The sequence below is a fragment of the Sporofaciens musculi genome, from assembly GCF_009830285.1.
Lineage (GTDB): Bacteria > Bacillota > Clostridia > Lachnospirales > Lachnospiraceae > Sporofaciens > Sporofaciens musculi.
Map to the genome: position 1 here is coordinate 3,193,184 of NZ_WUQX01000001.1, position 57,671 is coordinate 3,250,854.

The following is a 57,671-nucleotide window of genomic DNA, read 5'->3' on the forward strand; positions in this document are numbered from 1 at the left end:
CAATACAATAATCACGCCGAAAACCCCAAGCTCCTCACAGACAATGGAAAGTATCATATCATTCTGAACCTCCGGCATAATCATTTTCTGCGCACTGTTCCCTAATCCCTTCCCAAAGAATCCCCCTGAACCTACCGCATATAAGCCCTGCAGCACCTGGTAACCTCCGTCCTCAGCATGTCCCTCTGGATTCAGCCACACAAGAATCCGTCGCAGCCGGAAATTCTTACTGGTCTCAAGCATGGTTCCTAAAACCTTAACTCCTGCTATCACACAGGCCAAGCCCACCACGGCAAGTATGACAAAAGGCTTGGTCTTAGGATGGACTACAAAAATCATGATACAGGTAATCCCCATCACGATAATCGCTGTACTTAAGTTGTCTGTCAGAACCAGAACACAGACCGCCGAGAAGCCGCCCCATAAAAGCACCTTCTGTATTCCCCTCCATGTCTTAATCTCCTTACCTAAATTACAGATTAAAACGGGAATAAATAAGATAATCGCAATCTTTGCAATCTCTGCCGGCTGTAACTGCTGTCCAAAAGGCAGGCGAATCCATCTCCTTGCCCCCTTGACTTCTTTTCCAAGAGGCGTCTGCACCAAAGCCATCATAAATATAGAAAAGAAATAGATTAACTTCGCCCATTTGATATACACGTGATAATCTATCTTCTCCACAACATACATACCCACAAAGCCTGCCCCATAGAATATAAGCTGCCGCTTAAAGTAGTACATACTGTCCTCATGCTCCACCAGGGCGCTGTACGCCGTGGTGCTGTACAGCATAACCAGTCCAAAACAAATCAGGAATATCAGAACGGTAAGCAGGTTAAAATCAAAGAAACGAATGATATTCCCGCTTCTTTTCTCTCTGTCCCTTGTTTTCCCTGCTTTTTGTTTTCTTACTCTTTGTTTCTTTGCCATATATTTACACTCCCATCGTATCTATTATACTCAGATACGGCCCCAAAAACAACCTTCAAACGAAGGAAAACACGCACCACTTTCTGAATTTTCCATACTATGTTATTGCAAACGTTCTATGAAAGGAGCAACACATATGCCGAACTATCGCTTCAACACATCAGATTACATGCGGCGAAATGGCTGCGGTAGGCCTGCCCCAACTCCGGCTCCCATGCCTCAGCCTGTTGCGCCCTGCCAGCCTGCAGCCGAACCGGTATGCTGCGATGACAATGCCGAATACGACGAGTTAAACGGTATGCCGCTGGCTATGGCCTACGTTCCGTGGCAGGAATGGCGGAATCTATACGAAGCAGAAAAAGGATTTCATAAGGGGACTATTTTCGAGGAATTAGATAAACCCTTCAAAGGTATGGGGATGGGAGGTTGTTGCAGATGACGGAGAACAAACCAAACCGCGGCGAATTATTAGAATGGATTAATGTAGTCAGCTTTGCAGTTGACGATGTGAAACTGTTTCTGGATACCCATCCATGCAATGAAGACGCCCTGGAATATTTCGAGGAATTCAAAAAGCAGCGTGTTCAGGCGCTTAAGGAGTATGCAAAATATTATGGACCGCTGACACTGGATACAGCCTGCACCCCTGCTGAATACTGGTGTTGGATTAACGAGCCATGGCCCTGGCAGGAAGGAGGATGCTAGTATATGTGGAATTATGAGAAACGATTACAGCACCCTGTAAAGATTACACAGACGAATCCAAAGATTGCGCAGGTGATTATTACTCAATTTGGCGGGCCAGACGGAGAGCTGGCGGCTTCTATGCGGTATCTGTCACAGAGGTATACCATGCCTTATAAGGAGGTGACGGGGATACTGACGGATATTGGTACAGAGGAGCTGGCCCATATGGAGATGATCTGCGCCATCGTCCACCAGCTTACACGCAACTTAACACCTGAAGAACTGGAGAAGTCCGGCTTCGACAAATACTATGTAGACCACACCCTTGCCCTCTGGCCGCAGGCGGCAAGCGGCGCGCCCTGGACAGCAACTTATTTCCAGTCCAAGGGCGACCCCATTACGGATATACATGAGGATATGGCAGCAGATGGTACGATTTTGTAAGTACAACATTTGAGTTTTAAGAGACGATTCTCCATATCTGATATATAATTACACCAGATATGAGAACCTTAGAAATTCCAATGTATTTCAACAGGCACTTCTTTCGTTACAGGGTCTTTTTTGCCCACCAGTATATAATCAATCAGCTTTTCAACCGTTTCTCGGTCTAAATGTTCGAGATTTGTATATTGGTCAATCAACTGACGCCTATTATCACCAGCCTGCATTTTTCTTTCGAGAACATCCAGTCGTTTCTGCGTATCTATCACCAATTTTTCAAGCCTGTCTTTTTCTTCCGAGAAATCCTTTGATAAGCCGCAATAATCCTGTTCTGTGATAACTCCTTTTACCTTATCTAAATACAATTCACGAATCCCCTTGATATATTCTGTGATTTTCTTCTGATAAGCAGAAATTTCTTTTTGAAGAACTTCTTTATTTCCTCGCAGATCATTGTTAAAAGTTACACTTTGTTCTAACTCGTCTTTATCCAAATAAGCTGTAGATAATTTATTCAGTTCTTTTATCACCGCCTGTTCCAATTTCGTGACAGAGATAAAAGAACCGATACAAGCGTCTTTAGCAACATGACGGTTAGAACACCTTAAATAGCGTCTGCCGTCTCTTTGCTTATTAGAAGACATTGTATATCCACAATTCATACAGCGGGCTTTTCTTGCAAATAATCCTACTTTTCCCTCTGTAAATGGTCTAACCTTTTGAGCTATCAGTGCTTGAACTTTCTCCCACATCTCACGTTCAATAATAGGTTCATGAGTCCCCTCTACTATGTACCATTGATCCTTAGGTCTGGGCTTATTCTGCTTGGTCTTATAAGAAACACTTCCATATTTACCCTGTACCATATTACCGATATAGATTTCATTGTTGAGCATATCTGATATGGCAAAATATTTCCATAAGGTACAGTTTTTCCTTTTCGGCTGCTGATAACGCAATCCATGAATCCGCTTGTATTCCGTAGGATTTGGAATTCCCCTATCATTCAGCATACGAGCAATGGCTGTCTTTCCATACCCTTGTAAAAACAAACTAAAAACTTCTCTGACGACCTGTGCAGCTTCTTCATCTATAATCAAATGACCTTTTACATCCGGGTCTTTTTTGTATCCGTATAAAGCAAATGCCCCGATATGATGTCCATTTTTCCGTCTGTCAGTCAAGACACTTTTGATATTCTCCGACATATCCTCCAAATACCACTCATTTACAAGTCCGTTAATCTGTCTCGACTTTTTATTTCCCTTATTATCGGTATCTGCATTATCAACAATACTAACAAAACGAATACCCCAGATCGGGAAAAGTCCGTGAATATATTTTTCCACTAACTCTAATTCTCTTGTAAATCTGGACTGGGTTTTACATAGAATAATATCAAATTTATGTTCTTTCGCTTCTGTCAATAACTTATTAAATTCCGGACGTTTTCTATCTGAACCCGTGTAATCATCATCACTATAAATATTGTAAACTTCCCACCCTTGCTCTATCGAATACTGCAATAACATAGATTTCTGATTTTGAATACTGTTACTATCGTCCGTCTCTGACTGTTTATTTCGATCTTCTTCTGACAACCGACAATATATCGCAACTTTTAATTTTGTATTTACCATGTTTTGCTCTCCTTTCAGAGAAGACAAAACAAACTATCACTACATAATATTACTATAACATCATGCGGATAGTTTGTCTATTATCTTACTGGAACTGACTGTCCCTTATTCTTTTCATACTGATTAATCAATTCAATCCACTTTAAAGTAAATGCTTCTGTAAATACCTCTTTATCCTTGTTCTTAAAAATATTTGTACAAATTACTGTTATTTCATTTGCCATCCACTCACCTCATTAACATATATTTACAACATATGCAAACATACTTCTATATTATGAAAGAGAGTTGATTATTTTACTTTATTTTCAACTCTCTTTTCATGCTTTCTTAATTTGATATAATTTTCAAATCCAAGCTAATCCCAAGGCAACGATCAACCTGTTCCATATCCTTCTCACTCAGCTTTCCTATATAATGTCGTATCCGTTTCTTATCAATAGTCCTAATCTGTTCTAAAAGAACCATCGTTTTAATCAATGGTATTTTCTTTGCACAGCTTATCAGTGATTTACTTGCAACGGCTCTTTCAGTATTGCTTGTTTTGAAAGAGAAAAAAAGAATGATGTGCAATTCAATGTTAAGTTAAAGATTGAATTTCTAAATCGAAACAGGATATTGAACTGGAAAAAAGGGGGATTATTTATGAATTGCACAGAAGCATACAAGGAACATATTGAATACACATTTAATGCCTTTTGCAGAATTGTCATTCGTTATGCGGCTATCAACGCATGGCGTGACAGGGATAAACGACGGCAAAGGGAAATATCCTTTGAATACCTCACAGAAGAAAAGTTTTACCCGTTCAGTACATCAGACAAATATTTTACAGACCCCTACAAGCAATACCCGGTTATGATATGCGGTCAGATGGTTATCCTCACAAACGGGGAACTTGCCGAAGCCCTATCCTCTCTGCCGGAGAAAAGAAAGAAATCATCTACCTTTATTTTTTCGGGCATTATACACAACAGGAAATCGGGGAACTATACGGACGCTGCCGGAGTACGGCGTGGCATCACATACACAGTGCCTTAGAAATGCTGCATAAAGAAATGGAGGTTCTTTTCCATGAAGAATCCTAAACTTGTGCCATATGAAACGATTGTTAAAGCCACCAGTGGGGAGCCGGAAGCCGTCATTTTCTAAGAGCAAGATTCTACCAAAGTACCAAATTTCGCCTACCGGCTCACCACAAGCTGCCGCTGGCAGAAAAAGTAACAGGCAGGAACCCCAACAAAGATGGGATTACCTGCCTGTGCATTATTTCTTGAAAAGATCTGAGTGTGAACCGGTATCGATTAGGGTCAGCGTTAAAATATCATTTTCGATGAGATAAATTAACAGCCAGTCCGGCTTGATATGACATTCCCGAAAACCTGCAAGGTCTCCGGTCAGCCCATGGTCGTGATAGCGTTCTTCGAGCTGCCTGCCCTGACGCAGCAAGTTGACAACTTCATCCAGCAAAGAGATATCCAGCCCACGTTTTTTCATGAGTTTATAAGCCTTTTTATAGGCTGTGGTAAATTTGACCTGGTACATCAATCATCAAGAGCCGCTTTTAAATCTTCCATACTGGAATATCCTTTGACGTCAGGATCGCGGGAAATACGGCGGGCTTCTGCCATAGCATCAAGGGTTTTCTGGCTGTACGCTGGCATCTCCACGGCAAAGGGAAGTCCGCCGCGAAGGACGCATTGATACAGGAACATATTTACTGCACTGGACATATCCAGTCCGAGCCGGCTGAAAAGAGCCGAAGCTTCTTGTTTTATGCTGGCATCGATTCGAATCTGAGTTGGTGTTGTTGCCATTTGACTACCTCCTTTTTCTTCATTATATACGATATGGTTTACAATGTCAATCAAAACAAAAAATATCAAGATTTGCTAAATGGAATATGACATCAAGGTTTCTACGATCTGAGCCATTTCTTCAGGTGTTTCATTCCCACCACGTCTAATCCATTTAATTGATATATTCCAAAATCCACCGGTAAAAAACGAGAGCGCATATTCAGAATAATAAACCGGATTATCATCTATTCTTTTGTCCTCAAACATTTCGTGTAGCATCGGCAAATAATCATCAAATGCTATCAGTAATAATGGCAAAAGATTGTTTTTATCAAGTAGAATTAAAAAATCTGAATGTTGTTTACAAGTTGAAAAAAAGGCTTTTGCGATTGACAAGGTTGTAAGTTTATGCTCTTTGTTTAAACGATCGATATAGTCCTGGCACGTCCTGTCTAAATAAAACCGTAGCACATCTTCTTTGCTCTTGAAATTCCTATAAAAAGTTTTTCGATCTACCCCGGCCTTTTGCGCTAATTCCTTAATTGTAATATCAGAATAATTTTTAGTTTTCATTAAAATTTGTAAAGCCTTTACCAGCCATTCCTTAGATTGTAAAGATAAAAAACTATTACTCTTATTGCCCATGCTCCCACCTGCCACATTTTATATATGTTTGGGACACTTCGCCTTGGCGTAGTTGACCCCATATAGATTTTACATTATAATTTTAGGTGCCGCAAGTGTGGCATCTGATTTTAAGAATTGGAGGTGTGAAAATGTCAAATAAAATTGAAAATGCTTATAAGCTCTCCAAAAACATATACGATGATGCATTAACTCAAAAAAAATTGTGGGCGAAATTATATAACTATATTTTTTGGGGAGGAGTAGATAATCAAGAAATCTCCCAAAAAATATTAAGTATCATTCCAAAAGACTTCTCAGGCGTATTATTAGATGTTCCTGTTGGGACGGCTCAGTTTACAGTTGAAAAGTATGCTACTTTGCCATTTTCCCAAATAATATGTTTGGATTATTCAGAAGATATGCTCGTTCAAGCCAGATCAAGATTTGAAAAGCATCATATTTCAAATGTTCAATGTATTCAGGGCGATGTTGGTAATTTGCCCTTTGAAAGCCAGGTGTTTGATATATTAGTATCAATGAATGGCTTTCATGCTTTTCCCAATAAAGAGAAAGCCTTTAGCGAAACATTTCGTGTTTTGAAAAAAGGTGGTATGTTCATTGGATGCTTTTATGTTAAAGGGGAATGTAAACGAACTGATTTTTTGGTTAATAATGTACTTGCTCCCAAAGGATGGTTCACCCCTCCATTCCAGACTTTTTCGGATTTAAATAGATTTTTGGAAAAGAATTATTCAACTGTTAATATTTATCACGAACACTCCATTGCATATTTCTGGTGTAAAAAATAATTTCAAACCGCCCTTTTAACGGAAGATAGCTAATTATGGATAGTAGAATAGATGGTAACAGTTCAGCCTGCAACCGCGCACTTGCTGCGCGGTTAGCAGCCAATGAATTGGAGCAGCTGGGAATCCGCCTCTTTGCCGCAGGCAAACTTTAAAATGGGCGGATTCCGTAACAGTGAAGCCGGTAGGCTGAACTGTTACAATAGATGCAATTTATGGGCAGCAGTCGATTGATAAAAAAGACAGTATCAGCATTGAAAGTCAGTTTGAATTTTGCCGCTATGAGCTTAAAGGCGGTGAGGGTAAGGAATACAAAGACAAGGGTTACTCCGGCAAGAACATTGAGCGCCCCGACTTCCAGCGGCTTCTGCAGGACATCCGGCTGGGCCTGATTAAGCGGGTGATCGTCTACAAGCTGGATCGGATTAGCCGTTCCAGCGTGGACTTCGCAAAGCTCATGGAACTGTTCAAGCAGTATGATGTGGAGTTTGTGCCCTGCACAGAAAAAAATCAAGTGTGGGCGCTGTGGTTAGGCAGATAACAAAGCTGATAAGGTTTATTTTCCATGTAGCGCACTCCTGACATTACTGAAAACTGTTTCATGGGAAAGTCTTTCTTCCATCGTTGCCGCCTGCTTATCAGCTTCATCAAGTTTCATCTCTACATTATCTGTCAGACTAAGGTTTCCTGCCACTGTTGTCTTTACAAGGTCGTAGCAGAGCAGAAAGCAAGAACTACCTACGACAACATCCTGCGCCTTGTCAAAGACCCAGAAGTATGCGAACCAATTCGTTTCTTAAGGGAACGTGAAATCGTACACTATCAGCGTTTCGGTGAATCCTTAAGAATTGTCCAGGATCACTTAGACAGCAAGAACTTCTACGCCATTAACCCTGAGTTCGATATCCGTCCCCGCGACTGATATTTAACCCCAAAAGTTCCCTCTAAAACACCAAAGGGCAAAACCATTTCACCGGTTTTGCCCTATAACTTTGATATTTCTAATGAAGATTAGACAAATAACTGGAATCTGTACCTGTCTGTTATTGTGTCTCTGTCAATTTTTGTATCGCCTCATCCCTGGTCGCCACGAAAAAGAAGTCTTTCCCGTGATTGGCCTCATAGATAAAGTCCTTAAGAGGCTTACTGGTATAATGTGAATAGTCCCCATAAACAGCGACCTTCACATGATAATTAATAAACTTCTGGAGAATCTCACCCGCTATGCCTGTACTAAGGATAAAGAAATCCTCGCAAATAATATTCTTATCTATTACTATGTTTGCTACATTTGTCTCATACTTAACGGTCATCGCTAAGTCTAAAGCTGACTGTGTATCAATAATCACTATCTCGTCACTGGAAACAACTGCAAGCTCCATTCCGTTTACATTCAAGTGTTCAATATTCATAATCATAACTCCTAACTTCATTTTGCAGTACAAATTCCAGTTGAATACAGACTTTTACTTTAACAACACGAATACAATCAAAGCCGCGACAATCACAATGGCAATACCAAGAATGATAATCGGAAGCTTGGACATCTTCTCATCATCGTCGTCATAGTAATCGTCATCGTCGTCATCATAATCGTCATCATAATCATCGTCGATTTCTTCCTTGCGCTTAGGCTTGGGAGTCTGCTTCTTCTTCCCCTTCCCGTCACCAACGGCAAGCATCTCGTCATAGGCCTTGCGCATCTCTTCTTCCCGCTTCTTGCGCACCTTCTTGGGAGGTATGTTGGAATAGGTCTGTTCTTCCTCATCTTCCTCCTCGTCCCTGCTTTTTTCTATCTTCTTCTGGGGAACCTTGAACTTCTTCTTACAATTATAACATAAGAGATAATTTGGATCCTTTTTCCCCGGCGTTAATTCCTGACCGCATATTGGACATTTCATCAGAATGTGTTCCTCCTCCTAAATATAGTATAATTACAGTTCTTCCGTCAACTGACACAGAATTTCTCACGTATATGGTCATTATACTACATCCAACATAAAATATCAAAACTTTTACACTATTATTTAAACAAATATTTAAACAAAATATTTCTCTGCAATCTTCTTAAGCCGCTTTGGCTCTTTTTCATACCACTGGTCATAGGTGGTATTCTCCGCCTGAACCGCCTGTCCAAGCTCCACAAAAAATGCAGGAAGATCTTTTTCCAGCATCATTCCCAACTGCTGGCCGAACCGTTCCTCTCCCTCCCTGTCAGAACCATTTACATGGAAGGTAAACGCCGGCTCAACTACATTATTCACCCGCTTCACACCGCCGTGAAAGCCAAGGGTCCCAATCTGATGGGTTCCGCAGGAAGACGTACATCCGGAAATATGGATTCTCGGCAGCACTCTATCCGCAAAATCATGCTTCCTTACTTCCTTAATAATCTGCCAAAGAGCTCCCTGTGAATCGCGAAGCCCCACCTGGCAGATGGATGCTCCAATACAGGCAACGGAGGTCTCGAAAAGATTCTTTGCGCTGTCGGCAGTAATGGAAAGGACCTTCTTTACCTCGTCCCCATTCAGATTAATAAAATAGATCGTCTCGTCTGGCGCCAGACGAAGCTCAACCTCCTCCATATCCTTGACTGCCTCGTAAATCTCAGCAAACTTCGACGCCTGGGGCACTCCTCCGATTGGGTGGTAGGCCAGAGCATAAAGTCCCTTCTGCTTCTGAGGAAGCACTCTGCTTCCCAACTCCTTAAGCTCGTCAGAAGACAACTCTCCCCTTGGGGTTTTCTTAACCGGACACGGAGAAACATGGATTGTCAGGTCCTCTCCCGCCTTTACCAGCTCAAGTTTTTCAAGGTACGCCCTCCTATACCCGTCCACGCCAAGGGCTTCCTGCATATATCTGGTTCTCGCCTTTGCACGGCTCTCATAATTTCCATGGGCAACGAAGGTCTCAACCATGGCCCTCACATAGTATAGAACATCCGAGGGCGAAATCTGCTTGGCAACCCTGACGCCCATACGGGGATTGTTGCCAAGCCCGCCCGCGCTGTACACATCAAAGGTTCCGTTTGGTCTTGCCACGAATCCCAAGTCTCGGAAGGTTGCATGAGGCTCATTTGCAGGAGAGTTAGAGAAGCATACCTTAAGCTTTCTCGGAAGCCTCACCGTCTTAATCAGACCTAACAAAGCATCGGAAACCGCCAGGGCATAGGGCATCACGTCAAAGTATTCTCCTTCCTCCACGCCGGATAAAGGAGACACCATTACATTTCTTGGAAAATCTCCGCCTCCGCCCCTTGTGATAATTCCCACGTCAAAAGCCTTCTCCATGATTTCACAGACAGCCTCTGCACTGAGATTATGGAACTGTACAGTCTGGCAGGTGGTAAAATGCACCTTCTCTATCCCATAATCTTCGATGGAATCAACAATAAACTTTAATTTTTCCCGATCAAGACGCCCTCCCGGCAGACGCAGCCTTAACATACTCGCCTTGCCGCCCTTCTGCGCATAACTTCCGAAACCGCCGGAGAACCCCTTGTATTCCTTTGCGGTCACTTCTTTTGCGTAAAACTTATCTGTCATCTCACGAAACTCTTTTAGATCATCCCTGAACTCTTTTAACAACTCCTCCATGCTCTTACCTCCCATCCTGTTATTCCTTTAGTTTCGCAGGCTCAGTATTCCTTCCATCAGTATCTTTGCATCATCTAAAATATAGTCAAAGGCTCCTGCTTTATAGAGGTTAATCACAATCAATCCCACCGGTACGGCAAAGATCATCGCGAATACTCCGCCCGCCTTATATCCGGCATACAACAATAACAGCGTGACCAGGGGCTTTAAACCCATGCTGTCCCCCACTAACTTAGGCTGAATCAACTGCCGCACCAACTGAGTGACACCGTACAATATAAGAAGCCCTGCTACCATCTTATAATTGCCCATCATAAACTTATACACCGCCCATGGAATCAAGGCCGTCCCCGTCCCAAAGAAGGGAAGGAAGTCCAGAAAGGCAATCAAAAACGCCAGCAGAAAGGCAAAATGAATCTTAAGTACCAGAAATCCAACCAGCAATAGTATATAGACCACTACCATAATCTTGAGCTGCGCCTTAAAATATCCCCCCACCGCATATTTCAGGTTATCCATTACCATGGTCATACGGCTCACCAAGGCATTAGGGGCGATTCTCTTTGCCCACATGAGCACCTCCTCACGCTCGGCAATGAAGAAATAGGCTGAGATGAATGTCACAATCGTTGCGATTAAGGCAGGGGGGATTCCCTTGGCAAGCCTTCCGGCCGCGGACACCGTGGGCTCGCTGAGCTTTCCGATAATATCCCCCATGGTCTTCTCCAGATTGTCCATCATCGTATGCCAGCCCTCCTGCACGCCCACCGGAAGCAGCCGAAAGATGCCGTTTAAGCTCTCCCCGATGGTTTCCATCCCTGATTCCAGGTCCTGGTACATGTCCGGCATATTCTGTATCAGACTTACCACCTCACGGGTGACAGCGCTGGCAAGCAGGTAAATGATCAGCCCCACCATTCCCAAAACACCAATAATGATCAGCGCAGAGCCCCATTTCTTAATAAGCTTCACCCGCTTCTCAAGCCAGTTCACCATAGGGCTTGCAATAGACGCAATGACCCATCCGATGACAAAGGGCATAAAAAAGCCAAGAAGCTTGTATCCAAAATAAAGGCACAAGACCGTCCCAATCAGGCTGAACGTAAGACTTACCGCCACCTTCCAGTAAGGACGGGTATCCTGCATCTGTTCTTTAAAATTCATCTCCACCTATTATTCACCTCTTTTTAACGAAATATCCTCCTGAGTCACATATTCAGATATTCCTTCTCCGCCAGCTCCCAAAGCTCATCCCTTCCCTGCTTCGTAACCGAAGAAAATGGGATGACCGTGGTTCCTTGCGAAAGCCCCAGACCTTGCCGAACCGCCTTGACCTGCTTATCCTTCTGGCTTCTCTTAATCTTATCAAGCTTCGTAGCAATGATAATCGGCTGATATCCCTGGGAAACAATCCAGTCATACATCATCTTATCATTTGCCGACGGGTCATGCCGGATGTCAATCAAAAGGAACACGGCCCGAAGCTGCTTCGAGCCATGAAGATACCTCTCAATCATCCGTCCCCATTTCTGCTTTTCCTGCTCAGACACCTTGGCATATCCGTATCCGGGAAGGTCCACCAGGTAGAACTCCTGATTGATATTGTAAAAATTAATGGTCTGGGTCTTCCCCGGTGTGGCGGAAATGCGGGCGTAGGATTTCCGGTTCATCAGCGTATTAATCAGCGACGATTTCCCTACGTTTGATTTGCCTGCAAATGCAATCTCCGGCAGGGTATTGTCCGGCAGCTTGCTGGTGATTCCGCATACGGTTTCCAAATCTACATTCTTTATAATCATGTCTTTTCCTCATTATTTCTTAGCCTTCGCCGTCTTGCCCCGCCCAGACAGCGCTGTTTTAAGCACCTCGTCCATGCGGCTCACCGGAATAATCTTCAGGCCTCTGGTAATCTCATGGGACAACTCCTCCACGTCTGATACATTTTCCTTGGGGATAATAACCGTCTTAATACCTGCATTCTTGGCTGCCAATAGCTTCTCCTTCAAACCTCCGATGGGCAGCACCCTTCCCCTCAGGGTAATTTCACCGGTCATGGCAACGTCCGCCCTTGCCTTCTTTCCCGTAATCGCAGACATCATGGCCGTGGCCATAGTAATTCCCGCCGACGGACCGTCCTTTGGAACCGCGCCCTCCGGTATATGGATGTGTATGTCATGCTCTTTGAAGAAATTCTCGTCAATCTTGTGCTCTTTGCTGACAGAACGGATATAACTGATTCCAGTTCTGGCAGACTCCTTCATCACATCTCCCATCTGGCCGGTTAAAAGCACCTCGCCTTCCCCTGGCATGATATTTACCTCAATCTGGAGGGTATCTCCGCCTACACTGGTCCAGGCCAGTCCCCTGACAATCCCCACCTCATCTGAATCATTTGCCATCTGATAAATATACAACTCCTTGCCCAGATAGTGGGAGAGATTACGCTCCGTCACACGGATAGACTCCTTCTTCATTTCCAGAATCTCTCTTGCCGCCTTCCTGCAGATATCCCCAAGCTTTCTCTCCAACTGGCGTACGCCGGCCTCCTTGGTATAGTTGCGGGCTATCCTCCACAGAGCCTTCTTGCTGATGCTAAGCTGTTGGGGTTTCAGTCCATGCTTCTCCAACTGCTTGGGAATCAAATGCTCTGTGGCGATATGCATCTTCTCATTCTCCGTATAACTGCTGACCTCAATAACCTCCATACGGTCCAGAAGAGGTCTTGGGATTGGCTGTAGGGTGTTGGCCGTAGCGACGAACAATACCTCTGACAAATCAACGGGTACCTCAAGATAGTGGTCGCGGAACTTTCGGTTCTGCTCACTGTCCAGCACCTCCAAAAGCGCTGAGAAGGTATCCCCCTTGTAATCATTGCTGACCTTATCAATCTCGTCTAAGAGCATCAGAGGATTCTTCACCTCCGCCTGCCTTAAGCCGCTTGCAATCCTTCCCGGCATGGCGCCCACATAAGTCTTTCTGTGTCCCCGAATCTCGGCCTCATCCCGCACGCCTCCTAAAGAAATACGCACATAGGGCTTATTAAGCGCCCTTGCAAGAGACTTGGCGATGGAGGTCTTTCCCGTTCCAGGAGGGCCGGCAAGACAAAGGATGGGTGTATTCCCCTTCTTAGTCAATGTCCTGACAGCAAGGAACTCCAACACTCTTTCCTTGACTTTCTCAAGGCCGTAGTGGTCCTCCTCCAATATCTTCTTCGCTGACTCAATATCCTCCGATTCCTCACACACCTTATCCCAGGGCATCTCAAGCATGGTCTCGATATATGTGCGAATCACGCCGTTTTCCGCCTGACTTCCCAAGGTATTCTGGAATCTGCGAATCTCCTTTTTCAGCTTTTTCTTAACCTCCTCCGACGCCTCAAGATCATCCGTCTTCTGCTGAAATTCCTCCCCGTCCGAGAGAGTACTGTCATCCCCAAGTTCTTCTCGGATCAGCTTCGCCTCTTCCCGAAGGATATACTCCCTCTGGTTTTTGTCCACCCTCTTCTTGACCTTTGCCTGAATCTCATCCTTCACATTCATAATCTGAATCTCGTTCATCAATTTAAAGGACAAAAGCTCATAACGCTTAACCAGGTCAGTCTCCTCCAAAAGCTGCTGTGCGTCCGTATAAGAAAAAGGCACGTTAGCACCAATCACATCCACCAGTTTTTTAAGGACGCCGATATTCTCTATCTGAGCGGCAAGCTCTTTGGACAGCTTGGGATTCTTTGACAGATATTCCTTAAAAATGTCCTTAAGCCCCCGAAGCATTGCCTCTGTGTTCGGCAGGTCCGTATCACTGTCCGTATCCGGTATCACAGTGATATTTGCCCGTAAATATGGTTCTTCAAATTCAATAGTATTGATATACGCCCTTTCTTCCCCTGTAATCAGAACCCTGCTTACCTTCCTCGGCAGTTTAATAATCTGACGGACCGTCGCCACACATCCCGTCCGGTACACATCGGTAAGCTCTGGCTCCTCCACGTCCCCATCCTTCTGTGCGGTCAGGAAAATCTTCTGATTTCCCTCCACAACCTCCTCGATTGCCTTGACCGACTTAGGACGGCTGACGTCGAAATGGCGAACCATCTCCGGCAGAATCGTAATCCCTCTTAAAGCCACCATTGGAAGACTCATCGTCTCTCTGTTCATAAACAATTCTCCTCTAAGAATTTAGCTAATAAATATTCATGTATTAAGAAAAAGAATCCCGCTTGCGAGATTCTCCGCTTACGGCGGATGCAAATAAACGCACCCGCCTCTTATTCTTTCTTATATCTGCGCTTTCTATGCGCTCTCGGATCTGACTGATATACGCTCACACTCCGGTTCTCCAATTCCTTTCACAGCGTCTGCCGTAATTCGGCAAGCCTTCAGTGAATCGTCTGACGGTGCTTTATACATAATATCCATCATGATATTCTCCATAATCGCCCGTAATCCTCTGGCTCCCGTTTTCCTCTTTAATGAAGTCTCGGCAACCGCTTTAAGAGCCTCCTCGTCAAAGGTCAAATCAACACCATCAAGCTCAAGCATCTTTTGATACTGCTTCACAATGGCATTCTTGGGCTCTGTCAAAATCCGAATCAGGGCCTCCTCATCCAGCATCTCCAATGCAACCGTAACCGGAACACGGCCTACCAGCTCAGGAATCAATCCAAACTTCACAAGATCCTGGGGCAGCACCTGACTTAACAGTCTGTCAACGTCATTCTCATGCTTATCGCCAATCTCCACATTAAAGCCAATAGACTTCCGGTCAATCCGCTTCTCGATAATCTTGTCAATCCCTTCAAATGCGCCGCCGCAGATGAAAAGAATATTGGTCGTATCAATCTGGATTAACTCCTGATGGGGATGCTTCCTGCCTCCCTGTGGCGGTACATTGGCTATGGTGCCCTCCACAATCTTAAGAAGCGCCTGCTGTACACCCTCGCCGGACACATCTCTAGTAATAGAGGGATTCTCTGATTTTCTCGTAATCTTGTCAATCTCGTCAATATAGATAATACCATACTCCGCCCGGTCAATATCACCGTCTGCGGCCTGGATAATCTTCAGAAGAATGTTCTCAACATCCTCCCCCACGTACCCTGCCTCTGTAAGCGCCGTGGCGTCAGCGATTGCAAAGGGAACGCCTAAGATACGGGCAAGGGTCTGGGCAAGCAGAGTCTTGCCGCAGCCCGTAGGTCCGAGCATCAGAATATTGCTCTTTCCCAGCTCTACTCCTAAGTCCCTTCCCGCCATAATCCTCTTATAGTGATTGTACACAGCAACCGACAGAACCTTTTTCGCCTCGTCCTGGCCGATTACGTATTCATCCAGAAACTCCTTGATCTCCTCAGGCTTCAACAGATTAATATCCGAAAATGGATTCCACTGCCGCTCGTCGCCAAATTCAAATTCTTCCTCCAGAATCTCGGTACAGACATCGATACATTCATCACAGATATAGGCCCCGTTGGGTCCTGCAATCAACTTGCGCACCTGATTCTGCGTCTTATTACAGAACGAACACCTGACTTGATCATCGTTCCTTCCTACCATTCTCTCACCTCGTCTAAGGGACATTCTTCTAAAAGCTTAACGGCTCTTGATGACTTCGTCAATCAGACCGTATTCCTTCGCTTCCTCTGCCGACATGAAGTTATCTCGATCCGTATCCTCACTGATCACCTCTATCGGCTGTCCCGTATTCTCTGATAATATTCGATTCAATCTCTCGCGGGTACGCAAAATATGCTTTGCGGCAATCTCAATCTCCGTTGCCTGCCCCCGCGCTCCTCCTGACGGTTGATGGATCATGATCTCAGCATTAGGCAGAGCCAGTCTCTTTCCCTTTGTTCCTCCTGCCAGCAGGAAGGAGCCCATACTAGCCGCCATACCGATACAGATGGTTTCAATATCACACTTAATATACTGCATCGTATCATAGATGGCAAGACCTGCCGTCACAGAGCCTCCCGGACTGTTGATATACAGATGGATATCCTTCTCCGGATCCTCTGCCTCTAAAAATAACAACTGGGCAACTACAACACTTGCCGATACGTCGGATACTTCCTCTCCAAGAAAAATGATCCTGTCTTTCAATAATCTTGAATAGATGTCGTAGGACCGTTCCCCACGGCTTGTCTGTTCAATGACATAAGGTACTAAACTCATGTATCTGCCTCCTTATTCGTGACAGCGCTTATTTTTCCACAGCATTCTCTACAAGGAAGGTAATCGCCTCCTGAACCGCGATATCCTCCTTCATGCGCTCTTTCTCTCTGTCACCCATGGTCTCTTTCATCTTATCCGCTTCCATCCGGTACATTTCAGCCATCTTCTGAATCTCCTCGTCGATTCTTTCCTCGCTGACTTCGATATTCTCTGCCTTCACGATTGCCTCTAATACCAGACGTGTCTCAATACTCTTAACTGCCTGAGGTCTCATATCCTCCACAAGCTTATCCGCAGATAAACCGGTGAACTGGAAGTACTGCTCCATGGTAAGCCCCTGACTCTTAATTCTCCGTGCAAAATCCTCAGCCATCTGCGCTATCTGAGTCTCAATCATAGCCTCCGGCAATTCATACTGTGCGTTCTTCACAGCCTGCTCAACCGCTTCATCCTCCTGCTTCTCCTTGCCCTCAGCCTCTTTCTTCTTGGCTATGGTCTTCTTAAGATCTTCCCTGTATTCGGCAAGAGTATCAAACTCAGATACCTCAGAGGCGAACTCGTCGTCAATCTCTGGAATCTCTTTCGCCTTAATCTCATGTATTTTACACTGGAATACTGCATCCTTGCCCTGAAGCTCCTTTGCATGGTACTCCTCTGGGAAGGTAACCTTCACTTCCACATCTACTCCGGTATTAACGCCAATCAACTGTTCCTCAAATCCAGGGATAAAGGAACCAGAGCCAATCTCCAGAGGATGGTTCTCGCCCTTGCCGCCCTCAAAAGCAACACCGTCTACAAAGCCTTCGTAATCAAGGATGACCTCATCCCCGTTCTGCACCGGACGATCCTCTACCGTAACCTGTCTCGCATTCTTCTCTGCTTCTTCCTTAAGTTTTGCGTCAATCTCGTCCTCTGTCACGTCTACGTCATACTTCTCAACCTTAAGTCCCTTGTACTCTCCAAGAGTTACCTCTGGCTTTAATGCAACCGTAGCCGTAAAGATAAACGGCTTGCCCTTCTCTGCCTGAACCACGTCAATCTGAGGTCTGGATACGATAGATTCCTCACACTCGTCATATGCCTCCCCATAAGCCTTGGGAATCAGCTCATTCGCCGCGTCGTCATAGAAAATCTCCGCACCGTACATCTTCTCAACCATCTGGCGCGGAACCTTACCCTTACGGAATCCTGGAATTGCAATCCTATTCTTCTGCTTCTTATATGCACTCTGAAGTGCTTTTTCAAAATCATCGGCAGAAACTTCAATCGTAAGTTTTGCCATGCTTTTCTCTAACTTCTCTACCTGTAAGCTCATCTACTATTTCCTCCTGTTTCTATCCTGTCCCCTGGTAGTATGGAACAAGGCATACTACAATTCATTCACCAAAGAAGTATAACACAAACCTCTCTAAATATCCAGTATTATTTCGTCTCATATACGATGGATTCCGCAATCTCCTTCGCCTTTGCAGGCCCTGACAGAACCTCAATCAGCTTCAATGCAAAATCAATGGCAGTTCCCACGCCGCGGCTGGTAATAATGTTCCCATCCACAGTGACAGAGCCTCCGGAGATCACCGCACCTTGAATCTCCTTCTCCACGGAAGGATAACAGGAGATGCGTTTCCCCTTGAGAAGCCCCATATTGCCAAGCACCGTAGGCGCAGCGCAGATGGCGCCGATCTTTTTGCCCTCGTCATAGAAGCCCTTTACTACCCTTCGCACTCCCGCGTGGGCCTCCAGATTCTTCGTTCCTGGCATCCCGCCCGGCAGTACAATCATATCTGACTCCACAAAATTCACTTCCTCGAACAGATCCTCAGTCTGCACGTTGATTCCATGAGCGCCGTGTACCGTATAGTCCTCCATAATCGAAACCGTATCTACATAGATAGTCGCACGCCTCAGCAGATCTACCACGGTTAATGCCTCGACTTCTTCAAATCCATCAGCAAGGATCACACTCACTTTCTTCATTTTCTCATCCCCTTTTTATTTTTTCATTTACATTTAGAATCTCTTATATTATGATGTAGGCAGCCATATAATAATCAAAATTATCAAATCAGGAGGTTTCCCAATGGAAATTGAACGCAAATATCTTGTACCCAAACTTCCCGAACATCTGGAGCATTACCCCTGCCGCATAATCTCCCAGGGGTACTTAAACACCGATCCTGTGGTACGCATCCGCCAGGATGACCATAAGTACGAGCTTACCTACAAATCAAAAGGCTTCCTGGCAAGGCAGGAATACAACCTTCCCCTCAACCGAGAAGCCTATGAACATCTTCTCACCAAAATTGACGGTCGTTTCATCCAGAAGAAACGTTACATGCTTCCCCTTCCTAACGGCCTGACAGCAGAGCTTGACGTCTTTGAGGGAGACTTAGCTCCCCTCATTCTTGTGGAGGTAGAATTTGCTTCCGAGGAGGATGCCAATTCCTTCACTCCTCCGTCATGGTTCGGTGAAGACGTCACATTTTCCGAAAAATACCACAACAGCAGCTTAAGCCAGCTCTAATCTGACATGGCGAAACCATCATGGACCGCGTTCATTGCCTTATCAATATCCTTCTTCGGCACCAGTACTGTAATCCGAATCTCTGATGTGGAGATCATATTGATATTAACCCTGGAATTGTAGAGGGACTCAAACATCTTCGCCGCCACGCCGGGATTGCTCATCATTCCTGCGCCAACGACTGACAACTTCGCCACATCCTCATTCCACGTAATGTCCTTGATGGTCAATCGCTCTTTATTCTCCTCCAATGTACGGATTGCCGCCTTCAAATCGTCCGACGCCACTGTAAACGAGATATCCTTTGTCCCCTCCCGTCCCACGGACTGGAGGATGATATCCACATTGATGTTATTCTTGGCCAGGGTATCAAAGATACGGAACGCGATTCCCGGCCTGTCCTCCACTCCGATTACAGAGATTCTTGCCGTATTCTGATCGGCAGCCACACCGGTCACTAATAGTTTTTCCACTCCTTTTGCCTCCTTGACTACGGTTCCCTCCGAATGGTTCAGGCTGGACCGCACAACCAGTTCTACATTATATTTCTTCGCCATCTCCACCGAGCGGTTGTGGAGTACCCTTGCCCCAAGGCTTGCCAACTCCAGCATCTCATCATAGGTGATGGTGTCAATCTTCTTTGCATTCTTAACCACCCTTGGGTCTGCGGTGTACACACCGTCCACGTCCGTATAAATCTCACATTTATCCGCATGAAGCACAGCCGCAAGGGCAACGGCCGTGGTGTCCGAGCCGCCCCTTCCCAATGTGGTCACATCATCATACTTGTTCACTCCCTGGAAGCCGGTCACAATCACAATCTTTCTGGAATCCAGCTCATGAAGGATTCTCTCCTTCTCCACACGCTTAAAACGGGCGTTGCCGTACCGAGAGGTGGAATGCATCCGCACCTGAAACCCATTGAGGGACACAGCCGGAACATCCAAGGACTGCAAGGCCATGGCCATCAAGGATACTGATACCTGCTCACCTGTGGTCAGCAGCATGTCAAGCTCCCGCTTCTTCGCTTTAGGATTGATGGTCTTTGCAAGGGCTAACAGCTCGTCCGTGGTATCTCCCATGGCTGAGAGCACCACCACCACGTCATGGCCTTCCTTATAATCTTCAATGCATCTCCTGGCAACATTAAAAATTCTCTCTTTATTGGCTACGGAGCTGCCTCCGAATTTCTTTACGATCAGCATAGTTCCTCCTCAAGCAGATGACTTATCAGCCGGTATCCATCCCTAAAACTTCTGCCTGTCAGGGCGGCTGTCTTCTCAGAATATTCTTCTGCCCCTTCTATTGGTTTTGTACTGTCATACAACAGATAAGGAACCGGCTCGCCTGTATGGGTGCGGACTTCAATAGGTGTTGGATGGTCCGGTAAAAGCAAAAGCCGGAAATCCTCCCCTGAGGCTTCAAGCCCTTCAAGGACAACTCTTAGTACCTTCCCGTCTACATTTTCGATTGCAGTTATCTTATCTTCTGTAAGCCCCTAATGCCCCATCTCGTCCGGCGCCTCCACATGGATATATGCGAAATCATACCCAGCTTTCGTAAGGGCATCCAAAGCGGCGCGCGCTTTTCCCTCATAGTTGGTGTGAAGCCCGCCGTTTGCACCCTCCACGAAAATACGGTCCATCCCTGCGCCTACCGCAATTCCCTTCAGCAGATCCACCGCGGAGATCATCACGCCTTTCTTTTTGGTGCGTTCTTCAAAGGAGGTGAGGGAAGGCTTCCTCCCTGCGCCCCAGAACCAGGCGGAGTTGGCGGGCCTTTGCCCCTTCCTTCTTCTCTCCTCGTTCAGAGGATGGTTTTTCAGAATCTCATAGCTTTTCTCCATCATATCCCTAAGAATCCTATCCTTAGGAAGATAGTCCCCAATCCCCTTTGTAAGGATATCGTGGGGCGGCGTAAGCTCTGCTGCCGTACCGTCCTTCTGAATCAAAAGATGGCGGTAGCTGGTGCCCACATAGAACTCGTACCCTTCTGCCTTAAGCCCCTCCTTCAAGGCGGCCACCAGAATGGCTGCATCCTTTGTCTCAATCTCGTCAGAGCTGTGGTCTAACATCACCTGGTCTTCATAGTCGCCCTCCTGCTCAGACAATGTCACAAGGTTGCACCGGAAGGAAACATCCGTATCCGCCATATCGACTCCGATACTCAAAGCCTCCAGCGGGGATCTTCCGGTATAGAAAATCTTGGGGTCATAACCCATGACCGACAGATTGGCCGTATCACTCCCTGGCGCCATCCCCTCCGGAACCATGGACGCCATGCCAAGCTCTGATACCCGTGCAAGTTTATCCATCACCGGAGTATGGGCCGCCTCAAGGGTCGTCCTTTTATTAAGTTCCTCAAGCGGTCGTCCTGCCATCCCGTCGCTTAAAATAATAATGTATTTCATTGGCTTCTCACCTACCCCTCCACACGAATCATATGAAGGATTTGCTCACGATAAATATTCGCCCTGGTCACATAATCCCCCTCCATCATGACCGGAGTGACAATACCAAATTCTCCCAAAAGGCCCTCTGCCTTAATAATCTCAATGTCTCCAAAGGAGTCCTGAAGCCTTGGAAGCATCTCATCTTCATTTCCCTTAAACCGGATAAAGAACCGACGTTTCGCGTCCGCCTTATCCTCAAGCTTAAGCTTCTCCTGCTTCCACATGGTCATGATATTTCGGTTTAAATGCTTCGCCGCATCCACCACGTCTGCAACAACCGCGCTGGCCGTGGGAAGCTTTCCTGCGCCGCTTCCGTAAAACATGGCGTCTCCCAGCACATTTCCATGGACGAAAATAGAATTAAAGACTCCATTTACATTATAAAGAGGATGCTCAGGATACAGCATACAGGGAGCTACGATGGCATGAAGACGGTTCCCCCCATGGCGTTTGCTGGACGCCAGCAGCTTGATGGTGGTTCCCATAGCCTTGGCGTACTTCATATCCTCCACCGTAATCTCGGTAATTCCTTCGCAGTAAATGTCCTCGAAGTCTACCTGCTGCCCCGAAATCAAAGAAGACAGAATCGCAATCTTACGGCAGGCGTCATAGCCCTCCACGTCCGCCTCCGGATTGCGCTCAGCGTAACCATTTGCCTGGGCCTCCTTTAAGACCGTGTCATAGTCCGCCCCTTCATAGAACATCTTTGACAGCATATAGTTGGTGGTTCCGTTAAGGATACCTGTAATCTCCTCAATCTCGTCTGCCGTAAGAGAAGAATTTAAGGGTCGGATGATGGGAATTCCTCCCCCAACACTGGCTTCAAACAGAAAATTGATGTTATTCTCCTTAGCAATGGACAAAAGCTCAGCCCCGTGCTTTGCCACCAGGGCCTTGTTGGACGTGGCCACGCTCTTTCCAGCCAGAAGGCACTTCTTCACAAAGGTGTAAGCCGGCTCAATGCCTCCCATTACCTCCACCACAATCTTGATGTCCTCATCCGAAAGAATGGTATCGAAATCATGGACAATCATATCCTGCACAGGGTCCCCAGGAAAATCCTTTAAGTCCAGGACATACTTGATTTTAAGCTCGTCCCCGATTCTCTGGTTGATACGCGCGCCGTTGGTGTTCACCACCTCCACCACGCCTGAGCCAACCGTTCCATATCCCAAAACTGCTATATTTACCATCTGTTTGTCCCTCCTCTAACTATTCACCGTCTGTTTCAGATAGGCATTCATAAATAGATCGATATTGCCGTCCAACACGGCCGTCACGTTGCTGTTCTCCACATTGGTCCTGTGGTCCTTCACCATGGTGTAGGGCTGCATCACATAAGAACGAATCTGATTGCCAAAGCCAATCTCCTTTACTTCTCCTCTAATATCTGACACCTTATCCGCCTGGGCCTGCTCTTTTAAAAGCTTAAGCTTTACTTTGAGCATCTGCATGGCCTTCTCCCTGTTGTGATGCTGTGACCGTTCATTCTGGCACTGTACCACAATACCGGTAGGCAAATGAGTGATACGGATTGCGGAGGAGGTCTTATTGACATGCTGTCCCCCTGCGCCGCTTGCTCGATAGGTATCAATCTTCAAATCATCCTCTGCAATCTCGATATCCAGTTCTTCTTCAATGTCCGGCACCACGTCGCAGGAGGCAAAGGAGGTCTGCCGCTTGCCCGCCGCGTTAAAGGGAGAGATTCTCACCAGACGGTGAACTCCCTTTTCTGATTTGAGATACCCGTAGGCATTCTCACCGTTTACCTCAAAGGTTACGGCCTTCGTCCCTGTAATATCCCCGTCCAGATAGTCCAGCACCTGAATGGAGAAGCCCTTTCTCTCTGAAAAGCGGCTGTACATCCGATAAAGCATACTAGCCCAGTCACAGGATTCCGTCCCCCCTGCGCCTGCGTGGATGGTTACGATCGCATTGCAGGAATCATACTCGCCGGACAGAAGGGTCTGAATCCGAAGCCCTTCAAACACACCCTCAAACTCCTTAATCTCCGCCCCAATCTCCTCTGCCATGGATGGGTCGTTCTCCTCATAACCCATCTCAATCAGCAGACAGATATCGTCATAGGCTGTATACAGCTTCTTAATGGTCTCCACCTGCTCCTTAAGATACTTTAACTCCTTCATGAAACGCTGGGACTCCTCCGGTTCATCCCAGAAGCCTGGTTCTTCAATCTTTCGCTCTAGTTCTTCAATCCGTCTTTCCTTCCCTGCCAGGTCAAAGTGAATCCCTCATCTCGGCAAGAGGTTCTTCATATGCATTCATCAGTGTCTTGAACTGATCCAATTCAACCATCTTATCACCTCTTTCATATTTTCTATTCTAAATATTTCCCAATGCCAACGTCAGACTACTTACGCCCGCAGCACTGCTTGTACTTCTTACCGCTTCCGCATGGGCATGGGTCGTTGGGGTAAACCTTCTTATCCACCCTCTTCTTTGGCGCGCGGGCGGCGCTCTCATCTCGGTTGGTTCCCGTCACCTTTGCCACCTGCTCACGCTCTACCTTCTGTTCAATCCGGATGTGGAACAGTGCGCGGATGGTATCTGCCGCAATTCCCTTAGTCATCTCGTCGAACATATCATACCCGATCATCTTGTACTCCACCTTAGGGTCCCGCTGGCCGTAAGCCTGAAGTCCAATTCCCTGACGAAGCTGGTCCATGTCGTCGATATGGGCCATCCACTTGGCGTCAATGACTTTGAGAAGGAATACTCTCTCCACTTCACGAATCTGCTCTGGCTCAGGAAATTCCGATTCCTTCGCTTCATATGCCTTGGCAGCACGCTCTTTTAAGAGATGCTTCAATTCCTTCTGCCCCATTCCCCTTACGTCTTCTTCTGTCACCGCCGCAATGGGAATGGTATTGTGGATGGTTAGATTCAGCTCTGCCAAGTTCCATTCATCATAGTCCTGGTCCTTTCCGGTCACCATATCCACCACATTCTCCACATACTCATTCATCATATGGAAAATGGAGTCCCGCATATTCTCTCCGTCAAGGACTCGACGTCTTTCTTCATATATAATCTCTCTCTGCTCATTCATAACCTGGTCGTAATCTAAGAGATTCTTACGAATTCCAAAGTTATTGGCCTCAATCTTCTGCTGCGCCTTCTCAATGGCGCTTGAGAGCATCTTATGTTCAATCTGTTCCCCGTCCTCTACGCCCAGAGCCGTAAATATGTTCATCAGCCTTTCAGAGCCAAACAGACGCATCAGATCATCCTCCAGGGAAATGTAGAACCTGGACTCTCCCGGATCTCCCTGACGTCCAGAACGTCCTCGAAGCTGATTGTCGATACGCCTGGACTCATGCCGCTCTGTACCGATAATCTTAAGTCCCCCAGCCGCCTTTGCATCGTCGTCCAGCTTAATATCCGTACCACGGCCAGCCATGTTGGTGGCAATGGTCACGGCGTCATGAACGCCTGCCTGAGCAACGATCTCTGCCTCCATCTCATGGAACTTGGCATTTAAGACGTTGTGCTTAATCCCCCGTCTTTTAAGCATACCGCTTAAAAGCTCGGAATTCTCGATGGTGATGGTACCCACAAGAACCGGCTGGTGCCTTCCATGGGCCTCCTCAATAGCGTCGCAGACTGCCTTGAACTTCTCCTTCTGTGTCTTATACACCGCATCATCCAAGTCTTTTCTCTGTACCGGCACATTGGTGGGAATCTCGATAACATCCATTCCGTAGATTTCACGGAACTCCTTCTCCTCCGTCAGAGCCGTACCAGTCATACCTGATTTCTTTGCAAATTTATTAAATAAGTTCTGGAAGGTGATGGTTGCAAGGGTTCGGCTCTCCCGCTTCACCTTCACATGCTCCTTTGCCTCAATAGCCTGGTGCAGACCGTCGGAATAACGGCGGCCCGGCATGATACGTCCTGTGAACTCGTCTACGATTAAGACCTCGTCCTCCTTCACCACATAATCCTTGTCCTTGAACATCAGGTTATGGGCGCGCAGAGCCAGTATAATATTGTGCTGAATCTCTAAGTTCTCAGAATCGGCAAGGTTCTCAATATGGAAGAACTTCTCCACCTTCTTGACGCCGTCCTCAGTGAGATTGATATTCTTCTCCTTCTCATTGACGATAAAATCTCCCGTCTCCTCAATGTCCTCACCCATGATGGCGTTCATCTTGCTGAACTCTCCGCTTGCCTCCCCGCGCTCTAACTGGCGTGCCAGAATATCGCAGGCCTCATAGAGCTTCGTAGACTTGCCGCTCTGTCCGGAAATAATAAGAGGCGTTCGGGCCTCGTCGATTAACACAGAGTCCACCTCGTCGATGATGGCGAATTTCAAGCCCCTCTGCACGAGCTGCTCCTTATAAATCACCATGTTATCCCGCAGATAATCAAAACCAAGCTCATTGTTGGTTACATAAGTAATGTCACAGTTGTAAGCCGCGCGTCTCTCGTCATTGTCCATGCCATTAAGCACCACGCCTACCGTCAGTCCCAGGAATTCATGGATCTGTCCCATCCACTCGGCGTCACGCTTGGCCAGATAATCGTTGACCGTTACCACATGGACACCCTCTCCTGTCAGCGCGTTCAAATAAGCCGGAAGGGTAGACACCAGCGTCTTTCCTTCACCTGTACGCATCTCTGCAATACGGCCCTGGTGCAGAATAATACCTCCGATAATCTGGACGCGGAAATGCCTAAGCCCAATTACACGCACAGAAGCCTCCCTCACGACAGCATATGCCTCAGGCAAAATGTCGTCAAGGGTTGCTTCGCCGTTTTGAAGCCTCTTTTTAAATTCCCTGGTCTTATCTTTCAATTCACTATCCGATAACTTCTTAATCTCCGGCTCAAGTGCCTCGACTGCGTCTACAATCGGGTAGATTCTCTTTAACTCATTTTCGCTATGCGTTCCGAATAATTTTTGCATTAACCCCATATTGATAATAGCTCCTTATCACTAATTTAGCCATGGTAAACCACTTTATCCTACATAATAACACTATCTATAGGGCAATTCAACTAATTTATAAAGTGTTTACAAACTGTTAATTTTCATTTCGAGGTTTAAAAGACGCAGGTTTCGCCATAACTTTTTACAATCTCATATGGAATTTTCCCCCCAAAAAGGTCTAACGCACTGCCAATCGTAAAATCGAGCTTACCTTTGGAAATCTCGCCAAAATGTTCCAAATCGGAAAGCTTTCCGATTCCCCCCGCATAGGTAATGGGTATATCATGCTTTTCGCCCAACAGCTTAACCAGCTTATCTTCTATACCAGAAGCCTTCCCCTCCACGTCTACGCCATGCACCAGGAATTCGTCGCAGTATCCCGCGATTTTATCAAGGATTTCCCCCGTAAGCCTTACATTAGTAAAGGTCTGCCAGCGGTTAGTCACAATGTAATAGCCATCGTTCTTTCTCCTGCAGCTTAAATCAATCACAACATGCTCTTTCCCTACCGCCCTCCTAAGCTCGTCCATAAGATCCCAGTGAATCTTTCCGTCCTTAAAAACATAGGAGGTAACAATCACATGGCTTGCCCCTGCTTCAATGTACTCCTCTGCATTTTCGGCGGTAATCCCTCCGCCAATCTGCAAGCCTTTTGGATACGCCGCCAATGCTTTCATGGCCTGCTGCCTGGTCTTCTCATAATATTTTGAGGACGGCGGGTTTAAAAGAATCACATGCCCTCCCCTTAACCCGTCCTTCTGATAGAGTCTCGCAAAGTAATCCGCATCCTGCCTGGCTGTAAAATTTTCCACTGCCTGGTCATTTTCGTCATTAAGGCTGCCGCCCACAATCTGTTTCACTTCTCCGTTATGGATATCGATACATGGTCTGAATCTCATAGGGCCTCCTTATTAATACCGGTTGTCAAAAATACGGGTGGACTTCTTCTCACTCCTTGGCAGATCCCCAATGGGAACCGGCTTCACATTTACCGTAACGCCAATCTTGCTCTTGAACTCCTGCTGAATAACCTTAGCCGCACCTTTTGGCTCTGCCCCGCCGTTAATCTCCACGAACAGGGTACACACATCCTTCCCATTCAGATGATCCAGCATAAACTGGTACTCGCTTGAGGCTTCGGCCACGCCTTTTAACATTTCTTCAATCTGGCTTGGGAAAATATTGACCCCCTTAACCTTCACCATATCGTCCGTCCGCCCAATCAGGGTATCAATCCTTGGGAAACGAGAGCCGCAGGGGCAATCCCCAGGAATAAAACGAGTCAGGTCGTGGGTGCGGTATCGAATCAGGGGCGCACCTTGCTTGCGAAGGGTGGTGATAACCAGCTCGCCAATCTCTCCATCTGGCAAAACCTCCCCCGTCTTAGGATCAACAATCTCAAAATACACATAGTCGTCCCAGTAATGCATTCCGCACTCATAGTCACAGCTCATGGCGATTCCAGGTCCGTAAACCTCCGTCAGCCCATAAATGTCATAAAGCTGTACCCCCAATTCAGACGCGATTCTTTTGCGCATCTTCTCGCCCCACCGTTCTGAACCGATGACGCCTTTTTTCAGACTGATTTTATCCGTAAGCTTCCTCTTGGCGATCTCCTCGGCCAGCAAAAGCGCGTAGGAGGAGGTAGCGCACAAGACCGTGGATTTCAAATCCTGCATCATGCGAAGCTGCTTATCCGTATTCCCAGGGCCCATAGGAATCGTCATTGCTCCCAAATGCTCAGCCCCTAACTGAAAACCGATGCCTGCGGTCCAAAGCCCGTAGCCCGGCGTGATATGAATCCGGTCAAGCGCCGTGATTCCCGCCATCTCGTAGCATCTGGCAAACATCTTGGCCCAGTCGTCCACATCCTTCTGGGTATAGGGGATAATCACCGGCGTTCCCGTGGTTCCGGAGGAGGAATGGATTCTGACGATCTCCTCGTCCGGCACAGCCTGAAGCCCCAGGGGGTACGCCTCCCTGAGATCCCCCTTCCAGGTAAAGGGTAATTTTTCAAAATCCTCCTGGCTGTTGATTGCATCAATGTCAATCTCCTTAAACTTCTCCTTGTAGAAACAAGGCTTGGAAGTCAAAAGCTTCAAATTTGTCTTAATCAGTCTGAACTGTAACTCTGTCATTCGCATATATCTTTTCCCTTCTGTCTGGTAATATTTTCCATGATTCCTTATAAAACCGCGTCCATCTGCCCCATAGTAAATCCATTACGATGTACTCCCACGCAAAGCCGCCGCCCCAAGACTCAGAGCACAAAGATTCATCTCCCGATACTGAGGCTTTACCCTCCGTTCAATCTCACACTCTATATCTTTTATGTCAAGCCCAAGTCCATTGCTTGCCGCCGCCGCGCCCAGAAGGGCCACGTTCAGCGTCTTTGGCGAGCCCGCCTTTTGACAGATGGCCTCCCCGTCAACCACATATAAGTTCTTCACATGCTCTTTAAGGTAGGAGAGCATCTCGCTGCTGTCATACCCTCCATTTCCCAGAGTCGCAGTCACAGGCTGAACTGCCTTCTTATTCACAATCACAATCCCCTCCTTTGATCCCCTTCTCAGATAGGAGAGATTGCGCACCGCCTCTGCCGGCTCAAACGCCAGAAGCACATCCGCACATCCCTTAGGAATCATGGGAGAATGGATTTCCTCCCCCATGCGCACATGGCTGACTACCGAGCCTCCCCGCTGCGCCATACCGATGGTTTCCGACGTTCGGACAAACATTCCCTTCTCCATGGCCCCATAAGCAATCAATTTGGACGCAAGGACCACTCCCTGGCCTCCGACTCCGCACAGTAAACAATTCTTATTCATGGTCCACCTCCTGTATTGCACCGAATTTACAGATTTCCCCACAGACGCCGCACCCATAGCACAGGGACGGCTCTATGGAAATTCGCCCGTCACATGCCACAATGGCCGGACAGCCCAATTCCCGTATACATTTCCTACAGGAAACACAGGTCTTCTCATTCACCTGATAACAGGTCTTAGGCTTTGCAAGGGCAATACAAGGAGACTTGAAAATCACCGCCCGTACTCCCCTCTCATCCAAAACCTGCCTCACCGCCTCTACGGCGCTCTCAAGCTTTAAGGGGTCTGCCTTCACGATTCTTTCCACGCCGATTCCCTCAAGCACCTTCTCGATACTTACCTTTGCTACGACCTCTCCCATCATGGTCCTTCCCCGTCCCCGGATGGGGCTGGTGGCCGGTCATGGCTGTGGTGGAATTGTCAAGCACCACCAAGATAATGTCCGTCTGGTTGTATACTGCATTAATAATACCGGTAATTCCGGAGGCAAAAAAATGTAGAATCCCCAATAAAAGCAAAATTAACCGTATCTTCTTCTATGATGTGAAGTCCCTGGGCGATGGTCACGTCCGCCCCCATACACAGACAGGTATCCACCATATCAAGAGGCGCTGCATTTCCAAGGGTATAGCAGCCGATATCCCCGCTAAACACAGCCCTTCGTCCCTTTGCCGCCTGCTTCACGGCATAGAAGGAGGCCCGATGAGGACAGCCCGCACAAAGAACCGGCGGACGCACCGGCAGCTTTAATGCCTTCTCCTTATCCTCCAAAGCCTTATTCTTCTCCTTAAGTGCCTCAGGAGCAAACCTCTCCAAATCCTTTTCCACGCTCTCAACACTGTTCTCCCCCGCATTGGCAGTATCATGAGTCAGTTTTCCCCGAACCGTTACCCCCAGCTGATACTTTCCCACTATCTGCAAGAGCGCTCTCTCAATCACTGGGTCCAGCTCCTCCAGCACCAGAACTTCATCAAGCCCTTTTAAGAATTCCAGCGCCAAATCCTCTGGAAAGGGGAAAGGCGTTCCCACCCGAAGCAGCGGGATATCCTCAGAAAGAATCTCCTTTACATAGGCATAGCTGATTCCGCCTGCCGCCACGCCTCTGCGAACCTTCAAATTTCCTTTCAGGCATCCCTCCACCCTGTTAAAAGGACAGGAGGAAAACACATGGGAGAGCTTCTCATTTCTCTCCTCAATCTTCTTATGATTCTGATAGGATAATCGGGGAAAGATAACCCACCGCCCCGTATCCTTAATAAATCCCTCTGGTTTGCAAGCAGGCCCTCCTTCCTTTACCTTCACCACCGCACATCCATGGCAGACGCGGGTTGTAGGGCGCAGAAGCACAGGAGTTCCATATTCCTCCGAATATGCAAATGCCTCCCCAACCATCTCATAGGCTTCCTCTGGGGAAGCTGGGTCAAACACCGGAAGCTTTGAAAACTCTCCAAAATGCCTGGTATCCTGCTCTGTCTGGGAGGAAATGGGACCCGGATCGTCCGCCGCCACAATGACCATTCCCCCTTTCACCCCTACATATGCAAGGCTCATCAGCGGGTCGGACGCTACGTTTAACCCTACCTGCTTCATCGTCACCATGGTTCTTGCACCCGCATAGGAGGCCCCCGCCGCCACCTCAAGGGCAGCCTTCTCATTTACCGACCATTCCACATGAATCTTACCCTCTGGGTTATTCTTTGCCACCGTCTCTAAGATTTCTGTGGACGGAGTGCCTGGATATCCTGACACTAGACTCACTCCCGCGTTTATTGCCCCCAGGCCGATGGCCTCATTTCCCATCAGTAATTGTACTGCCATATCTAAATCTCCTTTTGTCATACGTTCACATTCCTGCTCAACGCCAATATTTTAGCATATCAACGCGAAAAACACCACATAAAAACAGCCGAATCCTATATTTAGGAAAGGAGCAGTCCCTTTCTCCCTTCAAAAAAATGGGTCAGAAACTCATAAAATTCAATCACATTGCGGCTGTCCATCTTGTTCCTGTTATAGTTAATAATAATATCCCTCCGGCAGATTGGCTCCTCAATCTTTAATAGCCGCACACGCTCATTATCAATACTGCCCCAGGTAAACTCCGGCCAGAAGCCGATTCCCATGTTGGCTGCAATCATATTCTTCACGGCAGAGGGATTGTCACTCTCAAAAATAATCTTTGGTGTAAAGCCCGCATGCTGGCAGAACCGGTCACAGATATAACGGAACTCCCTGGAGCCAAGAAGGCTTATGAAGCCCTCCTTAGAAGTCTCTGAAAGACATATCGACGTCCTTCCCCTGTATTTTCCATTCTCCGGCACCGCCAGATAAATCTCCTCCCCGCAGGCGAAGCAGCTCTCCTCATCCCCCTGATAGAACAGCTTCGTTGTCACCGCAATATCATAAAGCTCACTCTCTGAATTCTGCTGCAGTTGGAAATTAATATCCTCATGCTCCTTCTTATACTCGATAATCGCCTCCATCACAAGCCCTGACGCCGCCAGAACATTCATATGGATCGTTTCTCCCTCCAGGGCTACCATCATCTTAAGCTGCTCCGGAATTGCGTCCATCTGGCTCATCAGCGGCTCCAATTTTCTCTGCAAATATTTCCCGTACTCTGTCAGCACAATTTTCCTGCCCTTTGCCGCAAACAGCGGCACACCCAGATCTTTTTCAAGCCTTCGGATTGCCTGGGTCAGCGCCGGCTGGGTAATATGCAGGTTCTTCGCACTGTTGGTCATATGCTTCGTCCTGGCGGCCTCCAGGAAATAGCGAATCTGCATAAGCTCCATAAATCTCCTCCATTTCTATAGGGTTTTTAAGGTTCCCTCCCTATTCATAATATAAATATTATGATTTTGATAAATATTATATATTAGACATAATTATAGGTCAATGATAAACTATGTGAGGAACGAAAGAGACAGGGATAAAGGTTCCCTGTCAACCAAAGTTTTTTACGCATATTATGTAAGCAAACAGAAAGCGAGGGAATGAAAATGGCTGAACTTTTAGAGTCCACCATGCTGATCTGCTTTGGTCTGTCCTGGCCTATGAACCTTGCCAAGAACATCAAAGCAAAATCAGCAAGAAACATGAGCCTACAGTTCATACTCCTGATCATCACAGGGTATATTGCTGGAATCTCAGCAAAAATCTATAATCACAGATTCAATTATGTACTGGTCGTATACCTGCTGAATTTAATTGTCGTATCTGCAAATGTGGTTGTCTACTTCATTAACTGCCGCTACGACAGACAGGCAAAAGAAGCGAATGCCAAACTTGCCAGGCAGATTTCCGGTAATACCGAAAATACATCCGTGGACACAGCGGCTTTGGACGCGCAGAACTCCACACCCTTCAAACCATCGATTCACAGTCAAGGAGAAGATGAAATGGAAACATATCGTGAAATGAACAGTATTACAGAAGCCGGCGGCGTCGTGCTATTCGGCTCCAACACATTTGCCGCCCTCCCTGTGGGAGAGCTGGCACAGGCATTCCGTATCACGGAGCCGATTTATAACCGTAGTATTAAAGACGTTCGCATCGACCAGATTGAAAGCTATCTCAAAGTATGTCTGTATGACTTAAATCCCCGTAAGATATTCGTAAATATGGGAGATGTGGATATCCTGGATGAAAATGCTGACATTGACAATTTTATTTCCAAATATGAATGGCTGCTGTACATGGTACACACAAAGACAAAGGCCTCCATCTATATTGTGCCGATTGTATCTAATAGCCCCATAGCCTTCAAAATGAATCAACGTCTGAAAGCCTTAGCTTCACAGACCGGCTGCAAATATATCGACGTTTCCGGCGTGCTGGAATCCAAGCGTCCCACTCTCAGACTGTTTGAAATGCTAAAGGTGCATATGCGCAACCATCCGATTAATTTTGCCGATGCCATGGAAGCCGGAGCTTTAAGCAACCGTAAATTAGAAGACGCTCCAAGCGACGGTCAGGCATCCCCACAGCCAGGGGTAAAAAGTGAGGCAGTATTTGCAAAACACTAATTGGTCAATTATGTTGGTATGTCTGTAAACAGACTGAACAAATCGGGAATTTCTGTCAATCATGTTCAGAAATCCCCGATTTTTTATTCTTTCCAAATTCTGCTACTCTACCGTCACCGATTTTGCCAGATTTCTTGGCTTATCTACATCACAGCCCCGTCCTACTGCAATATAGTAGGCAAAAAGCTGCAAAGGAATAATGGCAAGAGAGTTGGTAAAATACTTGTTCGTCTCTGGTATGTAGATAACGTAATCTGCCGCTTTCTCCACTTCTGTGTTGCCTTCCACCGTAACGGCCATCACGAAGGCGCCGCGGGTGCGGACCTCCTCCATGTTGCTGATCATCTTTTTGTAAAGCTCCTTTTGTGTCAATACTGCAGCAACCAAGGTTCCCTCCTCCACCAAAGAGATGGTGCCATGCTTTAACTCTCCGGCCGCATATGCCTCAGAGTGGATATAGGAAATCTCCTTTAGCTTTAAAGAGCCCTCCATGGAAATCGCATGGTCGATTCCCCGCCCGATAAAAAAGATATCCCTTGCCGCCAGATAGCGGTTGGCAAACTTCTGAATTTTCTCACGATTGCTCAGAATCATCTCAATCTGGGCAGGCAGGGCTTTTAAGCTTCCAAGCATCTCTTGAAGCTCATCCTCCCTAAGCAGACCCCTGGCTTTTCCAAACTTCATTGCCAGAAGATACATGGCGGTCAACTGCGCAGAATATGCCTTGGTGGTAGCCACCGCAATTTCCGGCCCAGCCCAGGTGTACATCACGTTATCTGCCTCCCTGGCAATGGAGCTTCCCACCACATTGACGATTCCCAAAACCCTTGCTCCCATCTTCTTAGCCTGCCTGAGCGCGGCAAGGGTATCCGCCGTTTCCCCTGACTGACTGATGACAACCACCAGAGTCTGCTCATCCAGAATAGGGTTACGGTAACGGAATTCCGACGCCATATCCACCTCCACCGGAAGCCTTGCAAGCCCCTCCAGGATATATTTGCTGGTGTGCCCTACATGGGAGGCCGAGCCGCAGGCTACAATCATAATCTTGCGAAGCTTACGAATCTCCTCCTCCGTCATACCCAATTCTTCAATTTCTATCTGACTGCCCTTAATCCTTGGAGAAAATGTATCCATCACCGCCTTGGGCTGCTCATACATTTCCTTTAACATGAAATGCTCATATCCGCCCTTCTCGGCTGCATTCACATCCCACTCAATCCGCACCGGCTCCTTGACAATAGGTTCCTCGTCCACGTTGAAAAACTCCATGGAATCCGCAGTCATACGGACAATTTCTTCATTTTCAATAAAATAAACATCCCTGGTATACCGAAGCACCGCCGGAACGTCTGAGGCAATAATGCAGCCCCCGTCTGTATGTCCCACAATCAAAGGGCTATCCTTGCGCACCGCATAAAGCTGGTCAGGGTGGTCTTTAAACATAATCCCAAGAGCATAAGAGCCCTCCATACGGTGCATAATCTTCGTAATCGCTTCAAGGGGGTTCCCCTGGTAATAATAGTCCAGAAGGTGGGCAATAACCTCTGTGTCTGTCTCTGACACAAACTGATAGTCCCGTTTTTTAAGCTTCTTTTTGAGCTTTAAGTAGTTTTCAATGATACCGTTATGTACAACCACAATGCTCTTATCCGCATTAAAATGGGGATGGGCATTCACATCCGACGGAGAGCCGTGGGTCGCCCATCGGGTGTGGCCGATTCCCATAGTTCCCTCCAAAGTGGCGCCGTCATGGGTCAGCTCACTCAATACCTTAAGCCTGCCCTTTGACTTAATCATGTCGATTTTTCCCTCGTTGTAAACGGCGATACCTGCGGAATCATATCCTCTGTATTCAAGCTTCCCTAATCCGTCCAACAGAATTGGCGCTGCCTGCCGATTTCCTATATATCCTACAATACCACACATATTTTCCAACTCCTTTTTATTTTCATAAAAAATATTGCATTAACCTCTGGCCATCAGCACCCCGCCTCCTTGCAAAGCGCTGATTTTATCCGAAATTAATGCAATGATTGTTAATCTAAATCAATAAAATCCACCTGGAACGTATCACCCTTCTTCTGCCCCCGCTTTTTCTGAGACTGCAGATTTAGAAGATCATCCAGATCATCGATCATATCATTGGAATTGCTGCTATAATCATCATCGTCGTCATAGTCATCATCATAACCATAATCATCATCATAGCCATCCGAGTCATAACCGTCTGAATCAAAATCGTCATAGTCGTCGTCATCATCACCCAGATTGTCATAATCATCAAACAGATCTTCTTCCTTCAGACTCATGGTCTTAACCGGAACTCTGACAGCAGGCTCGTCTGCATTACGTCTTACTGCATTCTTAATCTCTTTTCCCGGCGCCGGCTTCTTTGCCTTCGGCTTTGGCGCCGGCTCATCATCCCGATCCGGATCGATGTCATATTCATCATACAGATCGTCCAATTCCAAATTACGATTCCGAAGCTTTACACTAACCACAACCAGGAAAGCAATCAGAACCAGCATGAGCATCATAACGATAATCAGCACAATATCCAGGAAATCACCCACAAACTGCAGAAATTTGTTCCACCAGCCCTTGGGAGTCTTCTTCTCCTTCGCCTCCGCCGTATGTTCTACATATCTCTGGTAGGTCTTATCAACCGTATCATACTGGTACATTCCTTTCTGACCGTCTGCATTCAAGGCATAAAGCACATAATACTCTGCCATGTCCACATCCTGCCATGCCGGAAATTCCTTGCCGTTTAAGGTAAGCACCGTCTCCTGGTAACGCTTTGGCAGGTTCACAGAACCGTCGTCCCTCAGAAGGATAATATAACGGTCAGAGGAAATACTGACGGACTCAAAGGGAAGAAACGAGCCTTTATCACCGTCATATAGGAAGAACTCCGGCTCCCCTCCGGCGGCAGGCGTCAGATAAAAGGCTGACACATTGCTTACAGGCTGCGTTGCCACCTGACAGGCGGCGCCCTCTAAGATCATCTCTCCCCGCGAGAAGCCCTCCGGTATCAATGCGTCCGAAAAATCATTGGTAACAATATACTGTACCCCGTCAATCTCCACCTGAGGGCCGTTTGCAGCCGCCGTACCGCCCTCGTTGCCTGCCCCCTCTTCTGGCTGAATCAATGAAGGATCTCCCGGCCCAATCGTGACTGCCGAATTCCCCTCTGTAATATCTAGCTCCGAACCGTCCATATCCGTCCCTGAGGACTGAGAAATCGTTACCTTTCCGGTCCCTTCCGCAAGAGCCTGAAACTTCAGGGTAAGTCCATCCTCTATGCTTTCTCCGGTACAGTTCATGGTAATGGTTCCGCTTCCGCCGGTGGCGCTGTCGCCGCTGATAAACCTTAACTTGTCCGTATCATAGGCCAATGTTAGATTCAGTGATACAATCTCAGCAGAAGAGCTGACTCTTATATTAACATCAACCTCCGCACCTACCGTTGTAGAAGGATCTGAGAAACGTACTTCCGCAGACGCCGCGTGAACAATCATGGATACACACGGGCAAAGCATACACACTATAACCAACATAGAAAGTATTTTCTTCCATCTTCTCATGTAAGCTACCTCATTTTTCTAAATTATTATCCAACAGACTTTGTACATCAGGCAAATAGACACTATCCTTCATCTGAACCTGACGAATCGTTACCATCCGAAGTTGACGAATCGCTGTCATCGGGTATATACGTATCACCGTCTCCAGAGGTATCATCGTCATCGTTCCCACTGGAAGCTCCTCCGCTTGTCCCGCTGTTTCCTCCCCCTCCAGTAGAACCTCCGTTATTCCCGCTGGATGATGTTCCGCTTCCGCTGCTATGGTTTCCACCGCCTCCGCTGCTGGAAGATCCTCTATTATAGTCATAATCATCATCGTCATCGTCGTCCGGCTGACTCATAATACTCTGGGTATCTTCATTTACATCTGCCTTACGGTTTCCTGCTTTGTTCACAATCTTATCACTGATAGACGATACGGTGGAGGACACTGAATAGGCTTCGCTGTCGCCGTAGAAGAACTTATGAAGCTGTTCTACATTGCTCTCAAGAGTAACCGGTATAACTACGCTTCCTATATCCACCAGCTCGTCCGTAGTTTTATCAAAGGGAAAACCTGTGGTCTCGCCAAGCCGGTAATCAAATGCATCCACCGCATAATCCAGAATCTCCGCCATAGTGAAATTCGTGGCAACCTGGGGAAATACCTTGTCTATAATCTTGTTCAACTGTGCCGGAGACGCCTGCTGAAGCTTCTCCACAATCTTCGCAAGCACCATACGCTGACGCTCTGCCCGCTTAAAATCATCCCCCGCCGTATAACGGATTCTGGCATAGGCTGTGGCCTGCAGACCATTCAAAACCTGAGGGCCGGGTTCGGTAACTCCCGCCGACACTCTACCCGTCGCTTTCATAATCTCAATGGCGTAACCACAGATATAAGGGATCTCTTCTTCAGTAACATCAATCTCAATACCCCCTACTTCATCCACTACATCGATTAACGCATCGAAATTAACCGTCACATAATGCTCAATATCCATATCAAGATTCTTATTCAGCATGGCGACCGCTTCTTCCGGTCCACCGTAAGAATATGCCGCATTCGCCTTGTTAATCGACCCATCATCCTGCTGCAGCAGGGTGTCTCGGTATACGGAGGAAATCTTTACCTCCAGCGTCTCACGATTCAGACTTGCAATCATAATCGTATCACTTCGGGTTCCCTTGCCGAGCTCGCTTTTACGAGAATCGACGCCAAACAGTGCAACGTTCAGATAGCCGGTTCCCCTCTCCCGTGCCTCCTCCGATACACTTAACTCCATGGGATTAATCGGCGCCTTCTCAATCTTAGACAACTTGCTCGCCAGGATTACGGCTCCTGTCGCTGCCACCAGCGCTACGGTTCCTCCAAAAATCACTCCAATCTTCTTTCCCAGAGACCATGCGGCAAATCCACGCTTCCTACGACCACGCCTGTAATGATTTTTTTCCCTAGCCATTATCCAATGTCCTTTCTTTCATTACTCAATTTAACTCATTTTACGATAACATTCTTCAATATATTACCTCATTTTCCTGGAAACTTCAATTACAAATATTGTTTTCTGCATATTTTTCCCAATATGCCTTGCTTGCCGAACATCTTTTCACCATCCACAAAGGCATTTTCCTATAATTCTGTCCCGCTTTATAGCCAAGATACTTACAGCCGCTTTTATATAGAAGTACAGGAAGAAGATACCATTTACCTTTTTTCAGTAAGTAAAGGGCCGTATCTCTCACCATCCGGATTCCCTCGGCCTCGGAACGGATTCCCTTAAACACCTCCGGATGGTCTGCCTGGGAAACCGCCAAATCAAAATTCCTCTGAAACTGCTGCCGCCCTGAATAGTTATGTGAATGGACAACCCTGGCGTTTGCCGCATAGGCAACCTGGTATCCGGCTTTCACCATCTTAGCCGCAATAACCATATCCTCATTGAAAATGGTCCGTCTGGTAAATCCGCCCATTTCCCTGTAAACCGTCCTTTGATAAGCAGCGCACACATCCGAACAGAAAAAGGTCTTGATTCCCATCACGGGCAAATCCTCCTTCCCCTTCACCCTGGCCTTGGGCGGATAATTAAAAATTCTGGTATACCGCTCAATCTCATCACAGCCCTTTGCCGGAAGCTGGCGTGCATAGGAAACCCCCACGCCCTTAGACGCAAGAAGGGGCTTTACCAACTCCCCAATCATATCCTTATCAGCCGGAAGCGCATCCTGAGTCATAAAAACCAGAAGCTCTGCATCAGACAACCGAAAACCCAGATCCCGCGTCCCACCATGATCGAACTCCTCCGGCTCTATATGGGTCACGGATACTCCCTCCATCCTGGCCACCTCTTTAGGAAAACTCTTTGACCTGGTATTTATTACATAAATTTGTCCAACAGGATAACGCTGTTGTTTTAGCCTTCTCAATTCCTCCCTGAACCTTTCGTCCGGCTGGTGGGTCAGTATCACCACATCCACACTCTTCTGCTCACTCATCTCTCTGCACATTTCCTCTCTTATCTCTATCATATCCTACATACAAGTACATCATCCCTGTCAGAATCAACCAGAACCAGGTGGTCGGGTTGCTGAACCAAGTGGTGAAAAACGCAAGCCCAAGATAAATGGCAAGCTGTCCATAGAACAGATACACCACCGGATTCTCACTTTTTTTCACAAGCTGCATCACCCATTTTGCCGCTGCGCCCACAAGGGCAGCGAACAGAAACACGCCTGGCATCCCAAAATCATAATACGCATCATAGAACATAGTAAGGGTTGTAAGCTCTGGCTTCGTCAGATAGACCACCGAGGCCGTCAGCTTCGGGAATACAAACTTAAGCCCAGTCAGGGCAAAAAAGGGAAACAGCATACGCACCCCGTAAGTATGCTTTGTAAGCTGCTCCACCATGCAGTTAAAATTCTCAAAATTATTTGCCACATAGATATAAGGCTGTGTGATAAAGATTGGCATCTTCTCATATTTCATCTCAAATATACCGTTCAGATAGGCAATGTCATGATGGCGGAACATCGTCAGTATCACGTAGATAGGGATTAGCGCCGCCCCAATGCCTGCCAGAGTGCGAAGCCTGACTCCCTGGTATACCATAATATATGTAACCACGGCAAAGCCAACGGCAAAGAGGAGCTGGAACCTGGACACACACAGCACAGGAATGACAACTGCCGTCACATTCGCCGCTATAAGCGCCGCCTTCTCTTTCTTACCAAGTCCGTCACTTACCTTCATATACAGAACCGTAATAGCCGGAATCAGGATACAGCTAACGGTAAAATAATGCACCCCTGATACATGAAAGTAAGAATAGGCATGAGGCTCCTTAGAGAACAAGGGAATAAATTTAAGCTTTGCCGCTTCAAAGAGAAAGCATGCCATGGATGTAAGAGCCAGCCCTATGATACATACCAAAAGCCGTTCTGCCAGCACAGGCTTCTTACCAAGCTCTTTTTTTTCATCCGAATCGTACTTCTGCCCCCACTCATATCCAATCCCAAAACCGATATATATGAGGAAGAAGCAGGCCCAAGTCCTGTAATCCCAGTCCTTCTGAAGCCTGCTGAGCTTTAAACAGGCAAGCCCCTGGCCACCCACCCATGCAAGGGTAAAGAGCCCCCGAAGCTCTGTCAAATTCTGGGTCTCCTTCACCCAATGAAGATACAGATACACAGCCTCCAGCACAAGCATTACTCCAGCGAGATAATAAAACCCTGCAAGAGAAGCAATATAACTCATAAAATATACCAGCATATATGTGCCATATTCCATTATAATGTCATTGCGTCTCCTCATTGTGTATCTCCTTCAAACGTACCGCCTCCACCAGTATCTCCTTCAAATGTAGTCTGCATGGCCTGGGCATTTTCAGACACTCCTGTCAGATAGATGATATCGTCATGAATCTGTTTTACCTTGATGGACGGCTCGTACCATTCCTCCGCAAAAATATTCTGGTGGAGCTGTGACACATTTCCCACAAAGTCAATGGGCACCACATAAGAGCCTGTATGATTCCGGACATCCTCGCTGGTGGTCACCGCATATGGAAAGCCTGTGGTTCCTACAATATTATAGTTCAGAATATTTGCCGCGAATCCTAACATATCCGTGATTGACAGACTGGTGGAAATCTGGGGGAATACCTTATCCACAATCTTATTCAAAGTCAGCAGGTTCGCTTTCTTTGCTTTGTCAACCGTCTTTTGCAGCACCTCTCTCTGACGTGCCGTTCTCTTGAAATCATTTCCTTCCGTGTAGCGGATTCTGGCATAACCTACTGCATGAACCCCGTCTAACAACTGTGTCCCTGCCACCTCGTCAATCTTCTGCATATCCTTTCCAACAACCTGAGCCGTCTCAAATGCGTATCCGTTGCAATAGAACGCCTCCTCCTCTGTCATATCAATCTCAAGCCCTCCAAGAGCGTCGATTACATCCACAAGAGCGCTGAAATTGACGCTGACATAGTTGCGAATATCCAGGTCAAAGTTGCGGTTTAACAGGCTGATGGCCGCCTCCGGCCCGCCTCTGTTATATGCAGAATTCGCCTTCTCATAGCTGCCGTCCGCCTGCTGTAATAATGTGTCTCGGTATACGGAGGTCAGTGTCACATCATTGGTCTCGTTGTTGATGCTCACAATCATAATACTGTCGCTCTGCACCCCGCCCTCTAGCTCGCCGTTTCTGGAATCCAGCCCAAAACAGGCAATGTTCGTGTAAGGCCCTGTATCCTTATAGACCTCCAGATTATTTTGGTTTAAAATATTAATATCTAACTTCCCCAATTTCAGCATCCCGTATCCTACGACGCACAAAATAGCCAAAATAAACAGCTCAAAACACAGAAACAGAACTCTTTTTCTTTTCCTCTTACGCCTTTTCTTCTGACGCTCCTGCGGCGACATTCTCTTATCTTTTCCTCTCCTGTCTGCTTTTCTCTTTTTTTCTACGCTTCTTCTTTCCACGCTTTTATTCTTACTCATGCCAGTTCTCCCCTACAGGCTAATATGCGTTTTTATTCACAAAGCCTTTGAAAAATGTCAAAAATATAATCTTAAGATCAAACCCAAGCGTCCAGTTCTCGATATAGTACAGGTCATACTCAATCCGTTTGCGAATGGAGGTATCCCCCCGATATCCATTCACCTGCGCCCATCCTGTTAGGCCGGGACGCACCTGATGCTTGACTCTGTATCTGGGAATCTCCTCGCTGAACTTCTCCACAAACTGCGGTCTCTCTGGCCTTGGCCCTACAAGACTCATGTTTCCCTTTAATACATTAAAAAGCTGCGGAAGTTCATCGATACTCGTCTTCCGTATAAACTTGCCGAATCCTGTTACCCTTGGATCATCTGGGGTTGTCCATCCCCCTTTCTCTTTCTTCTCATCCTGCACCACCATGGAGCGAAACTTATACATCAGAAACGGTCTGTTCTGAAAGCCGATTCTTTCCTGCTTGAAAATCAGCGGCCCCGGCGACGTTATCTTAATCACCGCCGCTGTTGCCGCCATGATTGGTGAAAACAGAAGCAGCGCCGTCACCGCGCCAAACAGGTCTACCCCCCGTTTCAGCAGCGCGTTAAGGGCATTGCTTAAGGGCACATGCCGGATATTCACCACCGGAAGCCCAAGTAAATCCTCTGTGTAAGGCTTGGTGGGAATAATATTGTTGTAGTCTGGAATAAACTTGGTGTGAACTCCGGATTTCTCACACATCCCTACAATGTGCTCCAGCTTATGATATTCTGCAAGCCCCAGGGTTATGACAATCTCGTCCAACTTATTCTCCGGCAGTACAATGGAAAGATTCTCTGTCCTTCCAAGCACCTTTACACCTCTGTATTCCGTTCCCCGCGGCTTGTTGTCCGCCAGGATTCCCCTGACAATATACCCCCACTCAGGATTAGCCCGAATCCTGTCCACATACTGTTCCGCCGCTCTGCTGTATCCCACCAGCAGGATATGCTTCTGATTGTATCCTTTTTTTCGGATATTCCTCAGTTCTTCCCGCAGAATATTGCGTCCTACCACTTCCACAAACACATTGATACAGAAGAACACAAACATCATGGTTCTGGAGAAATCTGTCTCTCTTGCCAGATACAAGACCAAAATAAAGGTCATAAGCCCGATTACATTGGCCTGTATAATCCGCCATGCCTCAAGCCTCCTGCCCTGTACCCGCTTCGGCGTGTATAATTGGAAGATATAATACAACAGAAGGTATTCCGGCACAAGAAAAATAAGAACCCTCATATATTCCTGGAGAGACAGATGCCACGCCCCTAATTCAAAGATTCCGCTTCTGAATTTTATATACCACGCCGCCACATAGGAAAAAATGATTGCCAGCGCATCTATCACAAAATGAAGTGTATTCAACAATTTTTGATTATTTTTAATCATTTTCATCCACCACCTAAACCACACCTTATCATACAATAAATTGTCAGATATCACAACCCATCAATTCTATAGTTTTTCTTAACAATTCATTAATATACTGAATTCGCGGGTCTTGGCGTCAATAGGCGTCGTCTTTCTCACAGTCCTCCTTGGTCCTCTCACTAATAATATACCTGGGTCTTTTCTTTACCTCCAGATAAATCTTTCCGATATATTCGCCCAACACCCCCATACTGACCAACTGTACTCCGCCAATAAAACAGATGATGCTCACAGTACTTGCCCATCCCACCACACTCTGTCTTGTAAAATACATGATCACTGACCATAACACGCCGATAAAACTTAACAGGGAAATCAATAACCCCATCCCTGTGATCATCCTTATGGGCTTAATGCTTAAACTGGTAATCCCGTCAAAGGCAAGGGCCGCCATCCTCGACAATGGATAGTGGCTTCTGCCCGCAGCTCTCTCTTTACGCTCATAATAGACACTGGTACTCTTAAAGCCCACCAGAGGCAGCATCCCCCGCAAAAAGATATTCACTTCTTTAAATTCCGAAAACTCCTTCAAAACTCTGCCGGATACCAGGCGGTAATCCGCATGGTTAAAGACCACCTCCGCCCCCAAAAGCTTCAATAATCTGTAAAATCCTTCTGCCGACGTCCTCTTAAAAAACGAATCCGTGTTTCTGTTACTCCTCACCCCGTATACAATGTCACTCCCGTCCAGATATTCCTCCACCATCCGGTTCATAGCATCTATATCGTCCTGTCCGTCGCAATCTATGGTGATGGTAATATCTGCCCTGTCCTTCACCTCCATCAGACCTGCCAGTATTGCATTCTGATGGCCCCGATTCCTGCTCAGGGAGATTCCCATAAAGGCTTCACTGGAATCCGCCAAGCCTTTTATGATCTCCCATGTAGCGTCATGGCTTCCGTCATTTACAAACAGAAGCCTGCTTTTTGGGTCTGTCAACCCCTTCTCAATCAATTCATCCAGCTTTTTCTTAAACTGACGGCTGGTTATGGGAAGAACAGCCTCCTCATTATAGCATGGCACTACGATATACAGTATTGGTTTCTTCATCCCGCGTTACTCCTTGACTTTCTTATCTGCTCACTCCATTGACATTGTACCAGTCCTCGGAAGGCTCTGAAAAATAGACGATAATACTGCCCTCCGTTTCCACAATACTTCCTGGCTTGGGCCACGGCGCCATGTCCTTCGTATAATCTAAGGCTTTGACGATCTCATAAGGCTCAGGCTGAAGCGTCATGTATCCTTCCGTCACCAGCAGCTCACGAATCCTGGCAATATGTCCCCCATTCCATCCAAACATAGAGCCATCAATCCCCACATTATCCGAGCTGTCAAAAAAACCGGACGTATCCATCTCATAGGCGCCCACAAACACAATGGGCTTTGCTCTATAATCATATCCCAACGCACTGATATCATGCATGACCGCATTGGCCGTAACCTGGTCCTTGTGATAACGGACAGCATCATAGTAATAGAGTGTATTCATATTTCGGACATTTAAAAATATGAGATACCCCGCCAGTCCCACTGCCGCATATCGAAAAAAGTTCCTCACTTTTAATGTCTCTAATACAAAGTAAATCTCCATAGCCCCTGCAAGCGGCAAAGCCAACAGCATACGTCCATGGGTCTTATACGTCCCCATCAGAATAAACATGACAAAGGGCGATATCACAAGAGCCACCGTCAGAAACAGAAGCCGTATCCTTGCCCCCTTTTCCTTTGCCCTGACAAACACATAGACTGACCAGGCAATAAACATCAGTGTGGAGGCCATAATCACAAATCCGCCATAAATGGACACATCTTTTATGGTAATGCCAAAGGAAACCCTTGCCACATTTGCAACCGCCATAAAAGCCGTATGGAAAACGCTGCTGTCTTCAAACCATCCAATATAACTTTCCGTATAGTTGGCCCCATGCCCTGTGACTGTCTGTATCACAAAATTCAACCCATAATAGAGCGCCACGGATATGAGGCTTATACATGCTGGTCTGATTATAGTTTTCCAGATTGCCAGCTCTCCTTTTAGGACTTTTCTAAGACAATAGATTACTACCGATGTAACGTACAGGGACAAAATCGCCTGATACACAGCGACTCCATAGGATAACAAAAGAATCGACAAAAGCAGCTCTCTTTTTGCAGCATGCTTCTCCTCCTTAGTCATTTCCGTTTTTTCCATATATTTTAGGTATCTTGCCGTAAATGCGAACGCAAGAGAGGCAAACGCCATTCCCAGGGACACCTGCAGATTAAACATGGAAAAAGAAAGAATCTCCCCCACCACAAAAGGAAGAGTCGTATAGTAGGTTAAAAAGACAAAAAGTTCAAAACGTCCAGTCTTCCATCCGTCCTCCTCCAATAACGTAAATGCGCTGATCAAACCGGAAAAAAACCACACGCAGACTGCCAGAAAATCCCACAGAAAAGGGACGTACCGACCGTTGACCGTAAAGAGTTCATTGAACATCTGTATTCCAAATCTTCCCTGAGGAATCCAAGGCCCGTAGCCCTCCCCCGCAAGAATGGATTTTTCTTCATCTATTCCAATAGTCGGACAGGTAAGCATCACGCCAAATGCAACCAACGAAACCATAAACGCCAATAGAATCTCCTGCCTGTGCTCCCCCCACCATGCTTTCACACATATTCTGTCCATCCAGCCAACCTCCGTAACACAATCTTAAAATAATTAAAAGATATTATAGCGCATTTTTTTATTCTTTGCTATAATAAATCAGTCATTAAAGCGCAGAAAGGCGGATTCATATATATGAAAGTTACAATTATTATCCCCAACTACAATGGATGTCATTTCATGGAGCCCTGTCTTGCCTCCCTCAAGAAGCAGACCTTCAAGGATTATGGAATCCTGGTTGTGGATAACGCTTCAACAGACGGAAGCGTTGAGTTTGTGAAGGAGAATTACCCTGAAATCGAAGTCATTGCCCTGAAAGAGAACTACGGTTTCAGCAAGGCGGTAAATATTGGGATTCGGCGTTCCAGGACTCCCTATGTCATCCTTTTGAATAACGACACCACCGCAGACCCCCATTATTTAGAGGAGATGGTGAAAGCCATTGAACAGTCGCCCCGCATCTTCTCAGTCAGCAGTAAGATGATCCAGATGTACCATCCAGAGCTGATTGACAGCGCCGGCGATCTCTACACCCTGACAGGCTGGGGGGTATGCCGAGGAGTGGGACGTCCAGTCTCCAATTATAGGGAAAATGATGAAATTTTCAGCGCCTGTGCCGGCGCCGCCATCTACCGCCGACAGGTTTTTAAGAAGATCGGATTGTTTGATGAGAATCATTTTGCTTATCTGGAGGATATTGACGTGGGATACCGCGCCAAGATTTTCGGGTATCGGAATATGTACTGCCCCACAGCGCTTATCTACCACGTGGGCAGCGGGACAAGCGGCTCGAAGTATAATTCCTTCAAGGTAAAGCTGTCTGCACGGAATAATGTTTATCTGAACTATAAGAATATGCCCTTTTTACAACTAATGATTAATTTTATTCCCCTTCTTTTCGGATATCTGGTGAAGTACGCCTTTTTTGTGAAGATTGGCTTTGGGAGAGATTACAAGGAGGGGGTATTAGAAGGGCTTAAAACCAGACATGAGCAGCGTAAGGTCCCCTTCCGCATACGGTATCTTCGGAACTATGTACGGATTGAAGGCGAGCTAATCAGGCATACCTTCTCTTATGTGAAAGACTGGGTAATCCGGAAGACCTCCGGAAGATAAGTTTAGATGTGGAATTCGTAAATAGAGGTATTCCTTTTGAATACCTCTACTTTTTTTGCTCCTTAAGCTTCTCCAAGGCTTCTTGAAGGGCGACATTCAGCCTCTTATTTTCTTCCCTAAAATGTTCGTTTTGCTCCTTACAGTGCCTATTTTCTTCCTTGTACCGTTTATTCTCCTCCTGCAGCTCGTCAATCATATACCGTACTGTATTCCTGTCCAACTCATACAATTCCTTTGAAAACATACCCATCACCTGCTCGATATTCTGGCAAATCTCATAGATCTGCTCATACATTCCCTTAAAATCCGGATACTTCTTAATCAATGCAATGATATCCTCCGGTTTATCGCTGCTTAAAAAGGTAAGCCATCCGCTAAGCCGTTCCTCTATACCCCTATTTTGATGGTTTTCTTTAAAGATGTCAAGCGGTACAAAGACATATTCCTGCAAAAGATTGATTTTAAGCCCTGTATCTGACATCTGCCGGAATTTATGTATATACTTGTTCGGAAACTCGTGAAACTCCGACGTACTCTTTTCAAACAAAACGATAGTGTAGACATTGGAAATCCTTCGATAAGAAAATGTCCTTTTTGTAATCTTATTGCGCACCTGTCTATACTCCCGCAGCAAAAGGTCCGCCAAGTAACAGGCCCTCATAGGATATTCGCTTCGCAAACGGAAGCTATTGACGCCTCTCGGCTTAAGAATATAGATTACAGAAAATAGGCTACTACTTTGCCTTTCTATCATAGTTACATTCTACCATCTTTTGACAATAAACTCAATTTCAATCATTCGACTTTTTGACAAAAGAGGCTATCAGAAAACGCAATTTCAAACAGCGTTTTCTGACAGCCTCACAATGTATCCCCAAGGGCACACCGTAATCCATGGCCCTTCTTAAAAATGAAACGTATCCTTAAGCCCAGCCCACAACTGATCTTTATCGCTTAAATTCAATTTCGTTCCATCCTCCAACTGATACCCTTTTGCCGAAGCATTCCCCTTATACTCACCCAAAAGCTTCGGCCACTTGATTCCGATTTCAGGGTCGTTCCACGCAAGCCCGCCCTCGTCTCCAGGATGGTAGAAGTCTGTACATTTATAGCAGAACTCAGCCATATCGCTGAGCACCAGGAAGCCGTGAGCAAAGCCCTCCGGAATATAGAACTGCTTCTTATTCTCCTCTGTCAGCTCAATTCCAAACCATTTCCCAAAAGTGCGGCTTCCGCTTCTTAAATCAACCGCCACATCATACACAGAGCCCTTGATGACCCTCACCAGCTTTCCCTGGGGGAACTCCTTCTGGAAATGGAGTCCACGTAAAACACCCTTGACAGAGCAGGACTGGTTGTCCTGAACAAAGTTCATGGTAAGTCCCTCAGCTTCCATATCCCTCTGATTATAGGTCTCCATGAAATAACCTCTGGCATCTCCGTGAACTGCCGGCTCAATGACACAAAGGCCCTCTATCCCGCCTGCATTTTTTTCTACTTTAATCTGTCCCATGGTTTTATCCTTTCTGTCAAATCCTAAAACTCAATTTCCTTCAGATACCTTGCAAGGGCATCCTGCCAGGTCGGAAGGGGAGTAAACCCATTCTCTATAAGCTTGCTCTTATCCAACCGGCTGTTAAAGGGCCTTACCGCCTTGGAAACGCCGTATTCCTCTGTGGTTACCGGAACCACGCTTACCTTGTCTTCGGAATATTCCGGATGACCAAGCTCTACCGCCTGGCGGAAGATTTCTTTGGTAAAATCATACCAGCTAATATAGCCTCCCTCATTGGTCACATGATAGTAGCCGTACTTGTCCGTCTCAATCATATCCACCAAAAGCCTCGCCAAATCAAAGGTATAGGTAGGCGTTCCAATCTGGTCGTTGACCACTGTAATCCTGTCGTGATTCTTTCCCACATTCAACATGGTTTTGATAAAATTCTTGCCGTTCTTGCCAAATACCCAGGCAATCCGCACGATGAAAAACTTAGACAGCCTCTCGTCTACCGCCTTCTCTCCCTCAAGCTTGGTCACGCCGTAGACATTCAAGGGCTTATAATCCTTGCAGTCCGGCTGCCAGGGCTTAGTCCCCTGCCCGTCAAATACATAATCAGTGCTTAAATAAACAAGTTTACAGTCCAAATTCTTGCAGACCTCTGCTATATATTCCGTACCTTTGGCGTTAATCAAACGTACCTTGTCGATCTTATCCTCATCCTCCGCCAAATCCACAGCCGTCCATGCCGCACAGTGTACCACCACATCCGGCGCCGCCTCGGTAATCTTATCTCTCACCGCCTGGGCATCCGTGATATCCATCTGAATATAAGGCATGGAGGTGACAGGCGTGCCGTCCGCAATGCCGCTGTACTCCTTAGCAATATCGCTGCCGATTCCTTCGTACCCTCTCTTGTGAAGCTCATTCATCACGTCATGGCCCAACTGCCCTGCCACGCCAGTTACCAATACTTTCATATGATTCCCTCCTGACATTTTCACCAATCCTGATTAACGGTCCGCATACATTTTCTCGTAATAATTCTGATATTCTCCGGAAATAATCGTCTCCCACCACTCCTTATTGTCCAGATACCACTGAATAGTCTTCTTAATCCCGTCTGCAAACTTCGTCTCCGGCAGCCATCCCAGCTCACCGTGAATCTTCGTCGGGTCAATGGCATAACGCATGTCATGGCCTTTCCTATCTGTCACATAGGTGATGAGGCTCTCCGGCTTTCCTAACTCCTTGCAGATAATCTTCACAATGTCAATATTCTTCATCTCATTGTGGCCGCCGATATTGTAAACCTCACCGACGCGTCCCTTGTGGATAATCAAATCAATGGCCTTACAGTGGTCCTCCACGTAGAGCCAGTCCCGAACATTTTCTCCTTTTCCATATACCGGAAGGGGCTTATCGTTCAGCGCATTGGCAATCATCAGCGGAATTAATTTCTCCGGAAAATGGTAGGGTCCATAGTTGTTCGAGCATCTGCTGATGGTCACCGGAAGCCCATAAGTCCTATAATATGCAAGCACCAGAAGGTCCGCCGCCGCCTTAGATGAGCTGTAAGGGCTGCTGGTGTGAATGGGTGTCTCCTCTGTGAAGAACAGGTCGGGACGATCCAATGGAAGATCTCCGTATACCTCGTCGGTGGAAACCTGATGGTAGCGGGTAATCCCGTATTTCCGGCAGGCATCCATGAGCACAGCCGTTCCCTTAATATTGGTATCCAGGAATACCTCCGGCTCCTCAATGGAACGGTCCACATGGCTCTCCGCCGCAAAATTCACTACAATATCCGGATGCTCCTCCTCAAACAGCTTGTACACCGCTTCCCTGTCCGTGATGCTTTCCTTCACGAAACGGAAATTAGGGCGGTCCATCACCGGCTCAAGGGTGGACAGATTCCCTGCATAGGTCAGGCAGTCCAGGCAGATAATCCGGTAATCCGGATATTTGTCCAGCATGTGAAAAATAAAGTTACTTCCGATAAATCCGGCGCCGCCGGTTACGATCATTGTCATACTTATTCTCCTTTTCAATTCTGAAACTATTTCTATTAATACAGCCCATCCTGGAATTTTCCGTCCAGAACGTCTTTCAAATACTGTCCATACTGGTTCTTTTTCAGAACCTCGTACACCTTAAGCACCTCCTCCTTGGTAATCCAGCCATTCAGATAAGCAATCTCCTCCAGACAGCCAATCTTACGGTGCTGGTGGGATTCCACCGTCTTTACAAAACTGGTGGCATCCACAAGGCTCTCATGAGTTCCGGTATCCAGCCAGGTGAAGCCCTGTCCCAGAAGCTCTACATTGAGCTTCTCCGTTTCCAGATACACACGGTTCAAATCCGTAATCTCCAACTCCCCGCGGGCGCTTGGCTTTAAATTCTTCGCATACTCTACCACCTTGTTATCGTAGAAATAAAGGCCTGTCACACAGTAGTTGCTCTTAGGCTTTTCTGGTTTTTCTTCAATGGAAATGGCCTTGCCCTCATGGTTAAATTCCACAATACCAAAACGCTCAGGGTCATCCACATAATATCCGAATACTGTCGCCCCTTTCCCTGACTCTGCATTCTTCACCGCAGCCTTAAGCCGCTTCTTCAGGCCATGACCTGCGAAAATATTGTCCCCCAATACCATGGCTACCGTATCGTCTCCAACAAAATCCGCCCCGATAATAAATGCCTGGGCCAGCCCGTCCGGACTCGGCTGGACTTCATAGGATAACTGTACCCCAAACTGATGCCCGTCGCCTAACAGCTCACGAAACCTGGGCGTATCCTGGGGGGTAGAGATAATCAATATCTCCCGAATCCCTGCATTCATCAATACTGACATTGGATAGTAAATCATGGGCTTGTCGTAAATGGGCAGTAATTGTTTAGACGTTACCATCGTCAGCGGATAAAGCCGTGTGCCGGAGCCTCCTGCTAAAATAATTCCCTTCATGTAAAACCTCCTCTTCTTTTTTCAAGACCTATATGATAGTGTTGATAAAATTCTGTCTTTTCATTCTGTACTTGGGGATTCTGTCTGCAAATATGCGAAAACTTTTGTTTTTACATCCACATTTCTCAATACAAAAGCATTATAAAAGGTGACCTAAGGTCACCTTCAAGTACTTTTTTTATTTTTTTACAAATTATGTCAATCCACCTCGCAGACAAACAGCCCTGCTTCTTTCGTAATATAAAACCCACGGTCTGTTTTCCGTTTTACATAGACACGAAATTCCTTATACCGTTCCGTGATATACTGTCCCTGATTGCCGTGACAGGACAAAACATAGGCAATCAGCGGCTCAGGTTTGGGAACCATCAGACAATCCTCGTACTGCCTCCATTTACAGGACGCAAAATACTCTGATAAAATGTCCCTGCCATTCTCCCTGCCGAACCTATCGTATAATTTGTCCGCCGAAAGCACAATCCTGTCATCAAATCCCTGAACCAGAGCGCTTACCTCCTTCATATGATTTCGTCCATAGGCGCTGCAAAAAAATCTTCCCCCAGGCTTTAACACCCGCACAACTTCCCTGCATACCCTTGTTATATCCTCGCAGTAGAACAGAACATGGTTTGCGATTACCACATCGAACCTACGGTCTTCACAAGGCATCTGGTGACAATCAATCACTTGATAACAAAATCTTTCATCCTCCGCCCCAATGGCCCGACGAGCATCTCTTAACATCCCTTCCGAAAGATCCGAGAGAGTAATATCCACCTCTTTTGGGAGCTTGTCTATATTTTCCATCCAAAGGGTTCCGTCCCCACATCCAATCTCCAAAATCTTCATCCCTTGATGAACCTCAAGCTGTTCATAAATCCACGGAAACCACCCTTTTTGATTCTGAGAATAAAGATGATGGAGATGGATTCGAGCCGATATATTGGAGGCATTCTGATACTGGTTCTTTAAACTCTTCTCCATTCCGGTTAAATGGATCAAGTTCAGCATCTGATTCCAGTCAATGGTATGCTCCTTTCGGATTGCCTCCGACGTATCCCGAATGGCCCTCTCCACAAGCTGCATCTGCTCAATCCTGTCCTGTACAAGTTTTAACTGGATATTCAGGGAATTTAGCATAAAGTGATAGTCCGTATCGTCAATGAGCATCTCCCTAATATCCTCCAGGGAAAATCCAAGATATTTCAGCAGCAAAATCTGCTGAAGCCTTGCAAAATCTTTATCCGTGTAAAAACGAGCCCCTGCCTCACTGACAAAGGACGGTTTTAGGATATCCTGTTTGTCGTAATAGCGGATGGTCCGCAGAGTTACATTTGCCATACGTGCAAATACACCGGAAGAATAATAACCTGTTTTTTTCATCTAAATCCCCTCGTTACTTTTCGGAACACAACCGTTTTAAGCCGGAACAATTCATGTTCTTAATTGCAACAGTTGGTAAAATATAGTATAGCTTGATACAAAGGAGGAATCTAACCATGGCTTTCGCAGAAAAATTGAAAGCTCTGCGTCATGAAAAAAATATGACCCAGGAATATGTTGCCGAACGCATGAATGTTGCCCGCTCTACAATCGCTGGTTATGAAACAAAAAATCGACAGCCCTCCCACGAGAAGCTGTCAGCCTTCGCCAACCTCTTCCACGTAACCATCGATTATCTTCTCGATGACGAGGAACCAAGTTACATCACAGAAGACGAATCAAGAACCATGGACGATGACGCCCAAGAACTCTTAAAGAGATACCGGCGTCTGTCCATACGCTCAAAAAAAGACCTGTTAAAGCATCTCAATCTTTTGGAACTCCGAGACGGAAGCAAAAAATCGGAAACAGAATCACTCTGAACATACAATTATACCCTTGTTGGACTATGTCCACCTACCCGCAGAATATACATTACAGCATGCCCTGCGGGTATGACAAAGGGGCTGTCAGGAAATGACATTTTACAGCATTTTCCGACAGCCCCTTTCTAATGCTCACTTATGAAAACTTCCCAAAATATCCCGAATACTCCATATGTCCGGTCTCCAATGTGGCCCCGTCTACCGTAATCTTAATCTGGTCGCAAAAATATGCGTCCAGGAAGGTGTTGCACACACTTCCCACCGCATAGTATTCTCCCGCAGAACCCATACTTGACACATAAGAAGCAAATGCACTGTTAAAATCAATTAGAATCGTATCTTCTCCGTCTACTGTAGACTTCTCCAAAGAATTAATCTTCACATCTGCCGAGACAGCCCCCTGAACAAACAAAGCGTCCAATACCGCCTGGGGTGTCAGGGAATCAAGCTCTACCTCTGATGTAGCAAATGCGGTAGCATCTTCATTGCAGCTATAAATCGTAATCTTCGTCGTTCCCTCTGTATTCTGGTCCGTTCCCTGGTTCTCCTCCCGATCCTTATCCGGCTTCTCCTCCTGAGGCTCTCCGTCCTGGTCGTCCTCCTCATCCTCATTCATATTATCATCCTCCGGCTTCTCCTGCTCATCCTGGCTTACCGGCTCTGTGGGCGGATTGTCTTGGCTCTGTTCACAGGCTGTCAGACAAAATAGTCCGGCTAAAATCATTATTAAAATTCTTTTCTTCATGGTTCCTATACTCCTTTCCCCATTTTAGGATAAACCTACTTTTATTATATCAATAAGTCTTTCAAGTGTAAAGAGCAGGTTCCGTTAGATTTTCATTAGAGTTTCTTTTCGGAACAATATATGTTCTTTAACGAAACATCTGGTAAAATATACCAAAAGAAGTATTTATTTTAACAAAGGAGGAATATAGTATGGCTTTTGCTGAAAAACTAAAGGCCCTACGGCATAAGTACAATATGACTCAAGAATATGTGGCAGAACATATGAATCTCTCTCGAACCACAATCGCAGGCTATGAATCCAAAAACCGTAAGCCCTCTCATGAAAACCTGTTTGCATTCGCCCGATTTTTCCATGTGACTGTTGACTATCTTCTCTCAGACAGTGAACCTTCTTATATCAGCCCAGAAGAAGCACAGACCATGCCTGAAGATGCCCAGGAGCTTTTAATCCGATACCGTCGGCTTCCCATACGCTTAAAGAAAGACTTATTGAGACAGCTTCGCCTTCTGGAAGTTCAGGACGGAATCGGTATTGCAAAAACGGCAGACGCCATATCCGAAAATAGATCGTACTAGAGGCTTATCATATGAATTTTGCTGAAATTCTAAAAACACTACGCCAAAAAAACAACCTGACACAGATTGAACTTGCACAGCATACCAATCTTGCACGCTCTACCATAGCAGGTTATGAGAAGAAATACCGCCAGCCTCCTTACGAAACTTTAATCATGCTGGCCGACTTCTTCCATGTGTCTATTGATTATCTTCTTACGGGTCGGGAATCCGTTTATACTGCTTCGGATCAAACTTGGGCTACGATTGATGGAGTACGTCACATTTCTTAAAAATGTCGCTGAGTAGACTAATACCCCTCACTTCTATGGTGATATGTGAGGGGTATCTCATCCTTGTCTTTTGTTAAAATCTGTTATCTTAAGTACATTCTCCATATTTTAATATGGTTTATCTTTTGTAATGAGTTTATTATACTAAATGGGATGGCTGGTTTCAAGGATGAAAATTTATTTAATTTTAATCTCTGAAAAGTCAATTTCAAAATCATCAAAAATCCCTGCCCTAACCTTATCAGAAAAAGTATATTCCTCTACCGTATCCCACTGGAAATCATATACTGTGACCCTATCCTTTTCAACATCTACAATCCAGTATTCCCTGACACCTGACGCACTATATTTGAGTAGCTTCTTATAGTAATCTATGGGGCGGCTTGTGGGAGATGCAATTTCAATAATCCAATCTGGCGCGCCCATGCATCCTTCTGATGCAATCTTATCTTTATCACATATAACAGAAATATCCGGTTCAAGGTAAATATCCTTCTTTGAATTTAAAAATACTGCAAAAGGCGAAGGAAATACTTCACAATCACCCTTTTTTTCTCCTATATAGACCCTTATTCTATAAGATATCTCCATTACCAATCGCTGGTGCAGCATACTGGGAGTCGCCATATAGTATATCTGACCGTCGATTAACTCTGCTCTCTCACCCTCCGGCAAAGCATAAATATCATCTATCGTATAGATTTGTTCTTTTCTGGCTACATTCATTTATGCACCTCCATTACACTTGCTTCATATTATAGTCAATTTGAATTATCATCAAAAACCCATTCATATATCGAATCTGCCAGTTTATCGTATTCATTCTGAATCTGAGGAATCGTCAATCGCCTGTCTTTATGAATCTGATAAATATACGTCCATTCATATAGTAATCTTAGCTCATTTGGATCCTTCACAATCTCACAAAATTTTTTATATGTAATTCCTCCCTCATTTTCTTCTTTCATAACACGATTCCAGCTTTTGCCCGTAAAAGGAAGGATTAAAAAATAACTATAAGATTTTTTATTCACAGTCTTTATAAAACTCACAACATCTTCCTTCAACAAATTCTGATATCTATCTGCAAATACATCCGTAACCCATATAGGATATTCCTCATAATGATCCTCCCTCTCTCCATTATCACAAATAACTATTGGAAATATCACTGACTGATTCAATGCAGCTTTTAACGTCTTTTTTATATCATCTCCTATTTTAGATGTACCATTTCTTCTACTCCCTTTTTTCTTTTCCACACATACAATATTCAAATAAAGCTTCCCATTTTCCTTGATTTTCAAATAGGATACACGCCTGCCATGTTCATAATTATTAACATATTCATTTAAAACATCACATACCTCCGGATCAATTACAATATAAGAATTCTCATTAGTTAATTTCCAAATCATTTCATCACTCTCGGTATTAAATTCAGGATTTTTCCCATTATTTACATAATTGTCCACAATATATCGACAATCTACCCTGAACAATCCCATATCTATATCGAATTCTCTATCATCGTCTGCACCGGCAAAGAAGAAACATTCTTTTTCTCTAATATCTTTTAATACTTCATTCATATTCTTTTTTCTTCTTTAAAAAATCCATTTTTAAAAATTATATTTTCAATTTCCTCGCACTTATAAATCTCTGCTTCTTTCACAGCCTTCCTCATAGCTGCTTTTTTATCCAAGTCCATAATTAAAAAAAGTTTTCACTACTAACCTGCTTTTTAATTTTACTGAGTTTTCCTGCATTTACGCTAACGACTCCTAAATAGTACCAGGTAAGCACTTTTTTATTTCTTTCTGCCGGTTCTCACAATCCGTAAATTCATTAAAATAATTAATAAATAATGAAGCATATAATATTTTTAAAATATATAAATTCTTCCGGTGCTTATTCCTCATATCACCAATAAAACAATCTCTGCTTACTGACAAATAATGAGTCACATTATCCCCATAATATATCGTCTCTATCGAAAATGGTTCGTTCGTCTCTATCGCCTCATCACGGATAATAATTCCCTTATAATAACATTTAGATTGATTTATGTCTCCATCTAAAGTCAAAATAGACATAATATAATCTTTATTATCCCATAAAACCATTGTATCATCATATACAAAACTTTTTATATTCCAACTCTCATTACCTATTTTCACAGAATTAACAACATTCCTGCCAACTTTCTCCAAATTAACAGAAGGAGTAGGAAGCCACCCCATCCCCACTCTCCGTTCAGCCTCATTATCGCATTCTAGGTAAACAGGAATCAAAGAATAAATTGCCATCTCAGAAATGTAGCGTTCCATTATATCCAGCAAAACTTTTGGCAACTCTTGGCAGTCATAAATATTTCTTTCTATTCTCTCATCCAAGCCGAAAAACTTCTTTTTTTCCTGGAGCTCCCGCAAAAACAAACCAAGATTAATATATACCT

The 57,671-nt window shown here is 45.8% G+C and carries 54 protein-coding genes and 6 pseudogenes (2 of these 60 running past the window's edge); 13 read left to right on the plus strand and 47 right to left on the minus strand.

Going from position 1 to position 57,671, the window contains the following annotated elements:
- Positions 1 to 930: the 5' portion of an FtsW/RodA/SpoVE family cell cycle protein gene (locus GN277_RS16145; protein WP_159751911.1), read on the minus strand. It extends 261 nt beyond the left edge of the window; only the first 930 of its 1,191 coding nucleotides appear in the window; it begins with the start codon at positions 928 to 930; its stop codon lies off the left edge, out of view.
- Positions 931 to 1,066: 136 nt separating this feature from the next.
- On the opposite strand from GN277_RS16145, the gene GN277_RS16150 reads away from it, so the two are divergent.
- The 3 genes and pseudogenes from GN277_RS16150 to GN277_RS16160 form a co-directional block, all read left to right on the plus strand.
- Positions 1,067 to 1,369 (plus strand): spore coat associated protein CotJA, encoded by a 303-nt coding sequence (locus GN277_RS16150; RefSeq protein ID WP_244324743.1) that lies wholly within the window; start codon positions 1,067 to 1,069, stop codon positions 1,367 to 1,369.
- The gene (locus GN277_RS16155; RefSeq protein WP_159751912.1) at positions 1,366 to 1,635 is read left to right on the plus strand and encodes a spore coat protein CotJB; all 270 of its coding nucleotides are present in this window, start codon (positions 1,366 to 1,368) and stop codon (positions 1,633 to 1,635) included. The genes GN277_RS16150 and GN277_RS16155 overlap by 4 nt, the downstream gene beginning before the upstream one ends.
- Before the next feature lie 3 nt (positions 1,636 to 1,638).
- Positions 1,639 to 2,046, plus strand: a pseudogene (locus GN277_RS16160) (manganese catalase family protein); the annotation flags it as partial.
- Positions 2,047 to 2,129: 83 nt separating this feature from the next.
- Here the strand turns inward: GN277_RS16160 and GN277_RS16165 are convergent.
- From GN277_RS16165 to GN277_RS32170, 3 genes are all read right to left on the minus strand, one after another.
- Positions 2,130 to 3,701 (minus strand): recombinase family protein, encoded by a 1,572-nt coding sequence (locus tag GN277_RS16165; protein ID WP_159751913.1) that lies wholly within the window; start codon positions 3,699 to 3,701, stop codon positions 2,130 to 2,132.
- Positions 3,702 to 3,781: 80 nt separating this feature from the next.
- The gene (locus tag GN277_RS29495) at positions 3,782 to 3,925 is read right to left on the minus strand and encodes a hypothetical protein (protein WP_204162757.1); all 144 of its coding nucleotides are present in this window, start codon (positions 3,923 to 3,925) and stop codon (positions 3,782 to 3,784) included.
- Between the two features lie 106 nt (positions 3,926 to 4,031).
- Entirely contained in the window at positions 4,032 to 4,274 is a 243-nt protein-coding gene (locus GN277_RS32170; RefSeq protein ID WP_322101260.1) for a type II toxin-antitoxin system PemK/MazF family toxin, read from the minus strand.
- A 72-nt stretch (positions 4,275 to 4,346) separates the two neighbouring features.
- On the opposite strand from GN277_RS32170, the pseudogene GN277_RS32175 reads away from it, so the two are divergent.
- Positions 4,347 to 4,789 (plus strand): annotated as a pseudogene (locus GN277_RS32175) (RNA polymerase sigma factor).
- 178 nt (positions 4,790 to 4,967) lie between these two features.
- Here the strand turns inward: GN277_RS32175 and GN277_RS16185 are convergent.
- The 3 genes from GN277_RS16185 to GN277_RS16195 form a co-directional block, all read right to left on the minus strand.
- Positions 4,968 to 5,246: a type II toxin-antitoxin system YafQ family toxin gene (locus GN277_RS16185; RefSeq protein WP_159751914.1), complete on the minus strand. Its 279-nt coding sequence runs from the start codon at positions 5,244 to 5,246 to the stop codon at positions 4,968 to 4,970.
- Positions 5,246 to 5,518: a type II toxin-antitoxin system RelB/DinJ family antitoxin gene (locus tag GN277_RS16190; protein ID WP_004069026.1), complete on the minus strand. Its 273-nt coding sequence runs from the start codon at positions 5,516 to 5,518 to the stop codon at positions 5,246 to 5,248. Before GN277_RS16190 ends, GN277_RS16185 begins: the two co-directional genes overlap by 1 nt.
- A gap of 75 nt (positions 5,519 to 5,593) precedes the next feature.
- On the minus strand, positions 5,594 to 6,145 hold the full coding sequence (locus tag GN277_RS16195; protein WP_159751915.1) for a TetR/AcrR family transcriptional regulator: 552 nt from the start codon (positions 6,143 to 6,145) through the stop codon (positions 5,594 to 5,596).
- Positions 6,146 to 6,276: 131 nt separating this feature from the next.
- On the opposite strand from GN277_RS16195, the gene GN277_RS16200 reads away from it, so the two are divergent.
- The 3 genes and pseudogenes from GN277_RS16200 to GN277_RS16215 form a co-directional block, all read left to right on the plus strand.
- Positions 6,277 to 6,936, plus strand: coding sequence for a class I SAM-dependent methyltransferase (locus GN277_RS16200; RefSeq protein ID WP_159751916.1), 660 nt, complete (start codon positions 6,277 to 6,279; stop codon positions 6,934 to 6,936).
- Positions 6,937 to 7,135: 199 nt separating this feature from the next.
- A pseudogene (locus tag GN277_RS16205) lies at positions 7,136 to 7,441 on the plus strand (recombinase family protein); the annotation flags it as partial.
- Between the two features lie 201 nt (positions 7,442 to 7,642).
- Positions 7,643 to 7,855, plus strand: a pseudogene (locus GN277_RS16215) (manganese catalase family protein); the annotation flags it as partial.
- Positions 7,856 to 7,976: 121 nt separating this feature from the next.
- Here GN277_RS16215 and GN277_RS16220 read toward each other — a convergent pair.
- The 10 genes from GN277_RS16220 to GN277_RS16265 all read right to left on the minus strand — a co-directional run bounded on the left by GN277_RS16220 (position 7,977) and on the right by GN277_RS16265 (position 18,673).
- Entirely contained in the window at positions 7,977 to 8,345 is a 369-nt protein-coding gene (locus GN277_RS16220) for a DUF4180 domain-containing protein (protein ID WP_159751917.1), read from the minus strand.
- 54 nt (positions 8,346 to 8,399) lie between these two features.
- Positions 8,400 to 8,834: a hypothetical protein gene (locus GN277_RS16225; protein ID WP_159751918.1), complete on the minus strand. Its 435-nt coding sequence runs from the start codon at positions 8,832 to 8,834 to the stop codon at positions 8,400 to 8,402.
- Positions 8,835 to 8,972: 138 nt separating this feature from the next.
- Positions 8,973 to 10,529: a nitrite/sulfite reductase gene (locus GN277_RS16230; protein ID WP_159751919.1), complete on the minus strand. Its 1,557-nt coding sequence runs from the start codon at positions 10,527 to 10,529 to the stop codon at positions 8,973 to 8,975.
- Positions 10,530 to 10,556: 27 nt separating this feature from the next.
- Positions 10,557 to 11,675 carry a sporulation integral membrane protein YtvI gene (gene ytvI / locus GN277_RS16235; RefSeq protein WP_159756846.1) on the minus strand — a complete coding sequence of 373 codons (1,119 nt, stop codon included), beginning with the start codon at positions 11,673 to 11,675 and terminating at the stop codon, positions 10,557 to 10,559.
- A 62-nt stretch (positions 11,676 to 11,737) separates the two neighbouring features.
- Positions 11,738 to 12,328 carry a ribosome biogenesis GTP-binding protein YihA/YsxC gene (gene yihA, locus GN277_RS16240; RefSeq protein WP_159751920.1) on the minus strand — a complete coding sequence of 197 codons (591 nt, stop codon included), beginning with the start codon at positions 12,326 to 12,328 and terminating at the stop codon, positions 11,738 to 11,740.
- A 12-nt stretch (positions 12,329 to 12,340) separates the two neighbouring features.
- Complete coding sequence (gene lon / locus GN277_RS16245; RefSeq protein WP_159751921.1) at positions 12,341 to 14,683, minus strand: endopeptidase La; 2,343 nt, start codon at positions 14,681 to 14,683, stop codon at positions 12,341 to 12,343.
- A gap of 135 nt (positions 14,684 to 14,818) precedes the next feature.
- Positions 14,819 to 16,078, minus strand: a complete 1,260-nt coding sequence (gene clpX / locus GN277_RS16250) for an ATP-dependent Clp protease ATP-binding subunit ClpX (protein WP_159751922.1) — start codon at positions 16,076 to 16,078, stop codon at positions 14,819 to 14,821.
- Between the two features lie 36 nt (positions 16,079 to 16,114).
- Positions 16,115 to 16,696, minus strand: coding sequence for an ATP-dependent Clp endopeptidase proteolytic subunit ClpP (gene clpP / locus GN277_RS16255; RefSeq protein WP_159751923.1), 582 nt, complete (start codon positions 16,694 to 16,696; stop codon positions 16,115 to 16,117).
- Between the two features lie 28 nt (positions 16,697 to 16,724).
- Positions 16,725 to 18,011 (minus strand): trigger factor, encoded by a 1,287-nt coding sequence (tig, locus tag GN277_RS16260; RefSeq protein ID WP_159751924.1) that lies wholly within the window; start codon positions 18,009 to 18,011, stop codon positions 16,725 to 16,727.
- A gap of 107 nt (positions 18,012 to 18,118) precedes the next feature.
- Positions 18,119 to 18,673 carry a DJ-1 family glyoxalase III gene (locus GN277_RS16265; RefSeq protein WP_159751925.1) on the minus strand — a complete coding sequence of 185 codons (555 nt, stop codon included), beginning with the start codon at positions 18,671 to 18,673 and terminating at the stop codon, positions 18,119 to 18,121.
- Between the two features lie 103 nt (positions 18,674 to 18,776).
- Here GN277_RS16265 and GN277_RS16270 point away from each other — a divergent pair, with 103 nt between their 5' ends.
- On the plus strand, positions 18,777 to 19,220 hold the full coding sequence (locus tag GN277_RS16270) for a CYTH domain-containing protein (RefSeq protein WP_159751926.1): 444 nt from the start codon (positions 18,777 to 18,779) through the stop codon (positions 19,218 to 19,220).
- Here GN277_RS16270 and GN277_RS16275 read toward each other — a convergent pair.
- The 10 genes and pseudogenes from GN277_RS16275 to GN277_RS16320 all read right to left on the minus strand — a co-directional run bounded on the left by GN277_RS16275 (position 19,217) and on the right by GN277_RS16320 (position 32,249).
- On the minus strand, positions 19,217 to 20,425 hold the full coding sequence (locus GN277_RS16275; RefSeq protein WP_159751927.1) for an aspartate kinase: 1,209 nt from the start codon (positions 20,423 to 20,425) through the stop codon (positions 19,217 to 19,219). The two genes, GN277_RS16270 and GN277_RS16275, sit on opposite strands and share 4 nt — an antisense overlap.
- Positions 20,419 to 21,630: pseudogene (locus tag GN277_RS16280) on the minus strand (cofactor-independent phosphoglycerate mutase). The gene GN277_RS16275 and the pseudogene GN277_RS16280 overlap by 7 nt, the downstream one beginning before the upstream one ends.
- 11 nt (positions 21,631 to 21,641) lie before the next feature.
- Positions 21,642 to 22,865, minus strand: a complete 1,224-nt coding sequence (locus tag GN277_RS16285) for a homoserine dehydrogenase (protein ID WP_159751928.1) — start codon at positions 22,863 to 22,865, stop codon at positions 21,642 to 21,644.
- Positions 22,866 to 22,880: 15 nt separating this feature from the next.
- Positions 22,881 to 23,988 (minus strand): peptide chain release factor 2 gene (gene prfB / locus GN277_RS16290; protein ID WP_204162758.1). Its coding sequence is split into 2 segments (ribosomal slippage): positions 22,881 to 23,924 and positions 23,926 to 23,988, totalling 1,107 coding nucleotides; the frame shifts between segments, so codons are not numbered across the junction.
- Positions 23,989 to 24,043: 55 nt separating this feature from the next.
- The gene (secA, locus tag GN277_RS16295) at positions 24,044 to 26,611 is read right to left on the minus strand and encodes a preprotein translocase subunit SecA (protein ID WP_159751930.1); all 2,568 of its coding nucleotides are present in this window, start codon (positions 26,609 to 26,611) and stop codon (positions 24,044 to 24,046) included.
- A gap of 128 nt (positions 26,612 to 26,739) precedes the next feature.
- The gene (gene hisA / locus GN277_RS16300; RefSeq protein WP_159751931.1) at positions 26,740 to 27,525 is read right to left on the minus strand and encodes a phosphoribosylformimino-5-aminoimidazole carboxamide ribotide isomerase; all 786 of its coding nucleotides are present in this window, start codon (positions 27,523 to 27,525) and stop codon (positions 26,740 to 26,742) included.
- A gap of 12 nt (positions 27,526 to 27,537) precedes the next feature.
- Entirely contained in the window at positions 27,538 to 28,770 is a 1,233-nt protein-coding gene (locus tag GN277_RS16305; protein ID WP_159751932.1) for a phenylacetate--CoA ligase family protein, read from the minus strand.
- A 78-nt stretch (positions 28,771 to 28,848) separates the two neighbouring features.
- Positions 28,849 to 29,454: an indolepyruvate oxidoreductase subunit beta gene (locus GN277_RS16310; RefSeq protein ID WP_159751933.1), complete on the minus strand. Its 606-nt coding sequence runs from the start codon at positions 29,452 to 29,454 to the stop codon at positions 28,849 to 28,851.
- Positions 29,447 to 31,272 (minus strand): annotated as a pseudogene (gene iorA, locus GN277_RS16315) (indolepyruvate ferredoxin oxidoreductase subunit alpha). The gene GN277_RS16310 and the pseudogene iorA overlap by 8 nt, the downstream one beginning before the upstream one ends.
- A gap of 101 nt (positions 31,273 to 31,373) precedes the next feature.
- Entirely contained in the window at positions 31,374 to 32,249 is an 876-nt protein-coding gene (locus tag GN277_RS16320; RefSeq protein WP_159751934.1) for a LysR family transcriptional regulator, read from the minus strand.
- A gap of 207 nt (positions 32,250 to 32,456) precedes the next feature.
- Between GN277_RS16320 and GN277_RS16325 the strand changes: the two genes are divergently transcribed.
- A complete protein-coding gene (locus GN277_RS16325; RefSeq protein ID WP_159751935.1) occupies positions 32,457 to 33,482 on the plus strand; it encodes an SGNH/GDSL hydrolase family protein in 1,026 nt (341 codons plus the stop codon).
- A 102-nt stretch (positions 33,483 to 33,584) separates the two neighbouring features.
- Here the strand turns inward: GN277_RS16325 and glmS are convergent, their stop codons facing one another.
- The 9 genes from glmS to GN277_RS16370 all read right to left on the minus strand — a co-directional run bounded on the left by glmS (position 33,585) and on the right by GN277_RS16370 (position 46,192).
- Entirely contained in the window at positions 33,585 to 35,411 is a 1,827-nt protein-coding gene (gene glmS, locus GN277_RS16330) for a glutamine--fructose-6-phosphate transaminase (isomerizing) (RefSeq protein ID WP_159751936.1), read from the minus strand.
- Positions 35,412 to 35,521: 110 nt separating this feature from the next.
- Positions 35,522 to 37,072 (minus strand): cohesin domain-containing protein, encoded by a 1,551-nt coding sequence (locus GN277_RS16335; protein ID WP_159751937.1) that lies wholly within the window; start codon positions 37,070 to 37,072, stop codon positions 35,522 to 35,524.
- Positions 37,073 to 37,134: 62 nt separating this feature from the next.
- Positions 37,135 to 38,514: an LCP family protein gene (locus tag GN277_RS16340; RefSeq protein WP_159751938.1), complete on the minus strand. Its 1,380-nt coding sequence runs from the start codon at positions 38,512 to 38,514 to the stop codon at positions 37,135 to 37,137.
- A gap of 85 nt (positions 38,515 to 38,599) precedes the next feature.
- The gene (locus GN277_RS16345) at positions 38,600 to 39,580 is read right to left on the minus strand and encodes a glycosyltransferase family 2 protein (RefSeq protein WP_244324745.1); all 981 of its coding nucleotides are present in this window, start codon (positions 39,578 to 39,580) and stop codon (positions 38,600 to 38,602) included.
- The gene (locus GN277_RS16350; protein WP_159751939.1) at positions 39,540 to 40,865 is read right to left on the minus strand and encodes an O-antigen polymerase; all 1,326 of its coding nucleotides are present in this window, start codon (positions 40,863 to 40,865) and stop codon (positions 39,540 to 39,542) included. Before GN277_RS16350 ends, GN277_RS16345 begins: the two co-directional genes overlap by 41 nt.
- On the minus strand, positions 40,862 to 42,055 hold the full coding sequence (locus GN277_RS16355; RefSeq protein WP_159751940.1) for an LCP family protein: 1,194 nt from the start codon (positions 42,053 to 42,055) through the stop codon (positions 40,862 to 40,864). The genes GN277_RS16350 and GN277_RS16355 overlap by 4 nt, the downstream gene beginning before the upstream one ends.
- A 19-nt stretch (positions 42,056 to 42,074) precedes the next feature.
- Positions 42,075 to 43,478 (minus strand): undecaprenyl-phosphate glucose phosphotransferase, encoded by a 1,404-nt coding sequence (locus GN277_RS16360; protein WP_159751941.1) that lies wholly within the window; start codon positions 43,476 to 43,478, stop codon positions 42,075 to 42,077.
- 118 nt (positions 43,479 to 43,596) lie between these two features.
- On the minus strand, positions 43,597 to 44,571 hold the full coding sequence (locus GN277_RS16365; protein WP_159751942.1) for a glycosyltransferase family 2 protein: 975 nt from the start codon (positions 44,569 to 44,571) through the stop codon (positions 43,597 to 43,599).
- Between the two features lie 22 nt (positions 44,572 to 44,593).
- Complete coding sequence (locus tag GN277_RS16370; protein ID WP_159751943.1) at positions 44,594 to 46,192, minus strand: glucosyltransferase domain-containing protein; 1,599 nt, start codon at positions 46,190 to 46,192, stop codon at positions 44,594 to 44,596.
- A 114-nt stretch (positions 46,193 to 46,306) separates the two neighbouring features.
- Here GN277_RS16370 and GN277_RS16375 point away from each other — a divergent pair, with 114 nt between their 5' ends.
- A complete protein-coding gene (locus tag GN277_RS16375) occupies positions 46,307 to 47,287 on the plus strand; it encodes a glycosyltransferase family 2 protein (protein WP_159751944.1) in 981 nt (326 codons plus the stop codon).
- 46 nt (positions 47,288 to 47,333) lie between these two features.
- Here GN277_RS16375 and GN277_RS16380 read toward each other — a convergent pair whose 3' ends face one another.
- From GN277_RS16380 to GN277_RS16405, 6 genes are all read right to left on the minus strand, one after another.
- The gene (locus GN277_RS16380; RefSeq protein ID WP_159751945.1) at positions 47,334 to 47,933 is read right to left on the minus strand and encodes a PD-(D/E)XK nuclease family transposase; all 600 of its coding nucleotides are present in this window, start codon (positions 47,931 to 47,933) and stop codon (positions 47,334 to 47,336) included.
- 258 nt (positions 47,934 to 48,191) lie between these two features.
- On the minus strand, positions 48,192 to 48,800 hold the full coding sequence (gene rfbC / locus GN277_RS16385; RefSeq protein WP_159751946.1) for a dTDP-4-dehydrorhamnose 3,5-epimerase: 609 nt from the start codon (positions 48,798 to 48,800) through the stop codon (positions 48,192 to 48,194).
- 23 nt (positions 48,801 to 48,823) lie between these two features.
- Positions 48,824 to 49,765, minus strand: coding sequence for a dTDP-4-dehydrorhamnose reductase (gene rfbD / locus GN277_RS16390; protein ID WP_159751947.1), 942 nt, complete (start codon positions 49,763 to 49,765; stop codon positions 48,824 to 48,826).
- 33 nt (positions 49,766 to 49,798) lie between these two features.
- Positions 49,799 to 50,818: a dTDP-glucose 4,6-dehydratase gene (gene rfbB / locus GN277_RS16395; RefSeq protein WP_159751948.1), complete on the minus strand. Its 1,020-nt coding sequence runs from the start codon at positions 50,816 to 50,818 to the stop codon at positions 49,799 to 49,801.
- Positions 50,819 to 50,853: 35 nt separating this feature from the next.
- Positions 50,854 to 51,750 carry a glucose-1-phosphate thymidylyltransferase RfbA gene (gene rfbA, locus GN277_RS16400; protein WP_159751949.1) on the minus strand — a complete coding sequence of 299 codons (897 nt, stop codon included), beginning with the start codon at positions 51,748 to 51,750 and terminating at the stop codon, positions 50,854 to 50,856.
- 198 nt (positions 51,751 to 51,948) lie between these two features.
- On the minus strand, positions 51,949 to 53,133 hold the full coding sequence (locus tag GN277_RS16405; protein WP_159751950.1) for a MerR family transcriptional regulator: 1,185 nt from the start codon (positions 53,131 to 53,133) through the stop codon (positions 51,949 to 51,951).
- 116 nt (positions 53,134 to 53,249) lie between these two features.
- On the opposite strand from GN277_RS16405, the gene GN277_RS16410 reads away from it, so the two are divergent.
- On the plus strand, positions 53,250 to 53,615 hold the full coding sequence (locus GN277_RS16410) for a helix-turn-helix domain-containing protein (RefSeq protein ID WP_159751951.1): 366 nt from the start codon (positions 53,250 to 53,252) through the stop codon (positions 53,613 to 53,615).
- A 139-nt stretch (positions 53,616 to 53,754) separates the two neighbouring features.
- Here GN277_RS16410 and GN277_RS16415 read toward each other — a convergent pair whose 3' ends face one another.
- Complete coding sequence (locus GN277_RS16415; protein WP_159751952.1) at positions 53,755 to 54,363, minus strand: GerMN domain-containing protein; 609 nt, start codon at positions 54,361 to 54,363, stop codon at positions 53,755 to 53,757.
- A gap of 191 nt (positions 54,364 to 54,554) precedes the next feature.
- Here GN277_RS16415 and GN277_RS16420 point away from each other — a divergent pair, with 191 nt between their 5' ends.
- Entirely contained in the window at positions 54,555 to 54,941 is a 387-nt protein-coding gene (locus GN277_RS16420; RefSeq protein ID WP_159751953.1) for a helix-turn-helix domain-containing protein, read from the plus strand.
- An 11-nt stretch (positions 54,942 to 54,952) separates the two neighbouring features.
- A complete protein-coding gene (locus GN277_RS16425) occupies positions 54,953 to 55,213 on the plus strand; it encodes a helix-turn-helix domain-containing protein (RefSeq protein ID WP_159751954.1) in 261 nt (86 codons plus the stop codon).
- 177 nt (positions 55,214 to 55,390) lie between these two features.
- Here the strand turns inward: GN277_RS16425 and GN277_RS16430 are convergent, their stop codons facing one another.
- The 4 genes from GN277_RS16430 to GN277_RS16440 form a co-directional block, all read right to left on the minus strand.
- Positions 55,391 to 55,939: a Uma2 family endonuclease gene (locus GN277_RS16430; RefSeq protein WP_159751955.1), complete on the minus strand. Its 549-nt coding sequence runs from the start codon at positions 55,937 to 55,939 to the stop codon at positions 55,391 to 55,393.
- 35 nt (positions 55,940 to 55,974) lie between these two features.
- Complete coding sequence (locus tag GN277_RS16435; protein WP_159751956.1) at positions 55,975 to 56,805, minus strand: hypothetical protein; 831 nt, start codon at positions 56,803 to 56,805, stop codon at positions 55,975 to 55,977.
- Complete coding sequence (locus GN277_RS30945; protein WP_280178613.1) at positions 56,802 to 56,924, minus strand: hypothetical protein; 123 nt, start codon at positions 56,922 to 56,924, stop codon at positions 56,802 to 56,804. The genes GN277_RS16435 and GN277_RS30945 overlap by 4 nt, the downstream gene beginning before the upstream one ends.
- A gap of 73 nt (positions 56,925 to 56,997) precedes the next feature.
- Positions 56,998 to 57,671, minus strand: the end of a protein-coding gene (locus GN277_RS16440; RefSeq protein WP_159751957.1) for an HD domain-containing protein. Its footprint extends 1,714 nt past the window's final position; 674 of the gene's 2,388 nt are visible here — the last part of the coding sequence; the start codon falls outside the window, past its right edge — the gene reads right to left on this strand; it ends in the stop codon at positions 56,998 to 57,000.

Coding starts and splice junctions, on each gene's coding strand:
- GN277_RS16285 (WP_159751928.1), bottom strand. CDS start 22,865: ATGGTAAATATAGCAGTTTTGGGATATGGAACGGTTGGCTCAGGCGTG.
- rfbC (WP_159751946.1), bottom strand. CDS start 48,800: ATGGGACAGATTAAAGTAGAAAAAAATGCAGGCGGGATAGAGGGCCTT.
- rfbA (WP_159751949.1), bottom strand. CDS start 51,750: ATGAAGGGAATTATTTTAGCAGGAGGCTCCGGCACACGGCTTTATCCG.
- GN277_RS16220 (WP_159751917.1), bottom strand. CDS start 8,345: ATGAATATTGAACACTTGAATGTAAACGGAATGGAGCTTGCAGTTGTT.
- tig (WP_159751924.1), bottom strand. CDS start 18,011: ATGAGCTTACAGGTAGAGAAGTTAGAGAAAAGCATGGCAAAACTTACG.
- GN277_RS16410 (WP_159751951.1), top strand. CDS start 53,250: ATGGCTTTCGCAGAAAAATTGAAAGCTCTGCGTCATGAAAAAAATATG.
- clpX (WP_159751922.1), bottom strand. CDS start 16,078: ATGGTAGGAAGGAACGATGATCAAGTCAGGTGTTCGTTCTGTAATAAG.
- GN277_RS16355 (WP_159751940.1), bottom strand. CDS start 42,055: ATGAGTAAGAATAAAAGCGTGGAAAGAAGAAGCGTAGAAAAAAAGAGA.
- GN277_RS30945 (WP_280178613.1), bottom strand. CDS start 56,924: ATGGACTTGGATAAAAAAGCAGCTATGAGGAAGGCTGTGAAAGAAGCA.
- clpP (WP_159751923.1), bottom strand. CDS start 16,696: ATGAGTTTAGTACCTTATGTCATTGAACAGACAAGCCGTGGGGAACGG.
- GN277_RS16345 (WP_244324745.1), bottom strand. CDS start 39,580: ATGATAGAGATAAGAGAGGAAATGTGCAGAGAGATGAGTGAGCAGAAG.
- GN277_RS16150 (WP_244324743.1), top strand. CDS start 1,067: ATGCCGAACTATCGCTTCAACACATCAGATTACATGCGGCGAAATGGC.
- GN277_RS29495 (WP_204162757.1), bottom strand. CDS start 3,925: ATGGCAAATGAAATAACAGTAATTTGTACAAATATTTTTAAGAACAAG.
- GN277_RS16165 (WP_159751913.1), bottom strand. CDS start 3,701: ATGGTAAATACAAAATTAAAAGTTGCGATATATTGTCGGTTGTCAGAA.
- GN277_RS16350 (WP_159751939.1), bottom strand. CDS start 40,865: ATGAGGAGACGCAATGACATTATAATGGAATATGGCACATATATGCTG.
- GN277_RS16265 (WP_159751925.1), bottom strand. CDS start 18,673: ATGAAGAAAGTGAGTGTGATCCTTGCTGATGGATTTGAAGAAGTCGAG.
- secA (WP_159751930.1), bottom strand. CDS start 26,611: ATGGGGTTAATGCAAAAATTATTCGGAACGCATAGCGAAAATGAGTTA.
- GN277_RS16190 (WP_004069026.1), bottom strand. CDS start 5,518: ATGGCAACAACACCAACTCAGATTCGAATCGATGCCAGCATAAAACAA.
- rfbB (WP_159751948.1), bottom strand. CDS start 50,818: ATGACAATGATCGTAACCGGCGGCGCCGGATTTATCGGAAGTAACTTT.
- GN277_RS16340 (WP_159751938.1), bottom strand. CDS start 38,514: ATGGCTAGGGAAAAAAATCATTACAGGCGTGGTCGTAGGAAGCGTGGA.
- GN277_RS16365 (WP_159751942.1), bottom strand. CDS start 44,571: ATGAAGAAACCAATACTGTATATCGTAGTGCCATGCTATAATGAGGAG.
- ytvI (WP_159756846.1), bottom strand. CDS start 11,675: ATGCAGGATACCCGTCCTTACTGGAAGGTGGCGGTAAGTCTTACGTTC.
- GN277_RS16335 (WP_159751937.1), bottom strand. CDS start 37,072: ATGAGAAGATGGAAGAAAATACTTTCTATGTTGGTTATAGTGTGTATG.
- glmS (WP_159751936.1), bottom strand. CDS start 35,411: ATGTGTGGTATTGTAGGATATATAGGAAATCGGCAGGCAGCGCCAATT.
- GN277_RS16275 (WP_159751927.1), bottom strand. CDS start 20,425: ATGCTGATCGTAAAGAAATTCGGAGGCAGCTCCGTAGCCAATAAAGAG.
- GN277_RS16305 (WP_159751932.1), bottom strand. CDS start 28,770: ATGCGAATGACAGAGTTACAGTTCAGACTGATTAAGACAAATTTGAAG.
- GN277_RS16325 (WP_159751935.1), top strand. CDS start 32,457: ATGGCTGAACTTTTAGAGTCCACCATGCTGATCTGCTTTGGTCTGTCC.
- GN277_RS16230 (WP_159751919.1), bottom strand. CDS start 10,529: ATGGAGGAGTTGTTAAAAGAGTTCAGGGATGATCTAAAAGAGTTTCGT.
- GN277_RS16200 (WP_159751916.1), top strand. CDS start 6,277: ATGTCAAATAAAATTGAAAATGCTTATAAGCTCTCCAAAAACATATAC.
- GN277_RS16225 (WP_159751918.1), bottom strand. CDS start 8,834: ATGAAATGTCCAATATGCGGTCAGGAATTAACGCCGGGGAAAAAGGAT.
- lon (WP_159751921.1), bottom strand. CDS start 14,683: ATGAACAGAGAGACGATGAGTCTTCCAATGGTGGCTTTAAGAGGGATT.
- GN277_RS16310 (WP_159751933.1), bottom strand. CDS start 29,454: ATGAATAAGAATTGTTTACTGTGCGGAGTCGGAGGCCAGGGAGTGGTC.
- GN277_RS16320 (WP_159751934.1), bottom strand. CDS start 32,249: ATGGAGCTTATGCAGATTCGCTATTTCCTGGAGGCCGCCAGGACGAAG.
- GN277_RS16375 (WP_159751944.1), top strand. CDS start 46,307: ATGAAAGTTACAATTATTATCCCCAACTACAATGGATGTCATTTCATG.
- GN277_RS16415 (WP_159751952.1), bottom strand. CDS start 54,363: ATGAAGAAAAGAATTTTAATAATGATTTTAGCCGGACTATTTTGTCTG.
- GN277_RS16430 (WP_159751955.1), bottom strand. CDS start 55,939: ATGAATGTAGCCAGAAAAGAACAAATCTATACGATAGATGATATTTAT.
- GN277_RS16435 (WP_159751956.1), bottom strand. CDS start 56,805: ATGAATGAAGTATTAAAAGATATTAGAGAAAAAGAATGTTTCTTCTTT.
- GN277_RS16195 (WP_159751915.1), bottom strand. CDS start 6,145: ATGGGCAATAAGAGTAATAGTTTTTTATCTTTACAATCTAAGGAATGG.
- rfbD (WP_159751947.1), bottom strand. CDS start 49,765: ATGAAAGTATTGGTAACTGGCGTGGCAGGGCAGTTGGGCCATGACGTG.
- GN277_RS16185 (WP_159751914.1), bottom strand. CDS start 5,246: ATGTACCAGGTCAAATTTACCACAGCCTATAAAAAGGCTTATAAACTC.
- GN277_RS16370 (WP_159751943.1), bottom strand. CDS start 46,192: ATGGACAGAATATGTGTGAAAGCATGGTGGGGGGAGCACAGGCAGGAG.
- GN277_RS16155 (WP_159751912.1), top strand. CDS start 1,366: ATGACGGAGAACAAACCAAACCGCGGCGAATTATTAGAATGGATTAAT.
- GN277_RS16425 (WP_159751954.1), top strand. CDS start 54,953: ATGAATTTTGCTGAAATTCTAAAAACACTACGCCAAAAAAACAACCTG.
- GN277_RS16270 (WP_159751926.1), top strand. CDS start 18,777: ATGGAAATTGAACGCAAATATCTTGTACCCAAACTTCCCGAACATCTG.
- GN277_RS16405 (WP_159751950.1), bottom strand. CDS start 53,133: ATGAAAAAAACAGGTTATTATTCTTCCGGTGTATTTGCACGTATGGCA.
- GN277_RS16360 (WP_159751941.1), bottom strand. CDS start 43,478: ATGATTAAAAATAATCAAAAATTGTTGAATACACTTCATTTTGTGATA.
- GN277_RS16420 (WP_159751953.1), top strand. CDS start 54,555: ATGGCTTTTGCTGAAAAACTAAAGGCCCTACGGCATAAGTACAATATG.
- hisA (WP_159751931.1), bottom strand. CDS start 27,525: ATGAGATTCAGACCATGTATCGATATCCATAACGGAGAAGTGAAACAG.
- yihA (WP_159751920.1), bottom strand. CDS start 12,328: ATGATTATAAAGAATGTAGATTTGGAAACCGTATGCGGAATCACCAGC.